Genomic DNA, 55,917 nt, shown 5'->3' with positions numbered 1-55,917 from the left:
GTGATCGCCCGCACCAGCGGATGGAGCGCGCACGTGATCGAGCAGCGCATCGACGGCAAGATCATCCGTCCCAGCGCCAACTACACCGGCCCCGAGAACCTGGCGTTCGTACCGATCGACCAGCGTTGACGCCACGGGGCGCCCCGTTTGCTTCCGCAGGAGGCAGGCGAGGGCGCCCATCGATGGCCCGAAATTCCGACCGCCGCAAAGCCACGCCGACGCGAAGCCATGAACATCGAATACCGCAAAGCCCTGCCGGGCACCTCACTGGACTACTTCGACGCGCGCGCCGCGGTCGATGCGATCTCGCCCGGCGCCTACGACCGGCTGCCGTACACCTCGCGTGTACTGGCGGAAAACCTGGTACGCCGCTGCGAGCCCGCAACCCTGGTCGATTCGCTCAAGCAGTTGATCGAACGCCGCCGCGATCTGGATTTTCCGTGGTTCCCGGCGCGCGTGGTCTGCCACGACATCCTCGGCCAGACCGCTCTGGTCGACCTGGCCGGCCTGCGTGACGCCATCGCCGACAAGGGCGGGGATCCGGCCAAGGTCAATCCGGTGGTGCCGGTGCAGCTGATCGTGGATCACTCGCTGGCGGTGGAATGCGGCGGCTACGATCCGGATGCGTTCGCCAGGAACCGCGCCATCGAGGATCGCCGCAACGAGGATCGCTTCCACTTCATCGACTGGACCAAGCAGGCGTTCCGCAACGTCGATGTGATTCCGCCGGGCAACGGTATCATGCACCAGATCAATCTGGAGAAGATGTCGCCGGTGATCCAGGTGCGCGATGGCGTGGCTTTCCCCGATACCTGCGTCGGCACCGACAGCCATACGCCGCACGTCGACGCGCTTGGCGTGATCGCCATCGGCGTCGGCGGACTGGAAGCGGAGAACGTGATGCTGGGGCGCGCGTCGTGGATGCGCCTGCCCGATATCGTGGGCGTCGAGCTGAGCGGGCGGCCGCAGCCGGGCATCACCGCCACCGACGTGGTGCTGGCGCTGACCGAGTTCCTGCGCAAACAGAAGGTCGTGGGCGCCTATCTGGAATTCCGCGGCGAAGGCGCCGCGGCGCTGACGCTGGGTGATCGCGCGACCATTTCCAACATGGCGCCGGAGTACGGCGCCACCGCGGCGATGTTCTTCATCGATGCGCAGACCATCGACTACCTCACCCTGACCGGCCGCGATGAAGCGCAGGTCAGGCTGGTCGAAACCTACGCGAAGGCCGCCGGCCTGTGGGCCGACAGCCTGAAGGACGCCGAGTACGAGCGCGTCCTGCGTTTCGATCTGTCCAGCGTGGTGCGCAACATGGCCGGCCCGTCCAATCCGCATGCGCGGGTGGCGACCGCCGATCTGGCCGAGCGCGGCATCGCGGTGGGCCTGGAGCAGGCGCGGGCGCAGGAGGTGCAGGGCCTGATGCCGGATGGCGCGGTGATCATCGCGGCCATCACCAGCTGCACCAACACCAGCAATCCGCGCAATGTCATCGCCGCCGCGTTGCTGGCGCGCAACGCCAACCGCGCGGGCCTGGCGCGCAAGCCGTGGGTGAAGTCCTCGCTGGCGCCCGGATCCAAGGCGGTCGCGCTGTACCTGGACGAAGCCGGGTTGACGCCCGAACTGGAGAAGCTGGGCTTCGGCATCGTCGCCTTCGCCTGCACCACCTGCAACGGCATGTCCGGCGCGCTGGATCCGGCGATCCAGCAGGAAATCATCGATCGCGATCTGTATGCGACGGCGGTGCTCTCGGGCAACCGCAACTTCGACGGACGCATCCATCCCTACGCCAAGCAGGCCTTCCTTGCCTCGCCGCCGCTGGTGGTGGCCTACGCGATCGCCGGCACCATCCGCTTCGATATCGAAAAGGACGTGCTGGGCGTGTACCAGGGACGCGAGATCCGCCTGAAAGACATCTGGCCGAGCGACGCGGAAATCGACGCGGTGGTGCGCGCGGCGGTAAAGCCGGAGCAGTTCCGCCGGGTCTACAACCCCATGTTCAACGTGCGGGTGGAAAACGGCGAGCGGGTGAGCCCGCTGTACGACTGGCGTCCGATGAGCACCTACATCCGCCGTCCTCCCTACTGGGAAGGCGCGCTGGCCGGCGAGCGCACCCTGCGCGGCATGCGCCCGCTGGCGGTGCTGCCGGACAACATCACCACCGATCACCTGTCGCCCTCCAATGCGATCCTGCTGAACAGCGCGGCGGGCGAGTACCTGGCAAAGATGGGCCTGCCGGAAGAGGACTTCAATTCCTACGCCACCCATCGCGGCGATCACCTCACCGCGCAGCGCGCGACATTCGCCAATCCGAAGCTGTTCAACGAGATGGTGCGCAGCCCTGACGGGGGCGTGAAGCAGGGCTCGCTGGCGCGGGTCGAGCCGGAGGGCAAGGTGATGCGCATGTGGGAGGCCATCGAGACCTACATGGAGCGCAAGCAGCCGTTGATCATCATCGCCGGCGCCGACTACGGACAGGGCTCGTCGCGCGACTGGGCGGCCAAGGGCGTGCGCCTGGCGGGCGTCGAGGCGATTGTCGCCGAGGGTTTCGAGCGTATCCATCGCACCAACCTGATCGGCATGGGCGTGTTGCCGCTGGAGTTCCAGCCCGGCGCCACCCGGCTGACCCTGGGCATCGACGGCACCGAGACCTTCGACGTGATCGGCGAGCGCCGTCCGCGCGCGACGCTGACCCTGGTGATCCATCGCCGCGATGGCGAGCGCATCGAGGTACCGGTGACCTGCCGCCTGGACAGCGACGAGGAAGTCTCGATCTACGAGGCCGGCGGCGTGCTGCAGCGCTTCGCCCAGGACTTCCTGGAGTCGGCGCAGGCGGCGTGACGCCGTCTTGCGTCAACCGCGCTAGATTGGGCGGACCATCCCCGAGGCCATGACCATGTCGAACGAGACCGGAACCGTCCGCCTGCACCGCGTCCTGCGCGCGCCACCCGAGCGCGTCTACCGCGCATTCCTGGATCCGGAGGCGATGGTGAAGTGGCTGCCGCCGCATGGCTTCACCGGCAAGGTCCACCACATCGACCCGGTGGTCGGCGGTACCTACCGGATGTCGTTCACCAACTTCGGCACCGGCTCCAGCCATGCCTTCGGCGGCACCTATCGCGAACTGGTGCCGGGTGAGCGCATCCGCTACGACGATCAATTCGAAAACCCGGCACTGCCGGGCACCATGCAGGTCAGCATGTCGCTCAAGGCGGTGGCCTGCGGCACCGAGATAAGCATCGTCCAGGAAGGCATTCCCGCGATGATTCCCGTGGAGTTCTGCTACCTCGGCTGGCAGGAGTCGTTGACCCTGCTGGCCAACGTGGTCGAACCCCAGATTCCCGACAACCCCTGACCGAACATCGAGACGTCCATGCCGCACGCGCTCCAGATCCGAATCCCAGCCACCTACATGCGCGGGGGCACCAGCAAGGGCGTGTTCTTCCGCCTGCAGGATCTGCCCGAGCCCGCGCGCGTACCGGGCGCGGCGCGCGATGCGCTGATGCTGCGGGTGATCGGCAGCCCGGATCCCTATGGCAAGCAGATCGACGGCATGGGCGGAGCGACTTCCAGCACCAGCAAGACGGTGATCCTGGCGAAGAGCGAGCGGCCGGATCACGATGTCGATTACCTGTTCGGCCAGGTGTCCATCGACAGCACCTTCGTCGACTGGAGCGGCAATTGCGGCAACCTGTCGGCGGCGGTGGGATCGTTCGCGATCGCGGGCGGGTTGATCGATGCCGTGCGCATCCCGCAGGACGGCATCTGCACGGTGCGCATCTGGCAGTCGAACATCGGCAAGACCATCGTGGCGCATGTGCCTATCACCGATGGCGAGGTGCAGGAAACCGGTGATTTCGAACTGGATGGCGTGACCTTCCCGGCGGCGGAGGTGCAACTGGAGTTCCTCGATCCGGCCGACGAGGGTGAAGGCGAGGGCGGTGGCGCGATGTTTCCGACCGGCAATCGGGTCGATGAACTGGAGGTGCCGGGTGTCGGTACCTTTCCGGCCACGCTGATCAATGCCGGCATCCCGACCATCTTCGTCAATGCCGCCGACATCGGCTACACGGGTGCGGAACTGCAGGACGCCATCAATGGCGATCCGGAGGCGCTCGCGATGTTCGAGACCATCCGCGCGCACGGCGCGGTGCGGATGGGGCTGATGGGCGATGTGTCGGAGGCCGCGCGCCGCCAGCACACGCCGAAGGTGGCGTTCGTGGCGCCGGCGAAGGACTACGTCACTTCCAGCGGCAAGCGGGTGGCCGCGGGCGATGTCGATCTGCTGGTGCGCGCGATGTCGATGGGCAAGCTGCACCACGCGATGATGGGCACGGCCGCGGTCGCCATCGGCACCGCCGCGGCGGTGCCGGGCACCCTGGTCAATCTCGCCGCCGGCGGCGGCGAACGCAGCGGGGTGCGCTTCGGCCATCCCTCGGGCACCTTGCGGGTGGGCGCGGAGGCGACGCGGGAAAATGGCGAATGGAAGGTCGCCAAGGCCATCATGAGCCGCAGCGCCCGCATCCTGATGGAAGGTTGGGTGCGCGTTCCCGGCGGCACGTTCTGATCGGGGACAGGCCTCTCGGGTATCCGGAAAACAAAAGGGCGGGCCTTGGCCCGCCCTTTTGTCTGTTTCAGTGCAGGCCTTCGGCCTTGAGCGCGGCCTGCACGCCCGGATCGGCCTCCATCCGCTGGCGGAACGCCGCCAGATTGTCGAGACCCGCGAGATCCACGCCGACATTGCCCGCCCAACGCAGGGTGATGTAGAGGTAGGGATCGGCGAAGCTGCGGAAACCCGCCAGCCACAGACGACCTTCCAGCCGCTGGTTGGCGCTTTCGAACAGGCCGCGCAGGCGCTTGCGCGCGGCGGCCTTGATGGCATCGAATTCGGATTCGTCGGCGATGAACTTGCCCGGCGCGAACAGCGGCGTGAACGCCGGATGCACATCCGAGTTGACGAAGGACAGCCAGCGCGCCGCTTCAGCGCGCTGCTGCGGAGAACCGTCGCCGCCGAGTCCGGCCTGCGGGAAGCTGTCGGCGATGTAACCCATGATCGCGGCGTTCTGGGTCAGGACGAAGTCGCCGTCGACGATGGCCGGTACCGCGCCGGTCGGATTGATCGCCAGGTACTCCGGCGCCTTCATCTCCGCGGCGGTCATCACCTTCACTTCGAAGGGCTGGCCGGTCCATTGCAGGGCGATATGGTCGGCGGTGGAACAGGCGCCGGGCTTGCTGTACAGCTTCATGGGTGGACTCCTGGTACAAAAAAGCGATCCGGGAACTCTCCCAGACCCGCCCGGAGTCCACAAGGTCGCCGGTGTAACGGACCGTCACGGACGGCCCGCTTGCCGGAATGCGGGGAATCGCGCCGGCGGCCGGCGCTCGGGGATTTACGAGCGCGGCGGCTGCGGCTTGAGCGACTGCACGCGCAGGAACGTGTGATCGCCGATGGTGGCCACGCGGTAGGCGTTGCGCCAGCTCGGGTTGGCGATCTGGTGGGCCATGAAGTGGCTGGCGCCGGGCACGATTTCCTTGCGCTGGCCGGGTGGCAGGGCCCAGTTGCGCTCGGCGTTCAGGGCCACGTTGACCGACTTGGCCCAGGCGTCCGCGTTCTGCAGGCGGGTGCCGGGGGCGACGATGGTCGGGGCGAACTGCTTGCGGGCGGTCACCACTTCACAGACCGAATCACCCCACAGGCCGCTGTCGCGGCGGCGCAGGGCGACCTCGGCGACGGCTTGCTGGCCGCGCAGGGTCTGGTCGCGGGCTTCCAGGTATACGGTGGTACTCAGGCACAACGAATCGGCGGCCGGCTGCGGCAACATCTGCGACAGCCAGAGAATCCAGGCCAGTTTCATGGGAACTCCTTGCTCCGTCTTTGCCGGGTCCCGGCCATTCCGATCCATTGGAAGTGGCGGGGGAGGGACGCGGCAGGGCGTCATGGGGAGGCAGCCTTCACACGGGCTGCCCGGGGTCCCGGCTGAATGGATGAGGGCGCCGGGGCGGCCTGCCGGAACTGGGGGGCGGGCCGAAAAAGTTGGCGCAAGGTACGGGCGAAAAACGGAACCCGCCCTGAACACGCCGGGTTGACAGCTCTACTAAGTATTTGATTGGAAATGCTTGTTGGTGAAAACCGCGTCAAGGTCGAGGCGGCTTCGCAGCGGTGTTGCCGGACCGCCTGGTCGGATCGAAAACACGCGGAAAAGCGCGGGGAAACCCGCGCATTGGAGCCTGTGGGGCGCGGCTCGCGCGCATGATTTTGTGATGGCCGTCATCATGCGCGGCGGGCCGCGGGCCTCGCCGTCCGTCGTTTCGGCGGCTTGCAGCGACTTCAGAGTGTCGCGGCCAGCCGGCTGCCCTGGGCGATGGCGCGCTTGGCGTCGAGTTCGGCGGCCACGTCGGCGCCGCCGATCAGATGCGGGGTGCGGCCGGCGGCCAGCAACGCCGCCTGCAGGTCCCGACGCGGTTCCTGGCCGGCGCAGATGACCACGTGATCCACCGGCAGCACCTGTTCGGCACCGTCCACGCGGATGCGCAGTCCGGCGTCATCCACGCCCAGGTACTCGACCCCGCCCAGCATCTTCACCTGCCTGGCCTTGAGCGTCGCCCGATGAACCCAGCCGCTGGTCTTGCCCAGCCGCGCGCCCGGCTTGCCGGCGCTGCGCTGGAGCAGCCAGACCTCGCGGGCCGGCGGCTCGGGCTGCGGGCGGGCCAGGCTGCCGCGGCCCTCGAAGGTCGCGTCCACGCCCCACTCGGCCATCCAGCGCGCCGGATCCAGGCTGGGCGAGGGGCCTTCCTGGACCAGGAACTCGGCCACGTCGAAACCGATGCCGCCGGCACCGATCAGCGCCGCGCGGGTGCCGACGGTGACCCGGCCGGACAGCACATCGGCATAGCTGACCACCTTGGGATGGTCGGCGCCGGGGAAATCGACCCTGCGCGGGGTGATGCCGGTCGCCAGCACCACTTCATCGAAGCCGGCCAGCAGCGCCGCGTCCGCATGCGTGGAGAGCTTCAGATCGACGCCGGTTTCCCCCAGCCGGTGGCGGAAGTAGCGCAGGGTCTCGTGGAATTCTTCCTTGCCGGGAATCCGCTTGGCGAAATTGAACTGCCCGCCGATCTCCGCTTCGGCGTCGAACAGGGTGACCCGGTGCCCGCGTTCGGCGGCCACGGTCGCGCAGGCCAGGCCGGCCGGCCCGGCCCCGACCACGGCGACGTGCTTGGCGGCGAAGGTCTTTGGATAGGTCAGTTCGGTTTCGGCGCAGGCGCGCGGATTGACCAGGCAACTGGCGGTCTTGTTCTCGAACACGTGATCCAGGCAGGCCTGATTGCAGGCGATGCAGGTGTTGATGGCGTGGGCGCGACCGGCGCGCGCCTTTTCCGGCCATTGCGGATCGGCCAGCAGCGGCCGCGCCAGCGACACCATGTCGGCCTTGCCGGCCGCGAGGATGCCTTCGGCCACCTCCGGCATGTTGATGCGATTGGTCGCCACCAGCGGCACCGACACGTGCGGCTTGAGCTTGGCGGTGACATCGACGAAGGCCGCGCGCGGTACCGAGGTGACGATGGTCGGCACCCGCGCTTCGTGCCAGCCGATGCCGGAATTGATGATCGTCGCGCCGGCTGCCTCCACCGCCCGCGCCTGGGCGACGATCTCGTCCCACTGGTTGCCGTCCTCCACCAGGTCCAGCAGCGACAGCCGGTAAATGATGATGAAGTCGGGTCCGCAGGCCTCGCGGACGCGGCGGACGATCTCGACCGCGAAGCGCATGCGCTTCTCCGGCGTGCCACCCCAGGCATCGTTGCGGCGATTGGTACGCGGCGCGGTGAACTCGTTGATCAGATAGCCTTCCGAACCCATCACCTCGACACCGTCGTAGCCCGCGTCGCGGGCACGCCGGGCGGCGGCAGCATAGGCGTTGATCTGCGACTGCACGGCGCGCGCGGACATCGCCCGCGGCGTGAACGGATTGATCGGCGCTTTCAGCTTCGACGGCGCCACCGAGAGCGGGTGGTAGGCGTAACGGCCGGCATGCAGCAGCTGCAGGCAGATCAGCGCGCCGTGCTCGTGCGCGGCCCGGGTGACGAACTTGTGCGGGCGCACTTCCCACGGCCAGGACAACTTGCCGCCGAACGGCTTCAGCCAGCCCACCAGGTTGGGCGAGAAGCCGCCGGTCACCATCAGGCCCACGCCGCCGGCGGCGCGCTCGGCGAAGTAGGCCGCCAGCCGCGGGAAGTCGCGGGCGCGATCCTCCAGGCCGGTATGCATCGAACCCATCAGGATGCGGTTGCGGACCCGGGTGAATCCCAGGTCCAGCGGGGTGAACAGATGCGGATAGTGCCCGGCGGGGGCGGGAGTGGCGGCGGCGCTGGACGGCATGCGGGCGATGGATACGCTAGCGTATGGAGACGACACGATGCCCCGGCCGGGACGTTGGCGCAAGTGCTGGCGGGGCGCGGCGGCGTGGACGGTAGCACGGCACAGAACGCGCCCGCTTGGCAAGAGTTGTCCCGTCCGTCCGGCTCGGGGACCATAGGGGACCAAGGCTTTCGGGACGTCATGGACGCCGCAACACCTCCCCTGCACGACTACCTGCGCGACGGCATCGCCGCCGCGGATCTGCCGGACCTCCACCCCCTGCTCGCCGCCCGCGATCAACTGCGGGCCTTCTCGACCCTGTTCCACGGGGGCGAGGAGAACGTCATGGTGCGCCTGCTGGTACTGCGCACGATCGGCGAACGCGGGCAGGCGCCGGACTGGACCCCGCAGGAGTTGCGCGATCAGTTCGCGTACCTGGATCCGGTCAAGTTCGACACCGTGCTGGGACGCCTGCGCGAGAACGGCCTGCTGCTGTGGGAGGCACACAGCCAGCGCTACCGCATCAGTCCGGTCGGGCGCCAGGCGCTGGCGGCGATCGGCATGCTGCTGCAGTTCAACCGCGAAGGCGACGAACTGGCCTATGTCACCGCGCAACTGGCCGCGGGCCAGGCGGTCGGGCGGGTCGGCGCCGACGATCTGCAGCATCTGTTGTCGCGGTTGAACGAATTGCGCGAGGACTTCGATCAGGCCGTGATCAGCGGTTCGGAACACCGCATCCAGCGCGCCGCCGATACCCTGCAGTCGGTATGGCAATGGGTGGAGAAGGGCACCGAATTGATCCGCGACATCGCCGCCGATGGCGATCTGGATACCGCGACCCATCGGGTGGCCCAGCAGATCGGCCGCGCGCAGAGCGCGCTGCTGCGCCAGGCGTCGGTGTTCCAGCGCGCGCTGAACCAGCTGGATCGCCATCGCGTGCACCTGGGCGCGAGCGGCCTGTCCTCCTCGGACGTCAATCGCTTCCTGCGCGCCCGCGACATCGATGCGCTGGCCGCACTGGCCGACGACGTGCTGGTGCGCACGCCGATGCCGGCCTTCGTGCTCGGGCCGATCGCGCTGGACGTGGCCGAGTACGAACTGGTCGAGCGCGAACGCGAAGGCCAGGAAAGCACCGCGCTGCCGCCGGCGCAGCAGGCGCCCAGCGACACCCAGGCCCCGGTCGCGCAGAACGACTACGCCCACGCCGAGCAATGGCTGGATCAGCTCAGCGGCCTCGACCAGGAAGCGCCGCTGGCCGACTGGGTTCCGCAGGAGAGCTTCGCGCTCAGTGCGTACCGGCTGTCGCTGCTCGGCCTGATCGGCGACGCCGGCGCGGAGAACCGGCAGGGCGTGAGCGCCTCGCTGGCGCAGTTGCCGATGCAGTGGCGGGTCGAACCGGTGTTCGAGGACGTGCAGCGCGCCGGCGTGGCCTACATGAGCCGCGGCCGGTTGCTGCCGCAATCCGCGCCGACGCCGGCCGCCCCCGTCGCCACTCGCAAGCAAGACAAGCAAGACAAACCGAAGAAACGGAAGACCCAGACCGCATGAGTGACCCCATCGCTTCCCTGATCGCACGGCTGCTGGCCGAGCGCTGGCTGCCGCGCGAGGACCGCGCCGTGCGCCAGGTCCTGGTCGACGCCGAATTGCGCGACGATCTCGATCGCCGTCTTGCCGCCGCCGGCCTGCGCCTGCTCGAACATCCCTACGCCGCGCATGTCGCGGTGGGCGTGGCGCGCGCGCAGGAGAACGAGGTGTTCGGCAACGCCGAGGCGTGGGCGGCCAGCAACCTGTCGCTGGGCCGCGATGCGCTGGCGTTGCTGGTGGTGTTGTGGGCGCTGCTGGTGCTGCCCAAGCGCCAGCGCCAGATCGCCCGCCAGGAAGGCGAACGCGCGCAGGAACAGGAACAGATGTTCGCCGAGCTCAAGCCGGTGCCGGTGGGCGCGGACGTGCTCGATCCGCTCAACGAACGTACTTTGCTGGCCGACTTCAGCGACAAGCTGGGCGGCAAGGGACGCCTGCAGATGAACCTGGGCGCGCTGCAGCGGCAGGGCTTCATCGTCCGCCGCCGCGAACGCATCCATGAAGGACCGTTGCTGGATCTGGCCTTCGACTACGAGCGCATCGCGAGCCGGGTGATGGACGGCGCGCTGTCGCAGGTCATCGAGGAAGCGCGCCAGTCGCAGGCCGCCGCCCGTGAACGTGGCGAGGAAGCGGACATGGGCGCGCACGAGAACATGCTGGGTGAAGACGCACTGGGCGAAGACATGCAGGACGAGAACGTGCAGGACGAAGAGGTGCAGGCCGATGTTTGAGTTCCGTCAGCTGGAGGTCGTCCATTGGGATTACTGGCAGCGCTACACGCTGCCGCTGGACGCTTCCATCATCACCGTCGTCGGCCCCAACGGGTCCGGCAAGACCACCCTGCTGGACGCGCTGCGCACGCTGCTGGCGATCGACGACCGCGACATGGCGCGCGACTACAAGACCTACCTGCGCCACAACGGCAAGCCCTATGCATGGCTGCGCGCGGTGGTCAGCAATCCCGCCGACCGGCGCGGCAAGCGTGCGTTCTTCCCGCACATGGATGAGCAGGTCACGATTGCCTGCCGGGTGCGCAAGCGTGGCGGCGATTGGTCGCGTGACTACCAGATCCTGCCCGGCGACGTGCCGATCGAGACGCTGGAACAGGGCGGCGAATGGCTCGGCGTGCGTGACTACCGGGTGCGTCTGGCCGGCGCCGGCCTGAGCCGCGCCATCTGTCGCGTGCTGACCCTGGAACAGGGCGCCACCGACAAGCTCTGCCAGCTTTCGCCACGCGAGTTGCTGCAGCTGGTGTTCGACGTGTTCGAGGACAAGGCGGTGCTGGACGACTACCAGCGCGCGCGCAGCGAACAGTTCGATGTGGAAAAGGAAATCGGCCAACTCCAGCAGGGCCTGGCCGAACTCCATCTGCGGCTGGAGTCCTCGCGCGCCGACGTGCGCTCGTTCGAGGACGGCTTGTCGCTGCGGTCGCAGCGCAACCGCCTGCATACCGAGATCGTGCCGAAGGTGGAACTGGCGGATCTGCGCGCCACACTCGACGGCGCGCGACCGCGCCTGACCGGCCTGCGCCGCGCGCTGCGCGAACGCGGGCATGCGCATGCCGCGTTGCTGGCGCAGGAAGGTGGCGCGCAGGCGCAGCGCACCACTTTGCAGCAGGCGCTGGCCGAGGTGCGCGCGCGCCAGACCGAGGCCGAATCGGTCTTCACCCACGCCCGCGACCATGCACGTGACGCGGAAATGCTGGTCAAGCGCCGAGACGATCTGGATCGTTTGCAGGGCGGACGCAAGGGCGCCGACGTCAAGGCGCTGAGCCGCGAGGTCGAGGAAGGCCGCCGGCGCCAGGCCGAACTGAAACTGGAAGGACAGCGCGATCGCCAGCGCGCCGCCGAGATCACCGCCCAGGTCGCCGCGCTCAGCGGTGGTGGCCGGGTCACCGAGCCGTTCGAACGCGACTTCCGCGCGGCGCTGGACGCCAGGGGCATCGGCCACAAGGTGCTGACCGAACTGGTCGAAATCGCGGATCCGGACTGGGCGATCGCGGTGGAAGCGGTGCTGGCGCCCTATCGCCATCTGCTGGTGCTGGATGCACCGAAGGATGCCGCCGCGGCGTGGCAGCTGGGCGAACAGATGCAGTACCGCCATTTCCTGGTCGCCGATCGCGCCCCGGCCGACAAGCCGACCCGCGGCTCGCTGCTGGAAGTGGTGCGCTTTCTCGATGATCCGCCGGCGTGGCTGCCGCGCCAGCTGGATCGCATCCAGCGCGTGGAAGACGTGCAGGCCGGCCACCGCCTGCCCAAGGGCCAGGACTGGATTACCGCCAAGGGCTATCTGCGCGAACAGCGCGGCGGCCGCCATATCGGCGGCAACGCGCATCACTTCGGCGCGGGCGCCCGCCAGGCGCAACTGGCCGATCTACGCGCGGAACTGACGGCCATCCAGCAGCGCGCGCACGCGCGCGAGGAAGAACTGAGCGGATTGGGCCAGCAGGTCGACGCCAGCCAGACGCGCCTGCTCGGACTGGGCGCGGGCAACGAACTGGTGACGCGCGCGGCCGAGTTCGCCGATGCCGCCGAGCGCCTGCCGGAACTGGCCGAGGCCGCGCAGCTGGCGGCCACCGCATTGATGGACGTGCGCACCGAGCTCGATCGCCTGGCCGCCGAGGACAAGGCCGAGAGCATCGCCGCCGCCAGCCGGGCGGGGGAACTCAAGGCGCTGGCGAACGAGCTGCGCGAGCGCGAGCAGCAGATCGCGCAGGAGCGGATGGCGCTGGTCCAGCGGATTGTCGATTTCCGCCGCCGCCGCGCGCAGATGCCGGTGGAATGGCGCGGCGTGGCGGCATTGCGGGCCGCGCGCGACGAATACGAAAGTGCCAACGCGGTGCGTCGCGAGGTCGAGCGCATCGACGAGCGGCTGGCGCGCGGCGCCTATGTGGAGGACGACGGCTGCGTCGCCCTGCGAGACAAGTTCGCCGCCGATCACGCGGGACTGGAAGCGGCCATCGGCAAGCGCGAGACGCACCTGCACCGAGCGCGCAAGCTCACCGAGGAGGCGCGCGGCGCTTACATCAACGTGCTGCGCGCCACCGTCCGTCGCTACCGCAAGAACCTGGTCGCGCTGGGCGAACTGTCCGGCATCGGCGTCGACGTTGAAATGCCGGAACTGGTCAACGAGGACACCGCGCTGGCGCAGGCGGGCCTTACCGTGCGCTTCGATTTCGACCGCAAGGGCTGGATCGGCCTGGACGACGGCGAGGCGTCCGGTGGCCAGCAGGTGATGAAGTCGTTGCTGCTGCTGGTGGCGCTGCTGCGCGACGAGGAACAGCCGGGTGGATTCGTCTTCATCGACGAACCGTTCGCTCACCTGGACGTGGCGAACATCGAGAAGGTCGGCCGCTTCCTGCGCTCGACCGATGCCCAGTACATCCTGACCACGCCGATCACGCACAACGTCAATGTGTTCGAACCGTCGGATCTGGTGCTGGCGACCAGCAAGCGGCGCGCCGGCAGCAGTTGGGCCGAGCCGGTGGCGGTGCTCAAACGTGATCGCGGGCAGGACGCGGCGGCGGCCTGACCCCGCAGGGCATCAGACGGCCTGCCTGCGCAATCGCAGCAGGCCCAGTCCCAGGCCGATGAACAGCGTGCCGCTGACGCGCTGCCACCAGCGCCCGCGGCTACCGCCGAGCCAACGATGCAGACGGCGTGCGGCGGCGACGTAGCAGAGATGCGACAGCACCGTGCAGACGGCGAAAGTGAGGGTGAGCAGCAGACCCTGCCGCCACGGTGACGCCTGTGGTTGCATGAATTGAGGCAGCAGCGCGGTGAAGAACAGGATGCTCTTCGGATTGGTTGCCGCCACCAGCACGCCCTGGCCGAACAACCGCCACGCATCGCCGTTTGCCGGCGCTGGCGAAGCGCCGGCCGCGAACGGCGGCGGGCTGCGCCATTGGCGGATACCCAGATAGACCAGATAAGCCGCACCGGCGATCTTGAGCGCGGTGAACGCGGCGGACGATGCCTGCAAAAGGGCGCCCAGTCCCAGCAGCGCGGTGACCGCGACGACGAACACGCCGGTGGCATTGCCGACGGAACTGATCAGCGCCCGCCGCGCGCCCAGCACGGTGGCATTGGAGACCGCCAGCAGCACCGCCGGTCCCGGCGTGAACGCGGTGATCAACGACAGGGTACAGAACAGCCACCAGCCACCGGCGCTCACGCCGTCATTCCCAGCCGGCCAGCACGAGCTTGCCGATGGTGGCGCCCGATTCCAGCCGGCGATGCGCTTCGCGCAGGTTGGCGGCGTTGATTGGTCCCAGTGTCTCGTGATGGTTGCTGCGCAGTTCGCCTGCATCGATCAGGCTGGCGGCGCGGCTGAGCAGTCGATGCTGTTCGATCAGGTCGGGCGTCTGGAAGCGCGGGCGCGCGAACATCATTTCCCAGTGGATGCCGACCGACTTGGCCTTGTAGGGATCGCCGATGCGCAGTTCGCCCCTGGGCTCGACGATCAATCCGACGTGGCCGAGCGGAGCGATGATTTCGCCGATGGCGGCCCAGTAGCGATCGGTGTCGGCCAGGTTCAGCACGGCATCGACCTGCGCGAATCCGATCGCGACCAGCTGCGGCGCCAGGTCCTGACGGTGATCGATGACGTGATGGGCGCCGAGCGAACGGCACCATTCGATCGTCTCCGGCCGCGACGCGGTGGCGATCACGGTGAAACCGGCGCGGCGCGCCAGCTGGATCGCCATCGAACCCACGCCACCGGCGCCGGCGATGATCAGCAGGCTGCGGCGGTTGCATTCGTTGTCGATCGAATAGGGCATGCGGTGGAACAGCAATTCCCAGGCGGTGATGGTGGTCAGCGGCAGCGCCGCGGCCTGGGCGAAATCCAGGGTGGCCGGCTTGCGACCGACGATGCGCTCGTCGACCAACTGGAACTGCGCATTGCTGCCGGCGCGGGTGATGTCGCCGGCGTAGTAGACCTCGTCGCCAGGAGCGAACAGGGTGACCTGATCGCCGACCGCCTCGACCACGCCGGCGGCGTCGTAGCCGAGCACGCGCGGCGGATCTTCCTGCTGCGGCTTGGGCGAGCGCACCTTGGTGTCGACCGGGTTGACCGAGATCGCCTCCACCCGCACCAGGATGTCGTGGCCGGTGGGTTCGGGCTTGGGCAGTTCGATGTCCAGCAGCGCCTGCGGATCGTCGATGGGCAGATAGCGGGTGAGGCCGACGGCTTTCATGGGGGACTCCGGTTGTGGCGGATGGCGCGGACGGGTGGTTCAGACGGGAAGGGGGCTGCGCTCGGCGAACTGGCCGCGCCAGTAGGGATAGTACGGATACGGCGTTTCGGTCGCGCTCGCCGCGTCCAGGCGGGCGATCTGATCCGACGTGAGCTGCCAACCGACCGCGCCAAGATTCTGTTTCAGTTGCTCCTCGTTGCGCGCGCCAATCAGCACGGTCGACACGGTGGGCCGTTGCAACAGCCAGTTGATGGCGATCTGCGGAATCGCCCTGCCGGTCTCGGCGGCGATTTCATCGAGCACGTCGACGATCCGGTACAGGCGCTCGGGATCCACGGCCGGACCGATCGCGGCGGTGTCGTGTAGGCGGCTGGTTTCCGGCAGCGGCTGGTCGCGACGGATCCTGCCGGTCAGGCGCCCCCAGCCCAGCGGGCTCCAGACCACCGCGCCGACGCCCTGGTCGATGCCGAGCGGCATCAGTTCCCATTCGTAGTCGCGGCCGATCAGCGAGTAATAGGTCTGGTTGGCGACGTAGCGGCTCCAGCCGTGGCGCTCGGCGATGCCCAGCGATTTCATCAGCTGCCAGCCGGAGAAGTTGGAGACACCGAGATAACGCACCTTGCCGGCCCGGACCAGGTCGTCGAGGGTGGACAGGGTTTCCTCGATCGGCGTCATCGCATCGAAGGCATGCAACTGCAGCAGATCCAGGTAGTCGGTATCCAGCCGCTTGAGCGAGGCGTCCACCGCCTTGAGCAGGCGCAGCCGCGAGGTACCGGCGTCGTTGGCGCCGTCACCCAGGCGCAGGCCGGTCTTGCTGGACAGGATCACCTGATCGCGACGGCCGCGCAGGGCTTCGCCAAGGATGGATTCGGAGGCGCCATCGGAATAGACGTCGGCGGTGTCGAAGAAGTTGATGCCGGCCTCGATGCACAGATCGATCATCCGGCGCGCTTCGGCGACATCGGTGTTGCCCCAGGCGCTGAACAGCGGGCCCTTGCCGCCGAAGGTGCCGGCGCCGAAACCGAGGGCGGAGACTTTGAGGCCGGAGCGGCCGAGAAAACGGGTTTCCATGGGAGGTTCTCCAGAAAGGGGAAAGATGAAAGGAAGGAAGCGCGCTTCAGGCGCATTCGCCGGCGCCGAGCGCGGCGGGCGTGACGGCCTTGCGTTGCTGGCGGCGCTCCAGCGCGATGCTCCACAGCGCCACCGCGAAAGCCGACAGCGGGACCAGCGCGCCGATCCAGGTCAGCGCGGACAGGCCGGCGCCGTGGGCGATGACCAGGCCGCCCAGCCAGGCGCCCATCGCATTGCCCAGGTTGAAGGCGCCGATGTTCAGGCTGGAAGCCAGGCTCTGCGCGGCGCCGGCTTTCTGCAGCACCCACAACTGCAGCGGCGAGACCGTGGCGAACGCGGCGGCGCCGAGCAGGCCGGTGAACAGCACCATCGCCCACCGACTGTGCAGGGCGAAGCTCATCAGGCCCATCACCAACGCCAGCGCAATCAAGGTGGCGAGCAGCGCGGGCTGCAGGCGGCGGTCGGCGAAGCGGCCGCCCAGCAGGTTGCCGATGATCATGCCAACGCCGAACACCAGCAGGATGGGCGAGACCGCCGCATCGGCGAAACCGGTGACCTGGGTGAGCAGCGGCTGGATATAGGTGTAGACGGTGAACATGCCGCCGAAGCCCAGTACCGTCATCAGCAGGCCCAGCAGGACCTGCGGTTGCGCGATCGACTTCATTTCCTCGCGGAACGCGATCGGCGCGGCGTCGCCGCGATCGGCTGGCACCAGGGTGGCGATCACCAGGGTCGCGATCACGCCAATCGCGGTCACCGCCCAGAACGTGGCGCGCCAGCCGAACTGCAGACCCAGCCAGGCGCCGGCGGGGACGCCGAGCAGGGTCGCCACGGTCAGGCCGGTGAACATGATCGAGATGGCTGATGCCTTGCGATCCTCGGCGACCAGGCCGGTGGCGACCACCGCGCCGACGCCGAAGAAGGTACCGTGCGCCAGCGAGGTGATCACCCTCGCGATCATCAGCGTGGTGTAGTCCGGCGCGATCGCGCAGGCCAGGTTGCCGAGGGTGAAGATGATCATCAGCGCGACCAGTACCGCCTTGCGCGGCATCCGGCTGGTGGCCGCGGTCAGCAGCGGCGCCCCGGCGAACACGCCCAGCGCGTAGCCGGAGATCAGCAGGCCGGCGGCGGCGATGGAGACATGCAGATCGGTGGCGACCTGCATCAGCAGGCCCATGATGACGAATTCGGTGGTGCCGATACCGAACGCACCGGCGGTCAGGGCGTACAGCGCGATCGGCATGCGGGTGCGGGGAGCGGCAGCGGTCACGGGGTGGGGTCCGGGTGGGGAAGGTGCGAACTCTGGACCTTCCACAAATCGCGAAAAAGCGCGAATATGTCGAATCACTATCAATGAATATTTGATAATCATGGATCGTGTCGGCGACCTGACCCTGTTCCTGCGCGTACTCGACCTGGGCTCCATCACCGCGGCGGCGCACAGCCTGGACCTGTCGGTGGCGGTCGCCAGCCAGCGCCTGAAGCGGCTGGAGCGCGAACTGGGCGTGCGCCTGCTGCACAGGACCACCCGCCGCCTGCATCCCACCCCGGAAGGCGCGGCGCTGGCCCAGCAGGGCCGGGTGCTGGTGGAGGACCTGGAGTCGCTGGGGGCCGGCCTGCGCGAAGCCGCCACCGAGGTGGCCGGCACGCTGCGGGTGACTTTGTCGGCGACTTTCGGTCGGCAGTACGTCTCGCCGCTGCTGCCTGCGTTCCTGGCCGCGCATCCCAAACTGCGCATGGCGGTGCATCTGAGCGATCAGGTGGTCGACCTGGTCAGCGAAGGCTTCGACCTGGCGATCCGCATCGGCGCGCTCGAGGACTCGGGATTGGTCGCGCGCCGCATCGCGCCCAACCGGCGGCTGCTATGCGCGTCGCCCGACTACCTGCGGCGGCGCGGTCGCCCGCTGCACCCGGAACAGCTCGCCCAGCACGAATGCCTGCTGCTGGTCGGCAGCCAGGGCCGGCAGGATGTGTGGCGTCTGCAGGATCCGCAGGGCAAGGAAGTGGCGGTGCGGGTGAACGGGCGCTATGAAAGCAATTTCGGCGAACTGCTGCGCGATGCGGCGGTCGCGGGCGAAGGCATCGCGGTGCACTCCCTGTGGCACGTCGTCGAGGATCTGCGTGCCGGTCGGCTGGAAGTCGTGCTGCCGATGTATCCGCCGGCGACGACCGCGATCAGCGCGGTGATGCCGCAGCGGCGGCTGGTGCCGCCGCGGGTGCGCGCGTTCATCGATCTGCTGGCGGCCCGGTTCGGCGAGGACCCGCCCTGGGAACGGGGACTGTCGTTCCCCGGGAATTGATGCTCCTGAGTTGGCCTGATCGGGTTGGCCGGCCGGGCGTACTCAGGTCCAGGTGTCGAACGCAAACGCATCCAGCGCCAGACCCGCCATTTCCACGTCGCGATGCAGCAGTCGCCCATGCGCCGCTTCGCCGCCGGCGCCGAGCGCGACGTACAGCGGATACAGGTGTTCCTGGGTCGGGTGGTTGCGCAGGGCGTCCGGCAACGCGCGCCAGTCCAGCGCACCGGCGGTATCGCCGGCTTCCAGCTTCGTGCGCAACGCGTCGGTGAAGGCGGCGACCCAGGGGAATTCGGCGGCGTCCGGATGGCCCCAGTCGAGCGCGCGCAGGTTGTGCGAAAAGCCGCCCGAGCCCACCACCAGTACGCCATCGGCGCGCAAGGGCGCCAGCGCACGGCCGACGCGGTAGTGCTCTTCCGCGTCACCGTCGGGATTCACCGACAGCGCGACCACCGGAATGTCGGCCTGCGGGTACATCCGCCGAAGCGGTACCCAGACCCCGTGGTCGATGCCGTGACGATCGTCCTGGGTGGCCTCGATGCCGGCGTCGCCCAGCAGTTCGACCACGGTCGACGCCAGCGCGGGCGAACCCTGCGCCGGATATCGGATCTCGTACAGCGGAGCAGGGAAGCCGCCGAAGTCATGGATGGTGCGCGGCGCCTCCGTGGCGGTGACGGTCGTGACCGGCGCCATGAAGTGCGCCGATGCCACCACGATGGCACGCGGGCGTGGCAGCAGTTCACCCAGCCGGTCCAGGAAACGGCCGGTGGGTGAGTCCTCGATCGCCAGCATCGGCGAACCGTGGGACAGGAAAACGGCGGGCAGGGCGGCAGGGGTATCCATGGCGTGCAGCATGGGCCCGCCCGGTGCCTCCGCCAATAGGTGCCGGCACACCGATGTGTTGCGGCGCCGGAACGCCATCGCCTTTCCCTTCGCAGTTGCTCTGGCAAGATGGGGCGTCGCCATTGCAGGAGGCCACATGGGCCAGGACGATCTCCGTTCGGCACAACGGCCGGCGCCCGATTCGCCGATGGTCGAGGTGGCCGACTACGTGACCGGATACCGCATCGATTCCGGTGAAGCCTATGACACCGCGCGTCTGGTGCTGCTGGATTCGCTGGCCTGCGCGATGCTGGCGATGAAGTTTCCCGAATGCGTCCGTCACCTGGGCCCGGTGGTGCCGGGGGCGGAGATGGCTGGCGGCGTGCGGATACCGGGCACGGCGCACGAACTGGATCCCGTCCAGGCGGCATTCGCGATCGGCACCCAGATCCGCTGGCTGGACTTCAACGACACCTGGCTCGCGGCCGAATGGGGCCACCCTTCCGACAATCTGGGAACGCTCCTGGCGCTCGGCGACTACCTGAGCCGTCAGGCACGTCGCGAGGGACGCGCGCCACTGACAGTGCGCGATCTGCTGGGATTCGCCATCAAGGCGCATGAAATCCAGGGGGGCTACGCCCTGCTCAATGCGTTCAACCGGGTCGGCCTGGATCACGTCATCCTCGTCCGGCTGGCGTCCACCGCCCTGGCGACCCATATGCTCGGCGGCACACACGCGCAGATCGTCAATGCCATTTCCAACAGCTGGATCGACAACGGTGTGCTGCGGACTTACCGGCACGCGCCGAACACCGGACCGCGCAAGAGCTGGGCGGCCGGCGACGCCTGCCGCCGCGCGGTCATCCATGCCCTGGACGCCGTGCGTGGCGAAACCGGTTACCCCAGCGCGCTGAGCGCGCGGAGCTGGGGTTTCTACGATGTCGTCTTCGGCGGCCAGCCGTTCCGGTTCGAGCGGCCATTCGGCAGCTACGTCATGGAGAACGTGCTGTTCAAGATCAGCCATCCGGCGGAGTTCCACGCGCAGACCGCGGTCGAATGCGCCCTGCGCCTGCATCCCCGGGTGGCTCCCCGGTTGGAGCAGGTGGAGCGGGTGGTCATCGAAACCCAGGAGGCGGGAAGGCGCATCATCGACAAGACCGGCCCCCTGGCCAACTACGCCGATCGGGACCATTGCCTCCAGTACATGGTGGCGGTCCCGCTGATTTTCGGGCAGTTGGAGGCGGCGGACTACGGCGACGCGCGAGCCGCCGATCCGCGCATCGATCGGCTTCGTAACTTGATGATTGTCAAGGAAAACGAGCAGTTCACCCGGGACTACCTGGACCCTGGCCGGCGCTTCATCGGCAATGCGGTGCAGGTGTTCTTCACCGATGGAAGCCGGTCCGAACGGGTCGCGATCGATTACCCTGTCGGCCATCGGCGGCGACGGAAGGAAGGCTTTCCCCTGCTGATGGAAAAATGCGAAGCCGCGCTGCGGGGACACCTGCCCGCTGCCCGGGTCGATCGTCTGCTGGACCTGGCGGCGGTTCCCGAGCGCCTGGATGCGCTGGCGGTGGACGAGCTGATGGGGCTGTGCGAGGTGGCATGAATTGCCTGCACCGGCGAGCCGATTTCCTTGGCGGAACGGACTTGTTATGGTACCGTTAACGCTGTCTTCACTTCCTCCCGCATAATCTGTTCAGGATGGCGAGCGTGACGGCCGTCCGCACAACCATAAGAAAGCTGGAAAAAACGCGAGTTAAGCGCTTCGGTTTTTCTACAACTGCTGATTTAGACAAGGAGCTGCAAATGAACAAGAAACTGCTTTGTGCCGCGCTGCTGAGCGGTCTGAGCCTGGCGCAAGCTGCTTCCGCCCAGGAGTTTGACGACCGTTGGTACCTGACCGGTTCCGCCGGCATCAACGTCCAGGACAACGACCGCAACACCGACGATGCTCCGTTCGGTGCCATCGGTCTGGGCAAGTTCATCAGCCCGAACTGGTCGCTGGATGGTGAAATCAACTACCAGAACACCCAGTTCGAAAAGAACGTCAACCTGAACTGGAGCCAGTACGGCGTTTCGCTGGACCTGCGCCGCCACTTCTGGCTGTCGGACCGCAACTGGCATCCGTACCTGCTGGCCGGTCTGGGCCTGCAGCGTTCGGAAGAAGAGTTCGACGCATTCCCGAACGCGAACTCGCCGGGTGAGCGCAAGGACAACAACTTCGCCGCCAAGCTGGGTGGTGGTATCCAGGCCAAGCTGGGCCGCGTTGGCGTCCGCACCGAACTCGCCTACCGCATCGATTTCGACGACCAGGCCATCGGTCCGTCGTATGACGGTTCGATCGATGACGGCGACGATTTCGCCGATCTGCTGGCTTCGGTCGGCATCATCATCCCGCTGGGTCCGGAAGCCGCTCCGCCGGCCCCCCCGGCGCCGGCACCGGCTCCGAGCTGCGCCGACCTGGATGACGACGGCGACGGCGTCAACAACTGTGACGACAAGTGCCCGGGTTCGCAGGCTGGCCAGACCATCGGTCCGGACGGCTGCCCGGTCCCGGTCTCGATCGACCTGAAGGGCGTGAACTTCGACTTCGACAAGTCGGTGCTGCGTCCTGACGCGGTCGCCATCCTGGGCGAGGCCGTGGAAATCCTGAAGCGTTACCCCGACCTGAAGGTCGAAGTCGCCGGTCACACCGACTCCGTCGGTACCGACGCCTACAACCAGAAGCTGTCGGAGCGTCGCGCCAAGGCCGTGTACGAGTACCTGACCAGCAACGGTGTTGACGCTTCGCGTCTGATTGGACCGAACGGTTACGGCGAGAGCCGTCCGATCGACACCAACGACACCAAGGAAGGCCGTGCACGCAACCGTCGTACGGAACTGAACGTCCAGAACTGATCGGACGTCGCTTCCCGCAACACACAAAGCCCGGCCTCGTGCCGGGCTTTGTTTTTTCATGTCCGGAAATGGCCAGGCGAGCTCAACCACCATTCCTCCGCAATCGCTTTCGTGCGCATAGCCACAGAAGCGTCAACCACTTGGCGGAAACAGGTAAGGCTTTCCTTGATATCGCGGACCACGCTTCTTACACTGCGGGCTCGTTCGATTGCCGGGGTATCCGCATGCGCCACCTTCTTCTTGCCGGTCTGGCCGGTCTTGCCGCCATCCCCGCCGCGAACGCCGCCCAGAATTGCAGTGGCAGTCTGGTGCCGCCGCCGCTGCCGGTACGCGCGACGGTGCTGGAGCCGGTGGCTTCCGAGTTCACGCCCACGGTGTCCCAACTGGGCGCGCCCAGCGGTGTGTTGACCCAGGCGCTGGATGAGGCGCTGTCGGTGGATCGCGTGCTGATGCGGTTGCGCATCGAAGGATGCCAGAACGTCGCCAAGGCGATGCCCGCCCTCCCCGCGGCGGCCAATGCCAACGATCCTTCGGGCTACAAGCCGAAGACCCAGTACGACAACACGCCGTGGCGGTTCGACATGAACCAGAACGGCAAGCGCATGACCGCCGAAGAGTTTGACGCCTGGATGAAGGCGCGCGGCGTGCGCGTGGCCAAGGGCGCCGGCGCCACCGCGGCTCCCGCACCGGCGGTTCCGGCTGCACCGGCACCTGAAGCCAAGAAGTAATCCCGCAGTTCCGCGCCGACGGCCATGGCTCGTCCCGTCCATGGCGCCCGCGCGCGTCCGCGTACAGGGGCTGGTGTCCCCGCAGGCGACCAGGGTCTACCGCCCCGCCACGGGGTAGCGCGCGTCCTCTCCAAGCTGGGCCTCTGTTCGCGAAGCGAAGCGACACGTTGGGTGCTGGCCGGCCGGGTCGGTGTGGAGGGACGGATTGTCCGGGATCCCGAATTTCCTGTGGTCCAGGGCAGGCACCGGCTCAGCGTCGATGGCAAGCCGGTAGGCGCCGGCGAGCGCACGTACCTGATGCTCAACAAGCCCCGTGGCCTGCTGACCACGGCGAGCGACGAGCAGGGGCGCGACACGGTCTATCGCTGTTTCGAAGGTGCGGGCCTGCCATGGATCGGTCCGGTGGGGCGCCTGGACAAAGCCAGCGAAGGCCTGCTGCTGTTCACCAACGACCCCGAATGGGCCGCCGCGATCACGTCTCCCGAACGCGGCCCCGACAAGACCTATCACGTCCAGATAAACCGCATTCCCGACGACGCGCTGCTCCTGCGCTTGCGGCAGGGCGTGGACAAGGACGGCGAAACGCTGCGGGCGAAGTCGGCATCGCTGCTGCGTGGCGGCGAGAAGAATGCATGGCTGGAAATCCAGCTCGATGAAGGCCGCAACCGACACATACGGCGCCTGCTGGAGGCCTTCGATATCCAGGTGCTGCGGCTGGTGCGGGTCGCGATCGGCCCGCTGCCGCTGGGTGATCTGGCAAAGGGCGCATGGCGTCCTCTGACCCGGGATGAAATCGCGGCCCTGGCGTAGAGCGGAGCGTGCTCCGCTGTTTCGAGGGAATCTCCGCGCCGAGCAAGCCCGGCTCTTACAGGAATGTCAGAGCGGAGCCTGCCCCGTTGCGATCGGTGGGAAGCCGCCTCAGCTCTTCAATACCCCGAGCTCATGGCCGATGCGGGTGAAGGCATCGATCGCGCGATCCAGATGTTCGCGGGTATGCGCCGCGCTCATCTGGGTGCGGATGCGGGCCTGGCCCTTGCCGACCACCGGGAAGAAGAAGCCGATGGCATAGATGCCTTCCTCCAGCAAACGCGCGGCGAAGCGCTGCGCCAGCGGTGCGTCGTACAGCATCACCGGGCAGATCGGATGCACGCCGGGCTTGATGTCGAAGCCGGCGGCGCCCATGCGCTCGCGGAAGTAACGGGTGTTTTCCTGCAACTGCACGCGCAGGTCACCGGCCGAGGACAGCATCTCGAAGGCCTTGATGCCGGCGGACACGACGTGCGGCGGCAGCGAGTTGGAGAACAGGTAGGGGCGCGAGCGCTGACGCAGCAGTTCGATCACTTCCTTCTTCGCGGTGGTGAAACCGCCCAGAGCACCGCCCATCGCCTTGCCCAGCGTGCCGGTGAAGATGTCGATGCGATCCAGCACCCCCTTCACCTCGGCCGAACCTCGGCCGGTGGCGCCGAGGAAACCGGTGGCATGGCATTCGTCGATGTGCACCAGCGCGTTGTATTTCTTCGCCAGTGCGGTGATTTCGTCGAGCGGGGCGATGAATCCGTCCATCGAGAACACGCCGTCGGTGGTGATCAGCTTGGTCCGGCAGCCTGCGGCATCGGCGGCCTGCAATTGGGCTTCCAGGTCGGCCATGTCGCAGTTGGCGTAGCGGAACCGCTTGGCCTTGCACAGGCGCACGCCGTCGATGATCGAGGCGTGGTTGAGGGCGTCGGAGATGATCGCGTCGTTCTCGTCCAGCAGCGGTTCGAACAGGCCGCCATTGGCATCGAAGCACGCCGCATACAGGATGGTGTCCTCGGTGCCGAAGAAATCGGCGATGGTTTTTTCAAGTTGCTTGTGCAGATCCTGGGTGCCGCAGATGAAGCGCACCGAGGCCATGCCGAAGCCATGGCTGTCCAGAGCCTGCTTGGCCGCTTCGATCACGTCGGGATGATCGGCCAGGCCAAGATAGTTGTTGGCGCAGAAGTTCAGCACCGTGCGTCCGTCGGCCAGGGTGATCTCGGCCGACTGCGGGCTGGTGATGATGCGCTCGGACTTGAACAGGCCCTGCGCCTGCAGGGTCTCCAGCTCGGCGGCGTAGCGGGCGGTCAGCGATTCGGACATGGACGGCTCGGGGATGGCGGGAAGCCGTCATTTTAACGGTCTCCGCCGCACCCATGCCGGTGTCATGCCGATGCGGCATAAGGATCGGCCCTCAAGTCATTTCCCGGGTGCAATGTGCATCCGCAGCATCAACGGTTCCGGTCGAAAGACCACATGCGGGGAACCTTGCGATGCGTGGACATGGGCAGGCGGTGCGGGCGGACAGGCGGCCTAAGCGGTTGGCAGCCGCGCTGCTGTGTTCGCTGGCCCTGCCGGCGGCCGCGCAGCAGCACAAACCCACGGTGGAAGAACTGCAGCAGCGGCTGGAAGCCCTGGAGCGCCGCCTCGGCGGTACCGTCGCGGAGACAGGCGAGGTTGTCGGCGAGGGCGGATTGGCGGACCTGGACCAGCGCCTGCGGGTGCTGGAGCGGCGTCTGGAGCTGCAGCAGGAAGAACAGGTGGCCAAAGCCAAGGATGCGCCCGTCATCGCCGTCAACGACAAGGGGGCTTCGTTCAAGTCGGCCGGCGGCGACTACGAGATTCGCCTGCGCGGACTGATCCAGGGCGACGGCCGCTTCTTCCTCGACGATCAGGCGCCGGCGCAGAACGACACCTTCCTGATCCGCACTGCGCGCCCGATCATCGAAGGCTCGCTGGGCAAGCTGGTCGGCTTCCGCCTGACCCCGGAGTTCGCGGGCGACAATGCGAGCATCGTCGACGCCTATGTGGACCTCCGTTTCAATCCGGCGTACACGTTGCGGGTCGGCAAATTCACCTCGCCAGTGGGCCTGGAGCGGCTGCAATCGTCGTCGGCGCTGTCGGCGGTGGAACGTTCTCTGCCCAGCGAACTGGCGCCCAACCGCGACATCGGCGTGCAGCTCCAGGGAGACGTGGCCGATGGCCGCTTCAGCTATGCGCTGGGTGTGTTCAACGGCACGGTCGACGGGCGTGATGCGGTCACCAGCAATCCGGACAACGAGTTCGAATACGCGGGGCGGGTGTTCTTCGAGCCTTTCCGCAACGATGCCAGTGCATGGTCCGGCCTGGGCTTCGGATTGGGCGCGAGCATCGGCGACAAGCGCGGAGCCGGCAACAATTTCCTGCCACGTTACCGGACGGCGGGACAGGCGCAGTTCTTTGCCTATCGTTCGGCGGTGAATGCGGATGGGGAACATTTCCGGTTGTCGCCGCAGGCTTACTACTACCTGGGCCGGTTCGGTTTGCTGGGCGAGTACATCCAGTCGCGCCAGGAGGTCGTGGTCGTCAGCGGGGCGAATGCGGGCCGGCGCGACAAGCTGGAGAACACGGCCTGGCAGGCGACCGCGCAGTGGGTGCTGACCGGCGAGGACGCCAGCTATCGCGGCGTGGTGAAACCGTCGCGCCCGTTCCGTCCGGGTGGGGAAGGCTGGGGCGCATTCGAACTGATCGCCCGCTACGGCGCACTCGATATCGATGACGACGCCTTTCCGCTGTTCGCCGACGCCGCGACCTCGGCCCGCCAGGCGCGCAACTGGACGCTGGGCCTGAACTGGTACCTCACCAGCAATCTCAAGCTCGTCTTCAACTACCTGGACACGACCTTCAAGGGTGGCGCCATCAACGCCGCCGACCGCGAGGACGAGAAGGCGATCTTCTCGCGCCTGCAGGTCGCCTTCTGATTCCGGAGATCCCCATGAGCAACTCTTCCCTGCGACGTCACCTGCGCACCCTGCTGATCGCTTTCGGCCTGACCGTGGCCGCCGCGGCAGGTGCGCGAGATGTGAAGCTGCTGAATGTTTCCTACGATCCCACCCGCGAGTTCTATCGCGAGTTCAATGCCGCCTTCGCCAGGGAATGGCAACAGAAGAAAGGCCAGAAAGTCGAGGTGGAAACCTCGCACGGTGGTTCCGGAAAACAGGCGCGTGCAGTCATCGATGGACTTGAAGCCGATGTGGTCACGCTTGCGCTGGCCTATGATGTGGATTCCATCGCCCAGCGTGCGCGCCTGTTCCCGGCGAACTGGCAATCGCGCCTGCCGGAGAACAGCGCACCCTACACCTCCACCATCGTGTTCCTGGTGCGCAAGGGCAATCCGAAGAAGATCAAGGATTGGGTGGATCTGGTGAAGCCGGGTACTTCGGTGATCACGCCGAATCCGAAGACCTCCGGCGGCGCGCGCTGGAACTACCTCGCCGCCTGGGCCTATGGCCTGAAGATCTTCAAGGGCGACGAGGCCAAGACCCGCAACTTCGTGCGCGCGCTGTTCCGCAACGTGCCGGTACTGGATACCGGCGCGCGTGGCGCCACCACCACTTTCGTCCAGCGCGGCATCGGCGATGTGCTGCTCGCGTGGGAAAACGAGGCGTTCCTGTCGATCGAGGAACTGGGTCCGGACAAGTTCGACATCGTGGTGCCGTCGCTGTCTATCCTGGCGGAGCCGCCGGTGGCGCTGGTCGACAAGAACGTCGACAAGCATGGGACGCGCGAGGCCGCGCAGGCCTACCTGCAGTTCCTGTATTCGCCCACCGGACAGCGGCTGGCGGCCAAGCACTACTACCGGCCACGCTATCCGCAATACGCGGCGCCGGCCGACGTGGCGCGGTTTCCGAAGCTGGAACTGGTGACCATCGACAAGGTGTTCGGCTCGTGGGCCAAGGCCCAGGCCACCCACTTCGCCGATGGCGGCGTGTTCGATCAGATCCAGGCGAGGTAAGCGGGTGAATGCCGATGTCGGTGCATGTTCCAACACGGGTGTCGCGGTGCTTCGTCCATGTGCGGAGGCATGAATGGCCGCGGTGATTGACGCGCGGCCCGCGGCGGGACGTCGCCGTCGGATCCTGCCCGGTTTCGGCCTCAGCCTGGGCTACACGCTGGCCTGGCTGGGGCTGATCGTGCTGATTCCGCTGGTGGGCGTGTTCGTCAAGGCAAGCGGGTTGGGATTGGACGGGCTGTGGCGGATCTGGACCGAACCGCGCGTGTTGTCGGCGCTATGGGTGAGTTTCGGCACCGCGCTGGCGGCGGCGGCGTTCAACGCCGTGATGGGGACGTGGGTGGCATGGGTGTTCGTGCGCTACCGGTTTCCGGGCAAGCGCCTGTTCGACGCGATGATCGATCTGCCGTTCGCATTGCCGACCGCGGTGGCGGGCATCGCGCTCACCGCGCTGTATGGCCCGACCGGCTGGCTGGGGCGCTGGCTGGAAGCGGCGGGAGTGAAGGTGGCCTATACCCCGCTGGGCATCACCGTGGCGCTGGTGTTCATCGGCCTGCCGTTCGTGGTGCGGGTGGTGCAGCCGGTGCTGGCCGAAACCGAGCGCGAACTGGAAGAGGCCGCGGCGACCCTGGGTGCGAACCGCTGGCAGACGATCCGCCGGGTCGTGCTGCCCGGCCTGTGGCCGGCGGTGCTGGCAGGCTTCGCGCTGGCGTTCGCGCGCGGCGTGGGCGAGTACGGGTCGGTGATTTTCATCGCCGGCAACCTGCCCGGCGTGTCCGAGATCGCGCCGTTGCTGATCACCATCAAACTGGAAGAATTCGACTACGCGGGGGCGACCGCGATCGCCGCCGCGATGCTGCTGCTTTCCTTCGTGCTGTTGCTGGCCATCAACAGCCTGCAGTCCCGCCTGGCGCGGACCGCACGGAGCCAGGGATGAGCGAGGCCATATCCGCCGTGATCCCGCTGCCGCACGATTCCCTGGTCGATGTCTCCTCCGGCCGCCCGGCGCGCCGAGCGCGGTCGGCCACGGCCGAGCCGGGCTGGGCGCGGGCCCTGCTGATCATTGGCGCGCTGGTCTTCCTGCTGGCGTTCCTGCTGTTGCCGCTGCTGCTGGTGTTCGTCGAGGCGTTGCGGGGAGGCTGGACCGCATTCCTCACCGCAATCCGGGAACCCGATGCGCTGGCGGCGATCCGCCTGACTTTGCTGGTCACCGCGATCGTCGTGCCTTTGAACCTGATCTTCGGCGTGGCGGCGGCCTGGGCGGTCAGCAAGCACGAGTTCCCCGGCAAGCGCTGGCTGGTGACCCTGATTGACCTCCCGTTCGCGGTGTCGCCGGTGGTGGCCGGCCTGATCTTCGTGCTGATCTTCGGCGCGCAGGGCTGGGCCTGGCCGCTCATCGACGAGGGGTGGCGCCTCTCGCTGCCGGTGCTGGGCGAGGTGACGCTGCAGTTGCCGAAGATCATCTTCGCGCTGCCCGGCATCGTGCTGGCGACGATCTTCGTCACCTTTCCCTTCATCGCCCGCGAGTTGATGCCGCTGATGGAACAGCAGGGCACCGACGAGGAACTGGCCGCGCTCAGCCTGGGCGCCACGGGCTGGCAGGCCTTCTGGCGCGTGACCCTGCCGAACATCCGCTGGGCGCTGCTGTATGGCGTACTGCTGTGCAGTGCGCGCGCGATGGGCGAGTTCGGCGCGGTGTCGGTGGTGTCCGGGCACATCCGCGGGCGCACCAACACGCTGCCGCTGCACGTGGAAATCCTCTACAACGAATACGCCTACAGCGCCGCGTTCGCCGCCGCCTCGCTGCTGGCGCTGTCCGCGCTGCTGACGCTCGCGCTGAAGTCGTACCTGGAATGGCGCCATGGCGAGGCGCTGGCCGCCAATCATCGGCATTGAGGCAGAGACATGGGCATCACCATCGAACACGTGGGCAAGCAGTTCGGCAACTACACGGCACTGCAGGACATCCGACTGGACGTGCGGCAGGGCGAACTGTTGGCGCTGCTCGGGCCTTCCGGATCCGGCAAGACGACGCTGCTGCGGATCATCGCCGGACTGGAACACGCCGATCATGGCCGGGTGCTGCTGGATGGCGAGGACGCGGCGGGTCTGAGCGTGCAGGCGCGCCGCGCCGGTTTCGTGTTCCAGCACTATGCGCTGTTCCGCCACCTCGACGTTGCCGGCAACATCGCTTTCGGCCTGCGGGTACGGCGCGGCGCGCAGCGCTGGCCGGAAGCGCGCATCCGCGCGCGGGTCGAGGAACTGCTGGCGCTGGTGCAACTGGAAGGACTGGCCGCGCGCTATCCGGCGCAACTGTCCGGCGGCCAGCGGCAACGCGTGGCGCTGGCGCGCGCGCTCGCGATCGAGCCGCGCGTGCTGCTGCTGGACGAACCCTTCGGCGCGCTCGACGCGCAGGTCCGCCGGGATCTGCGTCGCTGGCTGCGCGAGCTGCATGATCGCACCGGGTTGACCACCCTGTTCGTCACCCACGATCAGGAGGAGGCGCTGGAACTGGCCGACCGGGTGGCGATTCTCAATGCCGGCCGGCTGGAGCAGGTCGGCACGCCGGCCGAGGTCTACGACGCACCGGCCTCGCCCTTCATCTATTCCTTCGTCGGCGCGGTGAACCGGTTGCCGGCGCGCTGGCATGGCGGGGAGCTGCTTGCGGAAGGCGCGGCGTTGCCGGTGGCGGGGCATGCGCGCGGCGAAGGCGCGGCGGAGGTGTTCGTGCGCCCGGAGGATCTGCGCATCGATCCCGCCGGCCATGGCTGGCCGGCCACGGTGCTGTCGGGGCAGCGCAACGGACCGCGCCTGCGCCTGCGTGCGCAATTGGCCGGGTCCCGCCATGAAGTCGAGGTGGAACTGCCGGCCCACGCGCAGGCGCATGCGGTCGGGCAGCACCTGCATCTGGTCCCGGCGCGGTTCGGCTGGTTCCCGGCGCCGGCGGGCTGGGGGGAGGGCGCTCCGGGCACTTGACGACGGCGATTGTTGCATCGCAATATCCGGCGGACGGTTAAAAAACCGTAAACACGTGCCTCATCGCACGTGTCCAAGGTCGGAGTGGGACCGGCCTGCGCGATCAACACGCCGCTACCAACCTGGAGAGAGCCCGGATGAAGCCAGTCAAGTTGTGCACCACCCTTGCCGTCGCCCTGCTGGCGGCGGTTCCGTTTGTTTCGTTTGCGCAGGAAGCCGCGGTGGAAGCCGAGGCCGAATCCGAAGCCGAATCCCCCGTCACCTGGTCGGTCGCGGTCACCACCGACTATGTCTTCCGTGGCGTTTCCCAGACCGATGAAGGTCCGGCGTTCCAGCCCGGCCTGACCTACACCGCGCCGTTCGGCCTGTACGTGGGCGTGTGGGGCTCCAACGTCGATTTCGGCGATCCGGATCCGGAAGCCGGGCTGCGCGGCCCGAATTTCGAGCTCGACGCCTTCGTCGGCTACAGCTATGACTTCAACGACAGCTGGAACCTGGACGTCAGCGCAGTGCGCTACACCTACCACGGCGCCAGCTCCGGCGTGTCCAGCGGCGACTACAACGAGTACATCGCCAAGGTCACCTGGGCCGGTCCGGTGGAAATCTCCGGCATGCTCGCCTATGCGCCGGACTATGGCGATCTGGCTCCGAAGGCCAAGGAAAGCTATGCCAACCTGGCCGCCGCCTACGACATCGGCGACAGCGGTTTCTCGGTGGGTGCGTCGGTCGGTTACACCTCGATCGACAACGGCGAGGAGTGGATCGAGGGCGAACGCTTCAACTATGGCGTCACCGATTACTTCGATGGCTCGTTGACCCTCAACAAGACCTTCGGTCCTGCCACCGCGACCCTCGGCTACTACACCACGTTCGGTTCCGACGCCGATGTGCTGAAGGCCGATGGCGAGATCTACGACAACCGGGTCGCGCTGACGATCAGCGTCGGCAATTGAGTCTGCCGCATGCGGGAAAGAAGAAGGGCGCCGCGAGGCGCCCTTTTTTTGTTGTTGGCTGTTGCAAAGCACCTTCGGTGCTTGCCCCATCCGCCTTCGGCACCTTCCCCCGCTCGCGGGGGAAGGAATCGGGACTCAGGTCCAGCTCAGTACGACCTTGCCGGCCTTGCCGGCTTCCATCAGGTCGAAGCCCTTCTGGAAGTCGTCGATCGGCAACTGGTGGGTCAGCACCTTGCCCAGCGGGAAGCCGGACAGCACCAGCTGGGTCATCTTGTACCAGGTTTCGTACATCTTGCGGCCGTAGATGCCCTGCACGGTCAGGCCCTTGAAGATGATCCGGTCCCAGTCCACGCCGGCGCCCTTGGGCAGGATGCCGAGCAGGGCGATCTTGCCGCCGTGGTACATGCAGTCGAGCATGTCGTTGAACGCGCGCGGATTGCCGCTCATTTCCAGGCCCACGTCGAAGCCTTCCATGTGCAGATCGGCCATCACTTCCTTGAGCGAGGTGTTGGCGACATTGACCACGCGGGTCGCGCCCATGTCGGCGGCCAGCTTCAGGCGGTAGTCGTTGACGTCGGTGACCACCACGTTGCGCGCGCCGATATGCTTGCAGATGCCAGCGGCGATGATGCCGATCGGGCCGGCGCCGGTGATCAGCACGTCCTCGCCGATGACATCGAACTCCAGCGCGCAGTGCGCGGCGTTGCCATAGGGATCGAAGAACGCGGCCAGCTCGCTGGGGATCTGATCCGGAATCGGCCACAGGTTGCTGGCCGGCATCACCATGTACTCGGCGAACGCGCCATCGCGGTTGACGCCGATGCCGACCGTGTTCGGGCACAGGTGCGGGCGGCCGCCGCGGCAGTTGCGGCAATGGCCGCAGACGATGTGGCCTTCGGCCGAGACACGCTGGCCGACGGTGTAGCCGGTGACCCCGGGGCCGATCTGGGCGATGCGGCCGACGAACTCGTGTCCGATCACCAGGCCCGGACGGATGGTGCGCTGGCTCCATTCGTCCCACAGGAAGATGTGCAGATCGGTGCCGCAGATGGCGGTCTTCTCGAGCTTGATCAGCACTTCGTTCGGGCCGGGCTGCGGCACCGGCACTTCTTCCAGCCAGATGCCCTTGGCCGCTTCGCGCTTGACCAGCGCCTTCATCATTTGCGTCATGGAGTGTGTTCCGGGACCGGGACGGTGAGGGCGCGGATTATACGCGGGCGGCCGGAACCGTATGGTAAGCCGCGGTCCGCGCGGACTTTCGTTCCGGCGGGTGCGGGGAAGGGCACCAGGCGCCTAGGCCGAAAGTCATGGTCGGCCCGGCGGCCCCGACCGTTACAATCTAACGCTCATTTTTCCGAGGGGATGTACCCATGCGCCTTAACCTGCTTGCTGCCTCACTCGCCGTCGCCTGCCTCGCGCCGGCCGGCCTCGCCCATGCCGGAGAGGGCATGTGGGTGCCGCAGCAGCTGCCGGAGATCGCCGGTCCGCTGAAGAAAGCCGGCCTGAAACTGTCGCCCGAGCAGTTGTCCAACCTGACCGGCGACCCGATGGGCGCGGTGGTCGCGCTGGGTGGCTGCACCGCCAGCTTCGTCTCCCCGCAGGGCCTGGTGGTCACCAACCACCATTGCGCGTACGGCGCCATCCAGCTCAATTCGACCGCCGAGAAGAATCTGATCAAGGACGGCTTCAACGCCCCGACCCTCGCCGATGAAGTCAGCGCCGGCCCCAACGCGCGCGTCTACGTGCTCGACGACATCAAGGACGTGACCGCCGAGGCCAGGGCCGCAATCGCCGCCGCCGGCAACGATCCGCTGGCGCGCACCCAGGCGCTGGAAGCGTTCGACAAGAAACTGGTCGCCGATTGCGAGGCCGAAGCCGGTTTCCGCTGCCGCCTGTACAGCTTCTCCGGCGGCAACACCTATCGCCTGTTCAAGAACCTGGAAATCAAGGACGTGCGTCTGGCGTATGCGCCTCCGGGCAGCGTCGGCAAGTTCGGCGGGGACATCGACAACTGGATGTGGCCGCGCCACACCGGCGACTTCTCGTTCTATCGCGCCTATGTCGGCAAGGACGGCAAACCGGCCGCGTTCTCCAAGGACAACGTGCCTTACCAGCCGAAGCATTGGCTGAAGTTCGCCGATCAACCGCTGGGCGCCGGCGATTTCGTGATGGTGGCCGGCTATCCGGGTTCCACCAACCGCTACGCGCTGGCCACCGAGTTCGACAACACCGCGAGCTGGACCTATCCGACCGTCGCGCGCCACTACAAGGCGCTGATCGAGATGGTGAAGGCCGCCGGCAAGACCAACCCGGACATCGCGGTGAAGTACGCCAGCAGCATGGCCGGCTGGAACAACACCAGCAAGAATTTCGAAGGCCAGCTGGAAGGCTTCAAACGCATCGACGCCGCCGGCCAGAAGCACACCGAGGAATCCGCGGTGCTGAACTGGCTCAAGGGCCAGGGCGGCCAGGGCAAGGCGGCGCTGGACGCGCATGCCAAGCTGGTGGCGCTGGCCGACCAGGCCAGGACCACCCGCGATCGCGATCTGGTGGTCGGCCAGTTCGGCAACAGCGGCGTGATCGGCGTGGCGAGCACGCTGTACCGTCTGGCGATCGAAAACGAAAAACCCAACACCGCGCGTGAATCCGGCTACCAGGAACGCGATCTGCCGGGCATCGAAGGCGCGATGAAGCAGATGGAGCGCCGTTACGTGCCGGCGATGGATCGTCAGATCCAGCAGTACTGGCTCAACGAGTACGTGAAGTTGCCGGCGGCCCAGCACGTGGCCGCGGTCGACGCGTGGCTGGGCGGCAACGATGCCGCCGCGGTCAACCGCGCGCTCGACAAGCTGGCCGGCACCCGGCTGGGCAACACCGAGGAACGCCTGAAGTGGCTGAAGGCCGATCGCAAGGCATTCGAGGCCAGCAGCGACCCGGCCATCCAGTACGCGGTGGCGGTGATGCCGACCCTGCTGAAGCTGGAGCAGGAACGCAAGACCCGCATGGGCGAATCGCTGGTCGCGCGTCCGGTGTTCCTGCAGGCGCTGGCCGACTACAAGAAGAGCCAGGGCGAATTCGTCTATCCGGACGCCAATCTGTCGCTGCGCATCACCTTCGGCAACGTGATGGGGTACGAGCCCAAGGACGGTGTGGCCTACACCCCGTTCACCACCCTGGAAGGCGTGGTCGCCAAGGAAACCGGACAGGATCCGTTCGATTCGCCGAAGGCGCTGCTGGACGCGGTCAAGGCCAAGCGTTACGGCGGTCTGGAAGACAAGCGCCTGGGCTCGGTGCCGGTCAACTATCTGTCGGATCTGGACATCACCGGCGGCAACTCCGGTTCGCCGGTGCTGGACGCGAACGGCAAGCTGATCGGCCTGGCGTTCGACGGCAACTGGGAGTCGGTCAGTTCCAACTGGGTGTTCGATCCCAAGATGACCCGCATGATCGCGGTGGACGGCCGTTACCTGCGCTGGATCATGCAGGAGGTCTACCCGGCGCCGCAGTTGCTGAAGGAAATGAACGTTCCGGCGGTGAAGTAAGCGGTCGGAAAATGGTCTGACCCTGGGAAAAAGGGCGGAACCGGGCGACGGGAGCGGTATGATCCGCTCCCGTCGCCGTTTCCACGGTTGGAAATGGCGCTTCCCCCAGCCGGAATTCCCCACGCATGCGCATCCTGCTTGCCCGTCACGGCGAAACGCCGTGGAACGCCGAAGGCCGCTACCAGGGCCAGATCGACATTCCCCTCTCGCCGATTGGCGAATCGCAGGCGCAGGCACTGGGGCAACGGTTGCAGGATCTTCCGATTACCCGCGCGGTGGCTTCGCCGCTGACCCGCGCGGCCACCACGGCCCGCCATGCGCTCGGACAGTCGCGCGCCGACATGCTGACCACCGACGCGGATCTGCAGGAAATCGCCCATGGCGAGTGGGAAGGCCTGCTGGCCAGCGAAATCCACGAGAAGGATCCGGCGCGCCTGCAGGCCTGGCGCGAGGAACCCGACACCGTGCTGATGCCGGGCGGTGAATCGCTGCGGCAGGTGCTGGATCGTTCCTGGCGCGGCCTCGCGCGCGCGGCCGAAGGTCTGGGCGATGGCGATACCCTGCTGGTGGTCGCGCATGACGCGGTGAACCGGGTCATCCTGTGCCGCGTGCTCGGCCTGCCGATCGCCAAGCTGTGGACCTTCCGCCAGGCGCCGACCACCCTCAACCTGCTGGAAGGCCCGGACGTGGAGCGGCTGGAAGTGGTGCGTCTGAACGACTGCGCCCACCACACGCCGTTCTTCGGCGAAGCCAAGCACCGCGCACTGTAGCCCGATCGCGGCGACGTCCGGCATGGGCTGGAAGCAAGGTGTGTTCGGCAGCGAACAGCCGACCCGCGAACAGTGGATCAGCACGTCGGCGGCAGTGGCGGTACTGATCCTCGTGCTCGCCGGCATGTTCGTCGACTTCGCACCGGCCCCGGCGTTGCGGGGCATCCACATGGCGGTGATCTTCCTGATCGTCGGCGTGATCGAGACGGCGCTGCTGTTCGCCCATGCCAGCCGCAGGGGGCGCATGGGCCAGTTGGTGGACCGGGGCCTGCCCAGGTTCCTGTTCCTGTTGCTGGCCATTCCGCTGATGCTGGGTTTTGTTTCATGGCTGATCGCCATCAAGACCCTGCCGTGGACGTTCACCCGCGTGTTCGGCAGCGAAGTCCGTGAAACCCACGCGATGGAAACCCGCTACAGCCACAGCCGCCGTTCCTGCGATTACCGGCTGTACGGCGGCCCGATGGAAGGCGCGTTTCCCTCCTATCTGTGCATCCGCGAAGCGTTCTACGATCGTCATCCGAATCAGCAGGTCGGAGTGGTGCTGACCGGCCGCCGCTCCGTGCTGGGTTTCAGCATCCAGCACGTCTACTCCCAGGATTGAACATGGTTTCCTCTCTCCCGCAGACCCTCGATGACTGGCTCGCCTACATCGAGCGCCAGCATCCGAAATCCATCGAGATGGGCCTGGAGCGCGTGCGCGCGGTGGCCGATGCGCTGGGGCTGGTCCGCCCGGCCGCGCAGGTGATCACGGTGGGCGGCACCAACGGGAAGGGCTCGACGGTCGCTTTCATCGAATCCATCGCCCGCGCCGCCGGCTGGCGGGTGGGTGCGTACACCTCGCCGCACCTGCTGCGCTACAACGAGCGCGTGCGCATCGACGGCGACGAGGCCGGCGACACGCAACTGATCGCCGCGTTCGCCGCGGTGGAAACCGCGCGTGGCGAGTTGCCGCTGACCTATTTCGAATTCGGCACGCTGGCGGCGCTGTGGTTGTTCCAGCAGGCGCAGCTGGATCTGGCGGTGCTGGAAGTCGGCCTGGGCGGTCGTCTGGACGCGGTGAACCTGGTGGATCCCGATGTCGCGGTGATCACCACGGTGGACATCGATCATGTCGATTGGCTGGGACCGGATCGCGAAAGCATCGGCCAGGAGAAGGCCGGCATCGCGCGCGCCTGGAAGCCGCTGGTGCTGGGTGAAATCGATTCGCCATCCAGCGTGCTGCGGCATGCCTATGCGATCGGCGCCAACGCGTTGCGGCTGGGCAGCGATTTCTTCCAGGAGACCATCGACGAACACCGTTGGCGCTGGCGCGAAGTCGGCGCGGAACTCGAATTGCCGAATCCACCGCTGGCCGCGCCGGTCCAGCGCAACAATGCCGCCGCCGCGATCGCCGCGCTGCGCGCGCTCGACACCCCGCCGCCGGAAGCCGCGTTCGCCGAAGGCATCGCCGCCGCGCGCCTGCCGGGGCGGTTGCAGACGCTGGTGCGCGACGGTGTGGACATCGTGGTCGACGTCGGCCACAACCCGCAGGCCGCGCGCGAACTGGCCGCGTGGCTGCGCGCGCAACCTGCCGCGCCGACACAACTGGTGTACGCCGCGCTGGCCGACAAGGATGCGGCGGGCGTGGTCGCCGCATTCGACGGCCTGGACGTGCACTGGCATCTGGCGGGGCTGGAGCCGGATACGCCACGCGGGCAGGACGTGGCGGCGCTGGCCGGACGCCTGCAGGACTCCGACGCCGCGGGCGGGCAGCGCCACGCCGATGTGGCGGCGGCACTGGCGTCGGCGCGGGGGCAGGCGAGCGCGGGCTCCCGCATCCTTGTCTTCGGTTCCTTCCACACCGCCGCCGAAGCACTGCGCACCCTGCGTTCATCCGAATGACGGGAAGCCCGGAACGGGCACCGTATAATCGCCGCGGCATTCTCGCCGCGGCGTAGCGTGGGTACTGATGGATACTGCTCTGAAACAGCGTCTGATCGGCGCGATCGTCCTGGTCGCGCTGGCGGTCATCTTCCTGCCGATGCTGGTCAAGGGGCCGGCCCCCGACAGCGGGGTTTCCGATGTGCCGTTGAAGGTGCCGGACGCACCCGAGGGACAGTACGAGACGCGCGAGCTGCCGCTGGTCACGCCCGACGGCGCGCCCGCCAATGGCGTCGTCGGCCTGCCCGCCGCGACCCCGGCGACTTCGCCGGATGCCGCCGCTCCGGCGGACCGCGGGTTGATGCCGGCGACGACCGCCGGTGGCAATTACGCGGTCAGTTTCGGCGCCTACGCGACCTCCGCGGATGCCGACGCGGTCATCGCCCGGCTCAAGCAGGGCGGGCTGCCCGGTTATCGTGAAGCCGCCACCGTCAATGGCCGCAGCGCCTATCGCGTGCGCATCGGACCCTATCCGGATCGCGCCATCGCCGAATCCCAGCGGCTGGAGGCGGTGAAAATCCGCGGTGACGTGAAGGCACAGGTCGTCGTGCTCGACGCCGGCGCCGAGACCGCCGCCTCCCCGGCCGCCGCGACGACCACGCCGTCCGTGGCCCAGGCGGCCGCGCCGACGCCGGCGGTCACCACGCAGGCCCTGCCGCCGGAGCCGGCCAAACCCGCACCGGCCAAGCCCTCCCCGGTGCCGGCCACCGCCGCCGCCACGTCCCCGGCCAAGCCCGCGACCGCGCCGGCCGAGAAGCCGGCGGCCAGGCCCGAGCCGCCCAAGCCGGCGGCCAGCAGTGTCGGTTTCGCCGTGCAACTGGGGGCGTTCTCCAAGGCCGCGGAAGCCAACGCGTTGCGCGACAAAGTCCGTGCCGGCGGCTTCAGCGCCTTCGTCGAGCAGGTCCGTACCGACAAGGGCACCCTCAGCCGCGTACGGGTGGGACCGGTCGCCAGCCGCACCGACGCCGATCAGCTGAAGGCGCAGGTGGCGGCCAAGTTCGGCATCAACGGCATGGTCCGTCCGCATCCCTGATGCCCGACGGATGCCGATGATCGACCTCGTGCTGGCCGCCGTCATCGGCGCGTCGGCCCTGTTCGGCCTGCTGCGCGGTTTCATCGGCGCATTGGCCTCGCTGCTGGCCTGGCTGCTGGCCGGCTGGGTGGCGTTCCACTATGGCGCGCAGGTCGCCGGCATCCTGGCCGAAGGCGGTACGCCGGGCGCGACGGAGCTGTTCGGCGGCTATGCGCTCAGCTTCATCGTGGTGATGATCGTGGTCGGTCTGGTCGGCTGGGTGGTCCGGCTGCTGGTGAAGGCGATCGGCCTGTCGGCGCTGGATCGCATGCTGGGGCTGGCGCTGGGACTGGCGCGTGGCGCGCTGATCGCGTGCATCCTGGTCCTGCTGGCCGGCTTCACCGATCTGCCGCGCGAGCCGTCCTGGGCGCAGTCACGGCTGGTGCCGGTGCTGCTGCCGGGCGCGCAATGGCTGAGCCGCTGGTTGCCGGAATGGACCGTATCGGAACTGGATTTGGGCTTCGGACCTCCGGCAGGCGATAATGGCGTCCTTCCCGCCTTGCCCCCGCCGCTGGACGAGACCGGCGCGCAGCAAGCTCCAGATTCCCCGCCAGCTTCGAACTGATCGAACCGGAGAGCGTCATCCATGTGCGGTATCGTCGGCATCGTCGGCCACCAGAATGTTGCCGGCCAGCTCTATGACGGGCTGACCGTCCTTCAACACCGAGGGCAGGACGCCGCCGGCATCGCCACCGCCGACGGCACGCGCCTGCGCGTGCACAAGGACAACGGGCTGGTCCGCGATGTGTTCAACGCCAAGGCCATGAGCGTGCTGGAAGGCCGGGTGGGCATCGCCCATTGCCGCTATCCGACCGCCGGCTCCGAGGGCATGGACGAAGCGCAGCCGTTCTACGTCAATTCGCCCTACGGCATCGCCCTGGCGCACAACGGCAACCTGATCAACACCGAGGCGCTGCGCCAGGAAGTGTTCGCCCAGGATCGCCGCAACATCAATACCGAATCCGACAGCGAAGTGCTGCTGAACGTGTTCGCGCACGAGCTGGATCTGCAGCGCACGCTGTCGCCGGAAACGGCCATCCGCGCGGTCGCCGGCGTGCATCGCCGCGTACGCGGTGGCTATGCCGTGGTCAGCGTGGTGCTGGGCCTGGGCCTGGTGGCGTTCCGCGATCCCAACGGGATCCGCCCGCTGGTGCTGGGCAAGCGGGAACACAACGAGGGCATCGAGTACATCGTGGCCTCGGAATCGGCCGCGCTGGACATCCTGGGTTTCCAGCGCGTGCGCGACGTGCTGCCCGGCGAGGCGCTGGTGATCACCGCGCGCGGCGAGCTGTTCTCCGAGATTTGCGTGGATGCCAAGCAGCATGCGCCGTGCATCTTCGAGTACGTCTACTTCGCCCGTCCGGATTCGATGATCGACAATGTTTCGGTGCACAAGGCGCGCATGCGCATGGGCGTGAAGCTGGGCGAGAAGATCCTGCGCCTGCGCCCGGATCACGACATCGACACCATCATCCCGATTCCGGACACTTCGCGCGACGCCGCGCTGGAAATCTCCAACGTGCTGGGCGTGAAGTACCGCGAGGGTTTCATCAAGAACCGCTATGTCGGCCGCACGTTCATCATGCCGGGCCAGAGCGAACGGGTGAAATCGGTGCGCCGCAAGCTCAATCCGATCCACCTGGAATTCCGCAACCGGGTGGTGCTGCTGGTCGACGACTCGATCGTGCGTGGCACCACTTCGCAGCAGATCGTGCAGATGGCGCGCGACGCGGGCGCGCGCAAGGTCTATCTGGCCTCGGCGGCGCCGCCGGTGCGCCATCCCAACATCTACGGCATCGACATGCCGGCGGTGGATGAACTCGTCGCGCACGACCGCAGCGTCGAGGAAATCGAGAAGCTGCTCGGCTGCGATTGGCTGGTCTACCAGGATCTCGAAGATCTGGAAGCGGCGGTGCGCGAAGGCAATCCGCAGCTGACCAAGTTCGATTCCTCCTGCTTCGATGGCGAATACGTCACCGGCATCGAGCCTGGCTATTTCGAGCGCATCCAGCAGGCGCGCTCGGACGAGGCCAAGCGCAAGCGCCGGGTGTCCTGAAGGCCGGGATGACCGGCCTGCGGCCGTTGAGAACCGGGATTGGGGATTCGGGATTGGCAAGGGCCGGGGCCGAACCACGTGAAGCATCCAGTCTTGTCTTGAGTGCCTTGCCGGCCAATCTGTTTGACGCCGCGCGGATCTGCCTGGACGCGGCGGTCGTCGATGACAAGGTGGCGCTGACCCGGCGATGCGCCGACGCATTCCGGCGCGGCGAACTCGCGATTCCAACGGAGACGTCGGCTCCCGATCCCATTCGCATGCCCGGACGGCCGCCGCGGCCGACGCTGGTGCATCCACGCGACCTGCCGCGCCGCGGCCTGGGCAATCCGCAGGGCAGGGCGGCCTTCATCCACGCCATCGCGCATATCGAGCTCAACGCCATCGACCTGGCGTGGGACGCGGTTTACCGCTTTCGCGGATTGCCGGATGCGTTCTACGCCGACTGGGTGGCCGTGGCGGATGACGAATCGCGCCATTTCGTATTGCTGCGCGATCGCCTGCGCGAGTATGGCCACGACTACGGCGACTTCGACGCCCACAACGGCCTGTGGGAAATGACCGAGAAGACCGCGCATGACGGCCTGTCACGGATGGCGCTGGTGCCGCGCGTGCTGGAGGCGCGCGGACTCGATGTCACGCCCGGGATGATCGTCAAACTGCGTGAGCTCGGCGACAACGCCACCGCCGACATCCTGGACATCATCCTGCGCGAGGAAGTCGCGCACGTCGCCGCTGGATCGCGTTGGTACCGCTGGTACTGCGAGCGCGCCGGCATCGATCCGCGGCGGCGATTCCGTGAACTGTTGAAGGAGTATGCCGGTGGTTACCTGCATGGTCCGTTCAATCTGCAGGCCCGGTTGCTGGCTGGTTTTGACGAGGACGAACTTCTCGCCCTGCAGGCGGAAGCTCCGCGCTGAGGCTGACGCGGGCTTGTCCGAGACGTTGTCGCTCCGGTTGCCGGGGCGTCGGCGGAACAAGCTCCGCTCTACGGGGCGAAGGGCAGGGATTCGAGAACCCAGTCGGTCGCGTCCACCCGCAGCACCGAACCCTGTTCGTACCAGTCACCCAGCACGATGCGCCGGCAGGCGCGTCCATCGATATCGAGATCGTGGAGGGCGGGACGGTGGGTGTGGCCATGGATCAGCGTGTCCACGCCGAACCGGCGCAGGGTCGCTTCCACGGTGGCCGGGGTCACGTCGGTGACGGTTTCGAACTGCGCGCGATCGGCCTTGATCATGCCCTGCTGACGCGCCTGGCTGGCGGCGCGGGCCTGCGCGGCGAACGCCAGGCGCGCGGCCAGCGGTTGACCCAGAAACTGCCGCTGCCACGCCGGATCGCGGGTCTGCGCACGGAACTGCTGGTAGGCGACATCGTCGGTGCAGAGCAGATCGCCGTGCATCAGCAGGGTCGGGCGGCCGTACAGGGTGACCACCGCCGGATCCGGCAGGATGCGCATGCCGGCGCGGCGGGCGAAGGCGTCGCCGACCAGGAAATCGCGGTTGCCGCGGATGAAATACACGGACACGCCCAGATCGACCACTTCGCGGATGCGGTCGGCCACGTAGGCACCGGTTTCGGAGGGGTCATCGTCGCCGACCCAGGCTTCGAACAGATCGCCCAGGATGTACACCGCCTCGGCCTGACGGCCCTCGCGATGCATGAAGGCGCCGAACAGTTCGGTGATCGCCGGGCGTTCGGCGTCCAGGTGCAGGTCGGAGATGAAAAGCGTGGTCATGGGGGAGGATGATAAGGCGGGGATTGGGGATTGGGGGGCACGGGCCATTTCGCCGCTGGAAGCCGAAGTTCAAACGGAACGGGCTTCCGGCGATCCTTTGGCTGCGCTCCGGATCCGGAATCCCGAATCCCCAATCCCCGCCGTCAAGGTAAAATCGCCCCATTCAGTTTGCCGAGTCCGTCCATGACCTGCCGTACCCGTTTCGCCCCCAGTCCCACCGGTTATCTGCATATCGGCGGTGCGCGCACCGCGCTGTACTGCTGGCTGGAAGCGCGGCATCGGGGCGGCGATTTCATCCTGCGCATCGAGGACACCGATCGCGAGCGCAGCACCCAGGCCGCCATCGACGCGATCCTGGAAGCGATGGACTGGCTGGGCCTGGACTACGACGAAGGCCCGATCTACCAGACCCGGCGCATCGACCGTTATCGCCAGGTCGCCGAGCAGCTCGTCGCCGATGGCAAGGCGTACTACGCCTACGAGAGCAAGGAAGAACTCGACGCCATGCGCGAGGCGGCGATGGCCGCCCAGCAGAAGCCGCGCTACGACGGCCGCGCCCGCGATCTGAACCTGCCGTACCGCGAAGATCCCAACCGGGTGATCCGGTTCAGGAATCCCACCGAAGGCAGCGTGGTGTTCGACGATCGCATCAAAGGCCGCATCGAGATCAGCAACAGCGAGCTCGACGACATGGTGATCTTCCGTCCGGACGGTTTCCCCACCTACAACTTCGCGGTGGTGGTGGACGACTGGGACATGCGCATCACCGATGTGATCCGCGGCGACGACCATATCAACAACACCCCGCGCCAGATCAACATCTACGAGGCGTTGGGCGTGCCGGTGCCGAAGTTCGCGCACATGCCGATGATCCTGGACGAGCAGGGCGCCAAGCTGTCCAAGCGCACCGGCGCGGCCGACGTGATGCAGTACAAGGACGCCGGCTACCTGCCGCACGCGCTGATCAACTACCTGGCGCGGCTGGGCTGGTCGCATGGCGACCAGGAACTCTTCAGCCGCCAGGAACTGATCGATCTGTTCTCGGTGGAGGACGTCAATTCCAAGGCCGCGCGGCTGGACATGGCCAAGCTGGGCTGGGTCAACCAGCACTACCTGAAGTCGGACGAGCCGGGCAGCGTCGCGCCGCATCTGGAGTACCAGTTGCGCAAGCTGGGTCTGGATGTCGACCGGGGACCGCGTCCGGCCGATGTGGTGGTGGCCATGCGCGATCGCGTGCAGACGCTGAAGGAAATGGCCGAGCGTGCCGCCGTGTGGTACCTGCCGCTGGAGACCTATGACGAGGCCGCGGTCGCCAAGCATCTCACCGCCGCCGCGCACGCACCGCTGGCCAAGGCGCGGGAGCTGCTGGCGCAGGCGGCGGAATGGACCGTCGAATCGGTTTCCGCCGCCCTGCACGACACCGCCACCGCGCTGGAAACCGGCATGGGCAAGGTCGCCCAGCCGATGCGGGTGGCGATCACCGGCACCCAGGTGAGTCCCGATATCTCCCAGACGGTCTATCTGGCAGGCCGCGAGCAGGCCTTGAAACGCATCGATGCAGCGCTTATCAAGACAGGCGGAGCGGCCTGAAACGAGGGACCCCATGCCCAAGACGCACAGTTGTACGGATCCGAAGCACCATGTCAGCGACGCGCGCGGTTTCGTGCGCGCGGTCGAGCACGCCTGCCAGGAACGCGGCCTGCGGTTGACGCCGATCCGTGCGCGCGTGCTGGAACTGATCGCCGATGCCGGCAAGCCGGTGAAGGCGTATGAACTGCTGGACTGGGTGCGTGCGACCAAAGGCGTGGGCGCGGATGCGCCGCCGACGGTGTACCGCGCGCTGGACTTCCTGATGGCGAATGGTTTCGTCCACAAGCTGGAATCGGTCAACGCCTTCGTCGCCTGCCATCATCCCAACAGCGCCCAGCATTCGGTGCCGTTCCTGATCTGCGATCGCTGCCACAGCGCGGTGGAGCTGGAAGACCGCGAAGTGGTCGATCAGCTCGAACGGCGCGCCAAGGCGCTGGGCTTCCAGCCGCAGGCGCAGACCCTGGAAGTGCACGGCCTGTGCGCCCGCTGCGCGGAAGCCGCCAGCGCGGATTGATGCATCGCCGAGTCCCTTGTGGGAGCGACGCAAGTCGCGATGCTTTTCACGTATCCGCTCATCGCGACTTGCGTCGCTCCCACAAGGGACATGCGGGCGTCATCCGGGTGATCAGGCCGTCGCCAGCTTGAGCCTCGGCGCGTTCTCGCGGATCGGCAGGTTGGCCGCGGCGGCCAGCAGGGCGAGTCCCATGTCGGCGTACCACATCAGCGAATAGTTGCCGAAGCGCTCCATCACCACGCCGCCCAGCCAGGCGCCGAAGAAGCCGCCGAGCTGATGCGAGAGCAGGGTCAGGCCGAACAGCGTGCCCAGGTAGCGCGGGCCGAACAGCTTGCCGACCAGGCCGGCGGTGGGTGGCACGGTCGCCAGCCAGGTGAAACCCAGCGCCGCGGCGAATACGTAGAAGGTGATTGGCGTCGGCGGTGACATCAGGTAGATCGCGATCATCACCGCGCGGCTGGCATACATCACCGCCAGGATCCACTTCATCCGGAAGCGCTGGCCCAGCGCGCCCGCCGCGAGACTGCCGGCGACGTTGAACAGGCCGATCAGCGCGATGGAAGCGGCGGAAACGCTGGCCGGCAGGCCACACAGCGCGATCTCGCCGGGCAGGTGGGTGACCAGGAAGGCGATGTGCACGCCGCAGGTGAAAAAGCCCAGATGCAGCATCCAGTAACTGCGATCGCGCAGGGCGATGCGGATCTGTTCGCGCAGGGTGATTTCCACGGCGGGCGGTGCGCCGTCGGAACTCGCGGCGGGCGCCGGCACCGCTCGCCGACGCAGCGGCCAGGCCAGTGGAATCGCGGCCAGCGAGGCCAGCGCCAGTCCGTACATCGCGGTGGCCCAGCCGGCGACGCTGATCATCATCTGCACCAGCGGTGCGAACACGAACTGTCCCATCGAGCCGCCCGCATTGATGAAGCCGGCCGCGAAGGAGCGCTTCTCCGGGGCCAACTGCTGTGCGGTGGCGCCGATCAGGATCGAGAAACTGCCCGCGCCCGCGCCCGCCGCGGTCAGCAGGCCGAGGGTAAACATCAGGCCCCATTGCGAGGTCATCCACGGCGTGAGGGCGAGGCCGATGGCCAGCAGCACCGCGCCCAGCACCAGCACGCCGGTCGAGCCGCGCTTGTCGGCGATCGCACCGAATACCGGCTGCACCGCGCCCCAGGTGAACTGGCCAACCGCCAGGGCGAAACTGATCGCGGCGATGCCGACGCCGGTGCTTTCATGGATCGGCGCGACGAACAGGCCGGTGGTCTGGCGCGCACCCATCGTGATCATGAGCGTCGCGGCGGCCGCGAGCAGCAAGGCCCAGGGCATGCGGGGAGTGGCGGTCATTCTGCGGTCTCCTGGGCATGCAGGCGTTCGGTCAGGGTGTCGAGATCGGCGTGCAGGCGGGAGACCGCGTCGGCGCCGAACGCCTCGTCGATGATCCGTTGCGCGCGCTGCCAGTGAGGGCGCGCCGCGTCCAGTCGCGCGCGACCCGCATCGCCCAGTTGCAGCAGGCGCTGGCGCGCATCTTCGCCACGCGTCTCCACCAGCAGGCCAGCGGCCAGCAGCGGCTTGAGGTTGCGGGTGAGGGTGGTGCGGTCCATGCCGAGTTCGTCGGCAAGGCTGCCGAGTGTGCGCGATGATTCGCCGGCCCGGCGCAGGATGCTGTACTGGTTGAGGCTCAGATCCACCGCCGCCAGTTCGTGGTCATAGATCTGGGTAACCCGGCGGGTCGCCCGACGCAGATGGAAGCAGGTGCAGGGGCTGCGGAAGGAGGACATGAGGCACGGATCCGGGGCGGAAATCGGATTATATGTGCATATGCACATAAATCAATGACCCACAAGGGCGTGGGAACCCCTGCGCCGTAGAGCGGAGTTCGCTCCGCTGACGCGATCGCTTGCGTGGGGAGGTCAAAGCCGCCGAACGAGCTCGGCGCTACAGGACAGCCCGATGCCACTTCCCAAACAAAACGGCCACCCTTGCGGGTGGCCGTGCTTCGCACAGGCGGAGAGAGGCCCGTCAGAAGTAGGCGCGGATGCCGAACGCCACGCCGCGGCCCGGCAGCGGCGAGAAATCGCGCAGCAGCGAGGTATGCGGGCGTGCTTCCTGGTCGGTCAGGTTGCTGCCATCCAGGAACAGTTCCCAGCTGGTTTCCGGCCGATCCCAGCGATACGCCAGGTGGGCGTCGACCAGGGTGTAGGCGGGGCTGGGCTCCTCGTTCCGGGCCACCTCATCCTGCTTGGCGTAGCGGACGGCGCCGACCGAGGCGCGCCAGCCGCCCAGCGACCAGTCGAGATTCGCGCCGAAACGGGTGGGCGCGATGCGCGGCAGGTTGCCGCCCTGGGCCAGATCGACCGCGTAGTGATGCGAGTGGTCGCCATGTGGAACGTCGAATTGCACGTTGCGCGTGCCACTGCCATCCAGTTCCGCGCGCACGGTGTCGCCGAACAGCCGCAGGTCCCAGGCACCGGCCGTATCGGAATCGATCAACTTGATGCGCGCTTCCGCTTCGGCGCCCTTGAACTTCGCGTCCTGCTGCGTCCACAGCCGCACCGGCAGGCCTTCCTCGATGCCGGTGTCGGCGAGATAGATGAAGTCCTTGAAGTTGGTCTGGTAGACGGCCAGCTTGAATTCGACGCGATCGGTATGCGCGTGCAGGCCGATTTCCGCGCGGCGGCTGCGCTCCTTGTCGAGATTGGCGTCGCCGATCTCCACCGACTGGGTGGCGACGTGGGTGCCGGCGGCGAACAGCTCCTCGTTGGTGGGCGCGCGTTCGGCGCTGTCCAGACCGAAGCGAAGATCGAACATCGGGCTGATGCGCCAGATCGCCGCGCCGGACAGGCTGGTCACGTTGAAGTCGCGTTCCGCATGGCCCGCCGGATCCAGCTTCACCTGATCATGGCGGCCGCCGAGCTCCAGCTTCCAGGGACCGAAGTCCTTTTCCTGCACCACGAACACGCCGAGCGTGTCGGTGACCGTCGCGGGGACGAAAGCTTCCTCGCCGATCGCGCCGAAATCGCTGCGCCCGTACTGCAGGCCAAAGGCGCCGCGCCAGCCGGCGAGTTCCTTCTGCACCGCTTCAAGGCGGAGTTCGCGTCCACGGTTGGTGAAGCGGGTGGCCGGCTGGCCGCCTTCCAGTTCGACGTGCTCGTAGTCGTTGTAGGCGCCACGCAGGTTGATCGCCTGCAGGAACGAAAACGGATCGTAGACGCCGGCCTTCAGATCGATGCGGTTCTGCACCATGTCGATGCGAACAGGACCTTCTTCCTCGTGCGGCTCCTCTTCTTCGCCTTCGTGCCCATGGCCGTGGCCGTCATCATGGACGTGCGCGCCGGCGGGAATGCCGTAGTTGTTGCGATAGGTGCTGGCGGCCAGGCCGAAGTAGGCCTTCTCGCCCAGCCATGTGGCGCCGACCGCGCCGGCGCGGGTGCGCACCGAGCTGTTGGGCAGCGTGCCCTTGGGTTGCGCTTCCTCGTGCGCATGATCCTCTTCGCCTTCCTCGTGATGTTCGAGGATGGCGTAGCCGGGGATGTCGTAGTCGTCGGTATTGCGGACCAGGCCATCCACATGCAGCACCCAGTCGCCGTTCACACCGTCCAGCCGGAACATGCCACTGCGTTCGTCGTTGACGGTGTTACCGCGCACTTCCATCCGGCCGCTGAAGGGATCCTCGGGCAGGGTGTCGGGCAGCCGGCCATCGACCACGTTGACCGCGCCGCCGATCGCGCCGCTGCCGAACAGCAGGGTGGCGGGTCCCTTCAGCACTTCAATCTGATCGGCCAGGAACGGCTCGATGGTGACCGCGTGGTCGGCGCTGACGGTGGAGGCGTCCATCGAACCGATGCCGCCGGACAGCACCTGCACGCGCGGTCCTTCCTGGCCGCGGATGATCGGGCGGCCGACGCCGGTGCCGAAGAAGGTGGTCTGCACGCCCGGCAACTTGGCGACGGTGTCACCGAGAGTGGCCGCCTTGCTGCGATCCAGTTCTTCGCCGACCAGGACCTCCACCGGTTTGGCCAGTGATTCCGTGCTGCCTTTCAGCGGCGATGCGGTCACCACGACGGCATCCAGATCGCGGGTATTCCGCTGTGGCGTGTCGGAATCGGCATCGGCGGCCATGGCCCCGCCAGCGGGGGCAAGGACGGCGAGCGCCAGGGCGCTGACCAGCAGGTGGCGGCGGGGCAGAGGGGATGGCTTCATGGAGGAGGTGGTCCGGTAGGGATGGAAAGGGCTTGACGAATGTTATAATATACCAATATCGAGAAGTCACCCCTCCCGGAAGTCATACTTGCCGCCATGAACGAACGTTTCCGCCGCCTGCTGGATCGCTTTGGCGCCACCGGTTCGATGATCTGCGCCATCCATTGCGCGCTCACTCCCTTCCTGCTGGCGGCGATTCCATCGCTGGGCCTGTCGGCGTGGCTGGGCGACGGGTTCGAGCGGGCATTCGTGGTGTTCGTGACCGTGCTGGGCTTGTTCAGCCTGCTCTGGGGCTATCGCCGACATCGCGCGTTCCGGGCGCTGGGCCTGCTCGTCGTCGGACTGGTCACGCTCTGGTCGGGTGTGCTGTACCCGCCGCTGCACGAGCCGGTGCTCATCCATGCCATCGTCATGACCCTGGGCGGAACCCTGGTCGGGCTGGCCCATCTGGTGAACCTGCGGCTGAACCACTGGCACATCCACGACGCCAGCTGCGCGCACTGAGACGCGCGGGCCAAGGCTTTCAGGCCCCGCTGTGATAGGCTTTGCGGCCTCGCGCACGGCCCCGCCCGGGTCGTTTCGCCAGCGCGGCAATTCAATGAATCAGGAGAACGACGATGGGCAAGGGTGACCGCAAGACCGCCAAGGGCAAGCGCTACGTGTCCAGCTACGGCAACGCGCGCAAGAGCGCCGTGGCCAAGGCCGGTGTCGCCGCGACGGCGACCGCCAAGAAGACTGTGGTGAAGGCCCCGGTCAAGAAGGCCGTGGCCAAGAAGGCCGTCGCCAAGGCTTGAGCCTTCCGCACCGGATCCGCGGATCCGGCCGCGGGAAAAGAAAACCCCGGTTCGCGCCGGGGTTTTTCTTTGCGCTTCATTCCGGTGCGGGTCGGCCCCGAGAGGCCGATCAGCGGCGGCCTTCGGCCAGCATGCGCGCGGCCAGGCCCGCCAGCACGGTGCCCATCAGCCAACGCTGCACGGTCTGCCACAGCGGGCGCTGGCCGATGAGCATGGCGATCGAGCCCGCCATGGCGACAATCAGGGCATTGACGCTGACGCTCACCGAGATCTGCGTGAACCCGAGCAGCAGCGATTGGGACAGCACGCTGCCATGGGCCGGATCGATGAACTGCGGCAGCAGTGACAGGTACATCACCGCGACCTTGGGATTGAGCAGGGTGGTGGCGAAACCCATCGCGAACAATTTGCGGGGACCGTCCCGGGGCAGGTCGCGCACCTGGAACGGTGAGCGTCCACCCGGTCGGATGGCCTGCCACGCGAGGTAGAGCAGGTACAGCGCGCCGCCGAGGCGCAAGGCGTCGTAGGCGTAGGGAACCGCCATCATCAACGCGGTGATGCCGAAGGCCGCGCACAGCACGTAGAACACGAAACCCAGGGCGACGCCGCCCAGCGAAACAAGGCCGGCCATCCGCCCCTGCGAGATCGACCGGGATACGAGGTAGATCATGTTCGGGCCCGGCGTCAGCACCATGCCCAGACAGATGAGGGCGAAAGTGGCCAGGGTGGAGGGTTCCGGCATGGTGGTGTTCTCTGGGAAAAGAAGCGTGGGACCCGCATCGCGGGCGATGTTTCTTCGTTCGCGCGGGTGAAGGGCGGAAGCGGATCTTCAGCGCACGCGCCGGCCGCCGGCATAGACGCCTGCCGTCAGTTCGCCGCCCAGCCAGTAGCTCAACTGCGCGGGCCGGGCGATGTTCCAGATCACGAAGTCGGCGCGCCGGCCCGCCGCCAGGACACCGCGATCCGCCAGCCCCAGTGCGCGTGCGCCCTGCGTGGTGACGCCGCGCAGGGCTTCTTCCGGGGTGAGCCGGAAATGCGTGCACGCCAGCGACATCGCCAGCCGCAGCGACTGCAATGGCGCGGTGCCGGGATTGCAGTCGGTCGCCACCGCCATCGGCACGCCATGGGTGCGGAATGCTTCCAGGGGAGGCAATTTCGTTTCGCGCAGTACGTGGAAGGCGCCCGGCAGCAGCACCGCGACCGTGCCGTGCCGCGCCATCGCGCGCACGCTCTCCTCGGAGGTGTATTCGACGTGATCCGCCGACAGGCCATCGAACTCCGCGACCAGCGCGGCGCCATGCCCATCGCTCAACTGATCCGCATGCAGTTTGACCGGCAGGCCGAGCGCGCGCGCGGCCTCGAACACCCGGCGGGTCTGCGCGGTGTCGAAGGCGATGCGTTCGCAGAACGCGTCCACCGCATCGACCAGGCCTTCGGCGTGCAGTTGCGGCAACCATTCGCAGACCGCATCGATGTAGGCGTCCGCGCGTCCGCTGTATTCCGGCGGCAGTGCGTGCGCACCGAGGAAGGTGGTGCGCACGGTGATGCCGAGCTGCTCGCCGATCCGGCGCGCGACCCGCAGCATCTTGCGCTCGTTGACCAGATCCAGTCCGTAGCCGGACTTGATTTCCAGCGTGGTCACGCCATCGGCGAGCAGCGCGCGCGCGCGCGGCAGCGACTGCGCCAACAGTTCGTCCTCGCTGGCGTCGCGGGTGGCGCGCACGGTGGAGACGATGCCGCCGCCGGCGCGCGCGATTTCCTCGTAACTCACGCCTTGCAGGCGCTGTTCGAATTCACCGGCGCGATCCCCGGCGAACACGGTATGGGTGTGACTGTCGACCAGGCCGGGTGTCACCCACTGGCCATCCGCCTGGACCCGCGTTGCGCGTTCATCATGGGGCGCCTGGCGATCCCATTCCGCACGGCTGCCGACGAAATCCAGCAGGCCGTCGCGCCAGGCCAGTACGCCGCGTTCGATGACGCCGTAACCGGCATCGCCGTTCAGTGTGATCAGATTCGCGTCCAGCAGGACGCCGTCGGAAGCATGCGGGGGAGAGGCGCTCATGCGGCCATTCTAGAACGCCGCGCCGTTCATCCGAACAGATCACCGGCCGGCAATGCGCCTTCCAGCGTCAGCAGGTACTGCTTGGTCGGCAGGCCGCCACCGAATCCGGTCAGACTGCCATCCGCGCCGATCACGCGGTGGCAGGGCAGCACGATGGGGAGCGGGTTGCGCCCGTTCGCCGCGCCAACCGCGCGGGTGGCGGTCGGTTTGTCCACGCGCCGCGCCAGTTCCGCGTAGCTGATGGTCCGTCCGTAGGGAATGTCGGCGAGGGTGTGCCAGACGATGCGCTGGAAATCGGTCCCCTGCGGCGCGAGCGGCAGATCGAACTGCTGACGCTCACCGCGGAAGTATTCGTCCAACTGGCGCGCCGTTTCGCGCATCACCGGGTTGTCGCCCGGTTGCCAGTCCGGTGATCGCTTGTACGGATGGCGCGGATTGTCGAACTCGATCACGCGCAGGGCGGCATCATCGGCGACCAGCAGCAGTGGACCGACCGGGCTGTCGATATGGCGGTAGTGCAGGAGAGTGTTCATGGCGTGGAAGCAGGCAAGGGTTTTGGGGCGGGCATGCTGTCGCGCCACAGCTGGATCACCGCGTAGGCGCGCCAGGGACGCCAGGCTTCGGCGCGGGCGGTGAGCGCCTTGGCGTTCATCCGGCTGCCGTCGGCGGGTACGGCTTTCTGCAATACGAGATCGTCGGCGGGGAATGCATCGGGATGGCCAAGCGCGCGCATGGCCATGTAATTGGCCGTCCACGGGCCGATGCCGGGCAGGGCGACCCAGCGCGCGGTGAAATCCTCCAGCGTGCGTTCGCCACGGAAATCGACACGGTCGTCCAGCAGTGCGCGTGCCATCGCATTGATGGTGGCGGCGCGCGCGCGGGTCAGGCCGATCACGGTGAGATCCACATCCACCAGCGCCCCGGGGGACGGGAACAGGTGCGCGAGGCCGGGACCGAACGGGATCGGCAAGGGCGTACCGTGCTGCTGGGCCAGGCGCGCGGTCAGGGTGCGTGCGGCGGCCACGCTGACCTGCTGGCCGATGATGGCGCGCACCGCGATCTCGAAGCCGTCCCAGCCGCTGGGCAGGCGCAGGCCGGGTCGCTTGCGCAACAGCGGACGCAGACGTGGATCCGATCCCAGCGCCCGCGCGATCGCCTGCGGATCCGCGTCCAGATCGAACATGCGGCGGATCCGGCCGACGATGGCGAGCAGTTGCGCGGGAGCCGCGCCGTGAAGTTCCAGCCGGAGCGCGTGATCGTCGGGCTTCGCGCTCCAGCGGCTGACCCGCAGCCAGCCCGGCGCATCGACGTCGCCGATGACCCGCGCATAACCATCCGCGTCCACGTGTTCCACGCCGGGCAGCGCGCGGCCGCGCAGGAAGTCCAGCATCGCCTCGAAATCGTAGGGTGGGCGATAGCCGAGCCGCAGGACCACGCCTTCGTCATCCACTCCCGATTCGCGCTTGCGCAGATCGCGCGGTGCCATCCGGTAGGCTTCGCGGAACGTGGTGTTGAAACGGGTCAGGCTGCCGAATCCGGCGGCCAGCGCGACCTGGGTGATCGGCAGGCGCGTTTCGGTGAGCAGTTGCTTGGCGAACAGCAGTCGACGGGTGCCATGCACGCCGATCGGGCTGGCACCCAGCCGGTCGTTGAACAGGCGCCGCAACTGGCGTTCGCCCAGGCCCAGCGAACCGGCCAGATCCGCCAGCGGACGATCGGCCAGCGCGCCCTGGTCGATCAGCTTGAGCGCGCGGGCCACGGTTTCGTCGCCCCGCCGCCATGTTCCATCGCCGGGCGACAGCTCGGGCCGGCAGCGCAGGCAGGGACGGAAACCATCGGCTTCCGCCGCCGCGGCGTTCGGGTAGTAGGTGACGTTGACCGGCTTGGGCGCCGGCGCCGGACAGACCGGCCGGCAATAGATGCGGGTACTGGTGACGGCGGTGAAGAACAGGCCGTCGAAGCGCGGGTCCCGGCTCAGCCGCGCCTGTTCGCAGACGCGGTGATCGGGCAGGCCGGCATGGGCGTGGGCGGTGGACATGGGTGCAGGCTAGCACCGCCCCCGGGCACCGACTCACCGTTTTCGGACATCAATGGGAATGCGGCGAAGCGGCCCCGGCGGCATTCAGGACCGGCAGCAGGGTCCGGGCATCGCCGTCGTTCGGCGCCGGCGTGATGCCCAGCAGTCGTGTCAGCAATGGATAGACGTCGACGTTGTCGAAACCGGGCACGGTGACGCCCTGGCGGAATGCCGGTCCGCGTGCCACGAAGATCGCCCGCATCGACGGCCGCGCCGGGTCGTAGCCGTGCGAACCGCCGCCCTTCCAGCCATTGCGGCGCCACCGCTCGATCGCCTCGCGCTTGACCAGCAGCCAGCCTTCGTCGGCCTGGCAGACGATCGCCGGCACGCGCGGATGCGTGCCGTAGTGCCAGCGCGCGGGCATGTCCTGCTTGCGCCAGCACTCGGCGTGATCGTGTCGGCCGAGCAGTCGCCGCGCGGCGGCGTCCTCATGGCCGGGGCGGGGATTGAAGCCGACCACCTGGCCGACGGTGACGGCCTCGGCGTCGTCCGGGGATATCCGATCCTCGATGGCCATGACGCGCTCGGGCGAGGTCGCGGCCATGCCATGGTCGGATACCACGATGATGTTCACCCGATCACGCTCGCCACGCGCGTCGATGTCATCGACCAACCGGCCGACGGCGGCATCGACCGCTTTCAGCGTGTCCTCGACATTGCGCGAATCCGGGCCGTTGTCATGCCCGGCGGTGTCGACGTGTTCGAAATACAGGGTGATCAGGCGCGGGCGTTCGGTGGCGGGAAGATCCAGCCACGCCTGCACCTGGCGTACGCGATCATCGATGGCAAAGGCTTTGTCGAACGGGAACCAGTGGGTGGGGCGGACGCTCTGCACGGCGGCTTCCGAACCGGGCCAGAACATGGTCGCGGTACGCAGGCCGGCTTTCTCCGCACCCACCCAGATCGGTTCGCCGCTCCACCAGCGCGCGTCACCGACCGCGCCGCGATCGCTCAGCGAAAAACTGCCGAGGTGTTCGTCGATCATCGTGTTGCTGATGATGCCGTGGTGATCCGGGCGCAGGCCGGTGACCAGGGTGTAGTGGTTGGGGAAGGTCAGCGAGGGGTAGGATGGATTCATCCACTCGGCGCGCACGCCTTCCCGGGCCAGCCGCGCGAGGTGGGGTGTGATGCCGCGCTGCAGGTACTCGGCGCGGACGCCGTCGAGCGAGATCAGCAGCAGGGTGGCCGGTTCGTTGGGAGGGGCGGAGACGGAATGTTGCGGAGCGCGGGTCGCGCAGCCGGCCGACAGCAGCAGTGCGGCGGCCAGCCACGCGGCCCTGACGAATGGCAGGCGCATGGAAGGACGGAAAGGGAATGGAGTACCGTAAAGCTTGGCAGGTTTCGGAGAACTTCGCATGACAGGCGGCCTACGACTTTCGTGTCTGCTGCTGGCAGCGGGCCTGACGATGGTGACCCAGGCGGCCGAAAATCCTGGCGCCCGGACAGGGACGGATGACGCACGGTGCACGGTGTGGGCAAGGGAACTGGGCTTCGCCGACGCGCTGGCCCGGCATGATGCCGATGCTTTCGGTAGTTTCCTCCATGTCGACGCGGTGTTCGGGGTCGGCGACCAGCCGACGCGAGGCCGCACCGCCATTCTGGCCGACTGGGTGCCGTTGATCGAAGGAAAAAAGCTGGAACTGCGCTGGTATCCGGAACGGGTCTCGGTGGGAGGCGATGGCCGCACCGCCTATTCCAGTGGGCCGGCGCTGTACCGGAACCCGGAGGACGGCAGCTATCGATTGGGGCGTTTCGGATCGGTGTGGCAGCAGGATGTCGACGGCCAGTGGCGGGTGATCTTCGACGACGGCATCCGTCCGACACCCATCGACGAGGCCGGGGTCAAGGCATTCGAAATGGGACGCCGGGACGCCTGCCCGGCGACCTGATTCAGTCATCGGTGGCCTGGCCGGTGACGTGGTG

50 protein-coding genes (1 of these 50 running past the window's edge) are annotated in these 55,917 nt (G+C 67.5%); 31 read left to right on the top strand and 19 right to left on the bottom strand.

Features of this window, described 5'->3' with window-relative positions; genetic code table 11:
- From prpC to prpF, 4 genes are all read left to right on the top strand, one after another.
- A protein-coding gene (prpC, locus tag AC3DEZ_RS18545) for a bifunctional 2-methylcitrate synthase/citrate synthase (RefSeq protein ID WP_488389552.1) crosses the window boundary here: on the top strand, window positions 1-129 show its end. 1,026 nt of this gene lie to the left of the window's left edge; only the last 129 of its 1,155 coding nucleotides appear in the window; its start codon lies beyond the left edge, outside the window; its stop codon occupies window positions 127-129.
- A gap of 99 nt (window positions 130-228) precedes the next feature.
- Window positions 229-2,838, top strand: a complete 2,610-nt coding sequence (acnD, locus tag AC3DEZ_RS18540; protein ID WP_488389551.1) for a Fe/S-dependent 2-methylisocitrate dehydratase AcnD — start codon at window positions 229-231, stop codon at window positions 2,836-2,838.
- A gap of 55 nt (window positions 2,839-2,893) precedes the next feature.
- Window positions 2,894-3,352, top strand: a complete 459-nt coding sequence (locus AC3DEZ_RS18535) for an SRPBCC family protein (RefSeq protein WP_488389550.1) — start codon at window positions 2,894-2,896, stop codon at window positions 3,350-3,352.
- A gap of 18 nt (window positions 3,353-3,370) precedes the next feature.
- Window positions 3,371-4,564: a 2-methylaconitate cis-trans isomerase PrpF gene (prpF, locus tag AC3DEZ_RS18530; RefSeq protein ID WP_488389549.1), complete on the top strand. Its 1,194-nt coding sequence runs from the start codon at window positions 3,371-3,373 to the stop codon at window positions 4,562-4,564.
- A 67-nt stretch (window positions 4,565-4,631) separates the two neighbouring features.
- Here prpF and AC3DEZ_RS18525 read toward each other — a convergent pair whose 3' ends face one another.
- From AC3DEZ_RS18525 to AC3DEZ_RS18515, 3 genes are all read right to left on the bottom strand, one after another.
- The gene (locus tag AC3DEZ_RS18525) at window positions 4,632-5,243 is read right to left on the bottom strand and encodes a glutathione S-transferase N-terminal domain-containing protein (RefSeq protein WP_488389548.1); all 612 of its coding nucleotides are present in this window, start codon (window positions 5,241-5,243) and stop codon (window positions 4,632-4,634) included.
- 144 nt (window positions 5,244-5,387) lie between these two features.
- A complete protein-coding gene (locus AC3DEZ_RS18520; RefSeq protein ID WP_454570174.1) occupies window positions 5,388-5,852 on the bottom strand; it encodes a cell wall hydrolase in 465 nt (154 codons plus the stop codon).
- Window positions 5,853-6,325: 473 nt separating this feature from the next.
- The gene (locus AC3DEZ_RS18515) at window positions 6,326-8,374 is read right to left on the bottom strand and encodes an FAD-dependent oxidoreductase (protein ID WP_488389547.1); all 2,049 of its coding nucleotides are present in this window, start codon (window positions 8,372-8,374) and stop codon (window positions 6,326-6,328) included.
- A 180-nt stretch (window positions 8,375-8,554) separates the two neighbouring features.
- Between AC3DEZ_RS18515 and AC3DEZ_RS18510 the strand changes: the two genes are divergently transcribed.
- From AC3DEZ_RS18510 to AC3DEZ_RS18500, 3 genes are read left to right on the top strand one after another with little or no spacing between them, the layout of a single operon-like run.
- Entirely contained in the window at window positions 8,555-9,901 is a 1,347-nt protein-coding gene (locus tag AC3DEZ_RS18510) for a hypothetical protein (RefSeq protein WP_488389546.1), read from the top strand.
- Window positions 9,898-10,665 (top strand): hypothetical protein, encoded by a 768-nt coding sequence (locus tag AC3DEZ_RS18505; protein WP_488389545.1) that lies wholly within the window; start codon window positions 9,898-9,900, stop codon window positions 10,663-10,665. The genes AC3DEZ_RS18510 and AC3DEZ_RS18505 overlap by 4 nt, the downstream gene beginning before the upstream one ends.
- Window positions 10,658-13,465: an AAA family ATPase gene (locus AC3DEZ_RS18500; protein WP_488389544.1), complete on the top strand. Its 2,808-nt coding sequence runs from the start codon at window positions 10,658-10,660 to the stop codon at window positions 13,463-13,465. The genes AC3DEZ_RS18505 and AC3DEZ_RS18500 overlap by 8 nt, the downstream gene beginning before the upstream one ends.
- A 12-nt stretch (window positions 13,466-13,477) precedes the next feature.
- Here AC3DEZ_RS18500 and AC3DEZ_RS18495 read toward each other — a convergent pair whose 3' ends face one another.
- From AC3DEZ_RS18495 to AC3DEZ_RS18480, 4 genes are read right to left on the bottom strand one after another with little or no spacing between them, the layout of a single operon-like run.
- Window positions 13,478-14,107 (bottom strand): LysE family translocator, encoded by a 630-nt coding sequence (locus AC3DEZ_RS18495; RefSeq protein ID WP_488389543.1) that lies wholly within the window; start codon window positions 14,105-14,107, stop codon window positions 13,478-13,480.
- Between the two features lie 4 nt (window positions 14,108-14,111).
- Complete coding sequence (locus AC3DEZ_RS18490; protein WP_488389542.1) at window positions 14,112-15,131, bottom strand: zinc-binding alcohol dehydrogenase family protein; 1,020 nt, start codon at window positions 15,129-15,131, stop codon at window positions 14,112-14,114.
- A 39-nt stretch (window positions 15,132-15,170) separates the two neighbouring features.
- On the bottom strand, window positions 15,171-16,202 hold the full coding sequence (locus AC3DEZ_RS18485; protein WP_488389541.1) for an aldo/keto reductase: 1,032 nt from the start codon (window positions 16,200-16,202) through the stop codon (window positions 15,171-15,173).
- A 46-nt stretch (window positions 16,203-16,248) separates the two neighbouring features.
- Entirely contained in the window at window positions 16,249-17,445 is a 1,197-nt protein-coding gene (locus AC3DEZ_RS18480) for an MFS transporter (protein ID WP_488389576.1), read from the bottom strand.
- A 127-nt stretch (window positions 17,446-17,572) separates the two neighbouring features.
- Between AC3DEZ_RS18480 and AC3DEZ_RS18475 the strand changes: the two genes are divergently transcribed.
- A complete protein-coding gene (locus AC3DEZ_RS18475) occupies window positions 17,573-18,502 on the top strand; it encodes a LysR family transcriptional regulator (protein ID WP_488389540.1) in 930 nt (309 codons plus the stop codon).
- Between the two features lie 42 nt (window positions 18,503-18,544).
- Here the strand turns inward: AC3DEZ_RS18475 and AC3DEZ_RS18470 are convergent, their stop codons facing one another.
- The gene (locus tag AC3DEZ_RS18470) at window positions 18,545-19,354 is read right to left on the bottom strand and encodes a DODA-type extradiol aromatic ring-opening family dioxygenase (RefSeq protein WP_488389539.1); all 810 of its coding nucleotides are present in this window, start codon (window positions 19,352-19,354) and stop codon (window positions 18,545-18,547) included.
- Between the two features lie 124 nt (window positions 19,355-19,478).
- On the opposite strand from AC3DEZ_RS18470, the gene AC3DEZ_RS18465 reads away from it, so the two are divergent.
- From AC3DEZ_RS18465 to AC3DEZ_RS18450, 4 genes are all read left to right on the top strand, one after another.
- Window positions 19,479-20,930 (top strand): bifunctional 2-methylcitrate dehydratase/aconitate hydratase, encoded by a 1,452-nt coding sequence (locus AC3DEZ_RS18465; protein WP_488389538.1) that lies wholly within the window; start codon window positions 19,479-19,481, stop codon window positions 20,928-20,930.
- Window positions 20,931-21,130: 200 nt separating this feature from the next.
- The gene (locus tag AC3DEZ_RS18460) at window positions 21,131-22,222 is read left to right on the top strand and encodes an OmpA family protein (protein ID WP_488389537.1); all 1,092 of its coding nucleotides are present in this window, start codon (window positions 21,131-21,133) and stop codon (window positions 22,220-22,222) included.
- Window positions 22,223-22,446: 224 nt separating this feature from the next.
- Window positions 22,447-22,950 carry a hypothetical protein gene (locus AC3DEZ_RS18455; RefSeq protein WP_447103063.1) on the top strand — a complete coding sequence of 168 codons (504 nt, stop codon included), beginning with the start codon at window positions 22,447-22,449 and terminating at the stop codon, window positions 22,948-22,950.
- A 24-nt stretch (window positions 22,951-22,974) separates the two neighbouring features.
- Complete coding sequence (locus AC3DEZ_RS18450) at window positions 22,975-23,760, top strand: pseudouridine synthase (RefSeq protein WP_488389536.1); 786 nt, start codon at window positions 22,975-22,977, stop codon at window positions 23,758-23,760.
- A 108-nt stretch (window positions 23,761-23,868) separates the two neighbouring features.
- Here the strand turns inward: AC3DEZ_RS18450 and kbl are convergent, their stop codons facing one another.
- Window positions 23,869-25,068: a glycine C-acetyltransferase gene (gene kbl, locus AC3DEZ_RS18445; protein ID WP_488389535.1), complete on the bottom strand. Its 1,200-nt coding sequence runs from the start codon at window positions 25,066-25,068 to the stop codon at window positions 23,869-23,871.
- Window positions 25,069-25,286: 218 nt separating this feature from the next.
- On the opposite strand from kbl, the gene AC3DEZ_RS18440 reads away from it, so the two are divergent.
- From AC3DEZ_RS18440 to AC3DEZ_RS18415, 6 genes are all read left to right on the top strand, one after another.
- Complete coding sequence (locus AC3DEZ_RS18440; protein ID WP_488389534.1) at window positions 25,287-26,705, top strand: OprO/OprP family phosphate-selective porin; 1,419 nt, start codon at window positions 25,287-25,289, stop codon at window positions 26,703-26,705.
- 14 nt (window positions 26,706-26,719) lie between these two features.
- Complete coding sequence (locus AC3DEZ_RS18435) at window positions 26,720-27,739, top strand: sulfate ABC transporter substrate-binding protein (RefSeq protein WP_488389533.1); 1,020 nt, start codon at window positions 26,720-26,722, stop codon at window positions 27,737-27,739.
- Between the two features lie 73 nt (window positions 27,740-27,812).
- On the top strand, window positions 27,813-28,673 hold the full coding sequence (gene cysT / locus AC3DEZ_RS18430) for a sulfate ABC transporter permease subunit CysT (RefSeq protein WP_488389532.1): 861 nt from the start codon (window positions 27,813-27,815) through the stop codon (window positions 28,671-28,673).
- Complete coding sequence (gene cysW, locus AC3DEZ_RS18425; protein ID WP_488389531.1) at window positions 28,670-29,632, top strand: sulfate ABC transporter permease subunit CysW; 963 nt, start codon at window positions 28,670-28,672, stop codon at window positions 29,630-29,632. Before cysT ends, cysW begins: the two co-directional genes overlap by 4 nt.
- Before the next feature lie 9 nt (window positions 29,633-29,641).
- Window positions 29,642-30,712: a sulfate/molybdate ABC transporter ATP-binding protein gene (locus tag AC3DEZ_RS18420; RefSeq protein WP_488389530.1), complete on the top strand. Its 1,071-nt coding sequence runs from the start codon at window positions 29,642-29,644 to the stop codon at window positions 30,710-30,712.
- A 137-nt stretch (window positions 30,713-30,849) separates the two neighbouring features.
- The gene (locus AC3DEZ_RS18415) at window positions 30,850-31,665 is read left to right on the top strand and encodes a TorF family putative porin (protein ID WP_488389529.1); all 816 of its coding nucleotides are present in this window, start codon (window positions 30,850-30,852) and stop codon (window positions 31,663-31,665) included.
- 135 nt (window positions 31,666-31,800) lie between these two features.
- Here the strand turns inward: AC3DEZ_RS18415 and tdh are convergent, their stop codons facing one another.
- Window positions 31,801-32,835 (bottom strand): L-threonine 3-dehydrogenase, encoded by a 1,035-nt coding sequence (gene tdh, locus AC3DEZ_RS18410; RefSeq protein WP_447103054.1) that lies wholly within the window; start codon window positions 32,833-32,835, stop codon window positions 31,801-31,803.
- Window positions 32,836-33,035: 200 nt separating this feature from the next.
- On the opposite strand from tdh, the gene AC3DEZ_RS18405 reads away from it, so the two are divergent.
- From AC3DEZ_RS18405 to AC3DEZ_RS18370, 8 genes are all read left to right on the top strand, one after another.
- Window positions 33,036-35,207, top strand: coding sequence for a S46 family peptidase (locus AC3DEZ_RS18405; RefSeq protein ID WP_488389528.1), 2,172 nt, complete (start codon window positions 33,036-33,038; stop codon window positions 35,205-35,207).
- A gap of 125 nt (window positions 35,208-35,332) precedes the next feature.
- Entirely contained in the window at window positions 35,333-35,977 is a 645-nt protein-coding gene (locus tag AC3DEZ_RS18400; RefSeq protein ID WP_488389527.1) for a histidine phosphatase family protein, read from the top strand.
- Between the two features lie 22 nt (window positions 35,978-35,999).
- Entirely contained in the window at window positions 36,000-36,578 is a 579-nt protein-coding gene (locus tag AC3DEZ_RS18395) for a hypothetical protein (protein ID WP_488389526.1), read from the top strand.
- 2 nt (window positions 36,579-36,580) lie between these two features.
- Window positions 36,581-37,858, top strand: a complete 1,278-nt coding sequence (gene folC, locus AC3DEZ_RS18390) for a bifunctional tetrahydrofolate synthase/dihydrofolate synthase (RefSeq protein ID WP_488389525.1) — start codon at window positions 36,581-36,583, stop codon at window positions 37,856-37,858.
- A gap of 67 nt (window positions 37,859-37,925) precedes the next feature.
- Window positions 37,926-38,930 (top strand): SPOR domain-containing protein, encoded by a 1,005-nt coding sequence (locus tag AC3DEZ_RS18385; RefSeq protein WP_488389524.1) that lies wholly within the window; start codon window positions 37,926-37,928, stop codon window positions 38,928-38,930.
- Window positions 38,931-38,946: 16 nt separating this feature from the next.
- On the top strand, window positions 38,947-39,534 hold the full coding sequence (locus AC3DEZ_RS18380; protein ID WP_488389523.1) for a CvpA family protein: 588 nt from the start codon (window positions 38,947-38,949) through the stop codon (window positions 39,532-39,534).
- 21 nt (window positions 39,535-39,555) lie between these two features.
- On the top strand, window positions 39,556-41,025 hold the full coding sequence (gene purF, locus AC3DEZ_RS18375; RefSeq protein WP_488389522.1) for an amidophosphoribosyltransferase: 1,470 nt from the start codon (window positions 39,556-39,558) through the stop codon (window positions 41,023-41,025).
- A gap of 98 nt (window positions 41,026-41,123) precedes the next feature.
- Window positions 41,124-41,942: a ferritin-like domain-containing protein gene (locus tag AC3DEZ_RS18370; protein ID WP_488389521.1), complete on the top strand. Its 819-nt coding sequence runs from the start codon at window positions 41,124-41,126 to the stop codon at window positions 41,940-41,942.
- 68 nt (window positions 41,943-42,010) lie between these two features.
- Here AC3DEZ_RS18370 and lpxH read toward each other — a convergent pair whose 3' ends face one another.
- A complete protein-coding gene (gene lpxH / locus AC3DEZ_RS18365) occupies window positions 42,011-42,760 on the bottom strand; it encodes a UDP-2,3-diacylglucosamine diphosphatase (RefSeq protein ID WP_488389520.1) in 750 nt (249 codons plus the stop codon).
- A 183-nt stretch (window positions 42,761-42,943) separates the two neighbouring features.
- Here lpxH and gltX point away from each other — a divergent pair, with 183 nt between their 5' ends.
- On the top strand, window positions 42,944-44,350 hold the full coding sequence (gene gltX, locus AC3DEZ_RS18360) for a glutamate--tRNA ligase (protein WP_488389519.1): 1,407 nt from the start codon (window positions 42,944-42,946) through the stop codon (window positions 44,348-44,350).
- A 13-nt stretch (window positions 44,351-44,363) separates the two neighbouring features.
- Complete coding sequence (locus tag AC3DEZ_RS18355; RefSeq protein WP_192199269.1) at window positions 44,364-44,864, top strand: transcriptional repressor; 501 nt, start codon at window positions 44,364-44,366, stop codon at window positions 44,862-44,864.
- A gap of 111 nt (window positions 44,865-44,975) precedes the next feature.
- Here AC3DEZ_RS18355 and AC3DEZ_RS18350 read toward each other — a convergent pair whose 3' ends face one another.
- From AC3DEZ_RS18350 to AC3DEZ_RS18340, 3 genes are all read right to left on the bottom strand, one after another.
- On the bottom strand, window positions 44,976-46,202 hold the full coding sequence (locus tag AC3DEZ_RS18350) for an MFS transporter (RefSeq protein ID WP_488389518.1): 1,227 nt from the start codon (window positions 46,200-46,202) through the stop codon (window positions 44,976-44,978).
- On the bottom strand, window positions 46,199-46,636 hold the full coding sequence (locus AC3DEZ_RS18345) for a MarR family winged helix-turn-helix transcriptional regulator (protein ID WP_488389517.1): 438 nt from the start codon (window positions 46,634-46,636) through the stop codon (window positions 46,199-46,201). Before AC3DEZ_RS18345 ends, AC3DEZ_RS18350 begins: the two co-directional genes overlap by 4 nt.
- 241 nt (window positions 46,637-46,877) lie before the next feature.
- Window positions 46,878-49,058, bottom strand: coding sequence for a TonB-dependent receptor (locus AC3DEZ_RS18340; protein ID WP_488389516.1), 2,181 nt, complete (start codon window positions 49,056-49,058; stop codon window positions 46,878-46,880).
- A gap of 96 nt (window positions 49,059-49,154) precedes the next feature.
- Here AC3DEZ_RS18340 and AC3DEZ_RS18335 point away from each other — a divergent pair, with 96 nt between their 5' ends.
- On the top strand, window positions 49,155-49,562 hold the full coding sequence (locus tag AC3DEZ_RS18335; RefSeq protein ID WP_488389515.1) for a MerC domain-containing protein: 408 nt from the start codon (window positions 49,155-49,157) through the stop codon (window positions 49,560-49,562).
- A 113-nt stretch (window positions 49,563-49,675) separates the two neighbouring features.
- Complete coding sequence (locus AC3DEZ_RS18330) at window positions 49,676-49,852, top strand: 30S ribosomal protein THX (protein WP_249888513.1); 177 nt, start codon at window positions 49,676-49,678, stop codon at window positions 49,850-49,852.
- 109 nt (window positions 49,853-49,961) lie between these two features.
- On the opposite strand, the gene AC3DEZ_RS18325 is transcribed toward AC3DEZ_RS18330, so the two are convergent.
- The 5 genes from AC3DEZ_RS18325 to AC3DEZ_RS18305 all read right to left on the bottom strand — a co-directional run bounded on the left by AC3DEZ_RS18325 (window position 49,962) and on the right by AC3DEZ_RS18305 (window position 55,291).
- Entirely contained in the window at window positions 49,962-50,594 is a 633-nt protein-coding gene (locus AC3DEZ_RS18325) for a LysE family translocator (RefSeq protein WP_488389514.1), read from the bottom strand.
- A gap of 87 nt (window positions 50,595-50,681) precedes the next feature.
- Window positions 50,682-51,917, bottom strand: a complete 1,236-nt coding sequence (gene hutI, locus AC3DEZ_RS18320) for an imidazolonepropionase (protein ID WP_488389513.1) — start codon at window positions 51,915-51,917, stop codon at window positions 50,682-50,684.
- Window positions 51,918-51,943: 26 nt separating this feature from the next.
- A complete protein-coding gene (locus tag AC3DEZ_RS18315; RefSeq protein WP_488389512.1) occupies window positions 51,944-52,450 on the bottom strand; it encodes a methylated-DNA--[protein]-cysteine S-methyltransferase in 507 nt (168 codons plus the stop codon).
- Complete coding sequence (locus AC3DEZ_RS18310; protein WP_488389511.1) at window positions 52,447-53,955, bottom strand: AlkA N-terminal domain-containing protein; 1,509 nt, start codon at window positions 53,953-53,955, stop codon at window positions 52,447-52,449. Before AC3DEZ_RS18310 ends, AC3DEZ_RS18315 begins: the two co-directional genes overlap by 4 nt.
- A 49-nt stretch (window positions 53,956-54,004) precedes the next feature.
- A complete protein-coding gene (locus AC3DEZ_RS18305) occupies window positions 54,005-55,291 on the bottom strand; it encodes an alkaline phosphatase family protein (RefSeq protein ID WP_488389510.1) in 1,287 nt (428 codons plus the stop codon).
- A gap of 58 nt (window positions 55,292-55,349) precedes the next feature.
- Here AC3DEZ_RS18305 and AC3DEZ_RS18300 point away from each other — a divergent pair, with 58 nt between their 5' ends.
- On the top strand, window positions 55,350-55,883 hold the full coding sequence (locus AC3DEZ_RS18300) for a YybH family protein (protein ID WP_488389509.1): 534 nt from the start codon (window positions 55,350-55,352) through the stop codon (window positions 55,881-55,883).
- Window positions 55,884-55,917: the final 34 nt, after the last annotated feature.

The organism is Pseudoxanthomonas sp. 134C1 (genome assembly GCF_057773065.1).
The sequence above is the reverse complement of the archived record's forward strand: the minus strand, read 5'-3'. Positions and strand labels throughout refer to the sequence as shown.

Excerpts from the sequence above, each read along its gene's own strand:
- acnD (WP_488389551.1), top strand. The coding sequence starts at position 229 with ATGAACATCGAATACCGCAAAGCCCTGCCGGGCACCTCACTGGACTAC.
- AC3DEZ_RS18535 (WP_488389550.1), top strand. The coding sequence starts at position 2,894 with ATGTCGAACGAGACCGGAACCGTCCGCCTGCACCGCGTCCTGCGCGCG.
- prpF (WP_488389549.1), top strand. The coding sequence starts at position 3,371 with ATGCCGCACGCGCTCCAGATCCGAATCCCAGCCACCTACATGCGCGGG.
- AC3DEZ_RS18525 (WP_488389548.1), bottom strand. The coding sequence starts at position 5,243 with ATGAAGCTGTACAGCAAGCCCGGCGCCTGTTCCACCGCCGACCATATC.
- AC3DEZ_RS18520 (WP_454570174.1), bottom strand. The coding sequence starts at position 5,852 with ATGAAACTGGCCTGGATTCTCTGGCTGTCGCAGATGTTGCCGCAGCCG.
- AC3DEZ_RS18515 (WP_488389547.1), bottom strand. The coding sequence starts at position 8,374 with ATGCCGTCCAGCGCCGCCGCCACTCCCGCCCCCGCCGGGCACTATCCG.
- AC3DEZ_RS18510 (WP_488389546.1), top strand. The coding sequence starts at position 8,555 with ATGGACGCCGCAACACCTCCCCTGCACGACTACCTGCGCGACGGCATC.
- AC3DEZ_RS18505 (WP_488389545.1), top strand. The coding sequence starts at position 9,898 with ATGAGTGACCCCATCGCTTCCCTGATCGCACGGCTGCTGGCCGAGCGC.
- AC3DEZ_RS18500 (WP_488389544.1), top strand. The coding sequence starts at position 10,658 with ATGTTTGAGTTCCGTCAGCTGGAGGTCGTCCATTGGGATTACTGGCAG.
- AC3DEZ_RS18490 (WP_488389542.1), bottom strand. The coding sequence starts at position 15,131 with ATGAAAGCCGTCGGCCTCACCCGCTATCTGCCCATCGACGATCCGCAG.
- AC3DEZ_RS18485 (WP_488389541.1), bottom strand. The coding sequence starts at position 16,202 with ATGGAAACCCGTTTTCTCGGCCGCTCCGGCCTCAAAGTCTCCGCCCTC.
- AC3DEZ_RS18480 (WP_488389576.1), bottom strand. The coding sequence starts at position 17,445 with ATGCCGATCGCGCTGTACGCCCTGACCGCCGGTGCGTTCGGTATCGGC.
- AC3DEZ_RS18475 (WP_488389540.1), top strand. The coding sequence starts at position 17,573 with ATGGATCGTGTCGGCGACCTGACCCTGTTCCTGCGCGTACTCGACCTG.
- AC3DEZ_RS18470 (WP_488389539.1), bottom strand. The coding sequence starts at position 19,354 with ATGCTGCACGCCATGGATACCCCTGCCGCCCTGCCCGCCGTTTTCCTG.
- AC3DEZ_RS18465 (WP_488389538.1), top strand. The coding sequence starts at position 19,479 with ATGGGCCAGGACGATCTCCGTTCGGCACAACGGCCGGCGCCCGATTCG.
- AC3DEZ_RS18460 (WP_488389537.1), top strand. The coding sequence starts at position 21,131 with ATGAACAAGAAACTGCTTTGTGCCGCGCTGCTGAGCGGTCTGAGCCTG.
- AC3DEZ_RS18455 (WP_447103063.1), top strand. The coding sequence starts at position 22,447 with ATGCGCCACCTTCTTCTTGCCGGTCTGGCCGGTCTTGCCGCCATCCCC.
- AC3DEZ_RS18450 (WP_488389536.1), top strand. The coding sequence starts at position 22,975 with ATGGCTCGTCCCGTCCATGGCGCCCGCGCGCGTCCGCGTACAGGGGCT.
- kbl (WP_488389535.1), bottom strand. The coding sequence starts at position 25,068 with ATGTCCGAATCGCTGACCGCCCGCTACGCCGCCGAGCTGGAGACCCTG.
- AC3DEZ_RS18435 (WP_488389533.1), top strand. The coding sequence starts at position 26,720 with ATGAGCAACTCTTCCCTGCGACGTCACCTGCGCACCCTGCTGATCGCT.
- cysT (WP_488389532.1), top strand. The coding sequence starts at position 27,813 with ATGGCCGCGGTGATTGACGCGCGGCCCGCGGCGGGACGTCGCCGTCGG.
- cysW (WP_488389531.1), top strand. The coding sequence starts at position 28,670 with ATGAGCGAGGCCATATCCGCCGTGATCCCGCTGCCGCACGATTCCCTG.
- AC3DEZ_RS18420 (WP_488389530.1), top strand. The coding sequence starts at position 29,642 with ATGGGCATCACCATCGAACACGTGGGCAAGCAGTTCGGCAACTACACG.
- AC3DEZ_RS18415 (WP_488389529.1), top strand. The coding sequence starts at position 30,850 with ATGAAGCCAGTCAAGTTGTGCACCACCCTTGCCGTCGCCCTGCTGGCG.
- tdh (WP_447103054.1), bottom strand. The coding sequence starts at position 32,835 with ATGACGCAAATGATGAAGGCGCTGGTCAAGCGCGAAGCGGCCAAGGGC.
- AC3DEZ_RS18405 (WP_488389528.1), top strand. The coding sequence starts at position 33,036 with ATGCGCCTTAACCTGCTTGCTGCCTCACTCGCCGTCGCCTGCCTCGCG.
- AC3DEZ_RS18400 (WP_488389527.1), top strand. The coding sequence starts at position 35,333 with ATGCGCATCCTGCTTGCCCGTCACGGCGAAACGCCGTGGAACGCCGAA.
- AC3DEZ_RS18395 (WP_488389526.1), top strand. The coding sequence starts at position 36,000 with ATGGGCTGGAAGCAAGGTGTGTTCGGCAGCGAACAGCCGACCCGCGAA.
- folC (WP_488389525.1), top strand. The coding sequence starts at position 36,581 with ATGGTTTCCTCTCTCCCGCAGACCCTCGATGACTGGCTCGCCTACATC.
- AC3DEZ_RS18385 (WP_488389524.1), top strand. The coding sequence starts at position 37,926 with ATGGATACTGCTCTGAAACAGCGTCTGATCGGCGCGATCGTCCTGGTC.
- AC3DEZ_RS18380 (WP_488389523.1), top strand. The coding sequence starts at position 38,947 with ATGATCGACCTCGTGCTGGCCGCCGTCATCGGCGCGTCGGCCCTGTTC.
- purF (WP_488389522.1), top strand. The coding sequence starts at position 39,556 with ATGTGCGGTATCGTCGGCATCGTCGGCCACCAGAATGTTGCCGGCCAG.
- lpxH (WP_488389520.1), bottom strand. The coding sequence starts at position 42,760 with ATGACCACGCTTTTCATCTCCGACCTGCACCTGGACGCCGAACGCCCG.
- gltX (WP_488389519.1), top strand. The coding sequence starts at position 42,944 with ATGACCTGCCGTACCCGTTTCGCCCCCAGTCCCACCGGTTATCTGCAT.
- AC3DEZ_RS18355 (WP_192199269.1), top strand. The coding sequence starts at position 44,364 with ATGCCCAAGACGCACAGTTGTACGGATCCGAAGCACCATGTCAGCGAC.
- AC3DEZ_RS18350 (WP_488389518.1), bottom strand. The coding sequence starts at position 46,202 with ATGACCGCCACTCCCCGCATGCCCTGGGCCTTGCTGCTCGCGGCCGCC.
- AC3DEZ_RS18345 (WP_488389517.1), bottom strand. The coding sequence starts at position 46,636 with ATGTCCTCCTTCCGCAGCCCCTGCACCTGCTTCCATCTGCGTCGGGCG.
- AC3DEZ_RS18340 (WP_488389516.1), bottom strand. The coding sequence starts at position 49,058 with ATGAAGCCATCCCCTCTGCCCCGCCGCCACCTGCTGGTCAGCGCCCTG.
- AC3DEZ_RS18335 (WP_488389515.1), top strand. The coding sequence starts at position 49,155 with ATGAACGAACGTTTCCGCCGCCTGCTGGATCGCTTTGGCGCCACCGGT.
- AC3DEZ_RS18330 (WP_249888513.1), top strand. The coding sequence starts at position 49,676 with ATGGGCAAGGGTGACCGCAAGACCGCCAAGGGCAAGCGCTACGTGTCC.
- AC3DEZ_RS18325 (WP_488389514.1), bottom strand. The coding sequence starts at position 50,594 with ATGCCGGAACCCTCCACCCTGGCCACTTTCGCCCTCATCTGTCTGGGC.
- hutI (WP_488389513.1), bottom strand. The coding sequence starts at position 51,917 with ATGAGCGCCTCTCCCCCGCATGCTTCCGACGGCGTCCTGCTGGACGCG.
- AC3DEZ_RS18315 (WP_488389512.1), bottom strand. The coding sequence starts at position 52,450 with ATGAACACTCTCCTGCACTACCGCCATATCGACAGCCCGGTCGGTCCA.
- AC3DEZ_RS18310 (WP_488389511.1), bottom strand. The coding sequence starts at position 53,955 with ATGTCCACCGCCCACGCCCATGCCGGCCTGCCCGATCACCGCGTCTGC.
- AC3DEZ_RS18305 (WP_488389510.1), bottom strand. The coding sequence starts at position 55,291 with ATGCGCCTGCCATTCGTCAGGGCCGCGTGGCTGGCCGCCGCACTGCTG.
- AC3DEZ_RS18300 (WP_488389509.1), top strand. The coding sequence starts at position 55,350 with ATGACAGGCGGCCTACGACTTTCGTGTCTGCTGCTGGCAGCGGGCCTG.